This is a genomic window from Streptomyces sp. NPDC001890, from assembly GCF_042891445.1.
Classification (GTDB): domain Bacteria; phylum Actinomycetota; class Actinomycetes; order Streptomycetales; family Streptomycetaceae; genus Streptomyces.
In genome coordinates this window covers 1-55,462 of the sequence record NZ_JBIATE010000035.1, presented here as the reverse complement: position 1 = coordinate 55,462, position 55,462 = coordinate 1, and the positions used below count along the sequence as shown (strand labels likewise).

Annotated in this window: 48 protein-coding genes and 13 pseudogenes (1 of these 61 cut by a window edge); 33 read left to right on the top strand and 28 right to left on the bottom strand. The window is 68.6% G+C overall.

Features of this window, described 5'->3' with window-relative positions; all coding sequences use genetic code 11:
* The 9 genes from ACFYY1_RS38860 to ACFYY1_RS38820 all read left to right on the top strand — a co-directional run.
* A protein-coding gene (locus tag ACFYY1_RS38860; protein ID WP_388594300.1) for a prenyltransferase/squalene oxidase repeat-containing protein crosses the window boundary here: on the top strand, positions 1-1,371 show its 3' portion. 252 nt of this gene lie to the left of the window's left edge; 1,371 of the gene's 1,623 nt are visible here — the last part of the coding sequence; the start codon falls outside the window, past its left edge; its stop codon occupies positions 1,369-1,371.
* Positions 1,368-2,747: a cytochrome P450 gene (locus ACFYY1_RS38855; RefSeq protein ID WP_388594297.1), complete on the top strand. Its 1,380-nt coding sequence runs from the start codon at positions 1,368-1,370 to the stop codon at positions 2,745-2,747. Before ACFYY1_RS38860 ends, ACFYY1_RS38855 begins: the two co-directional genes overlap by 4 nt.
* Positions 2,744-3,709 (top strand): terpene synthase family protein, encoded by a 966-nt coding sequence (locus tag ACFYY1_RS38850; RefSeq protein WP_388594295.1) that lies wholly within the window; start codon positions 2,744-2,746, stop codon positions 3,707-3,709. The genes ACFYY1_RS38855 and ACFYY1_RS38850 overlap by 4 nt, the downstream gene beginning before the upstream one ends.
* A 288-nt stretch (positions 3,710-3,997) precedes the next feature.
* Entirely contained in the window at positions 3,998-4,153 is a 156-nt protein-coding gene (locus ACFYY1_RS38845; protein WP_388594292.1) for a hypothetical protein, read from the top strand.
* A gap of 438 nt (positions 4,154-4,591) precedes the next feature.
* Positions 4,592-5,452, top strand: coding sequence for an RNA repair domain-containing protein (locus ACFYY1_RS38840; protein ID WP_388594289.1), 861 nt, complete (start codon positions 4,592-4,594; stop codon positions 5,450-5,452).
* A 202-nt stretch (positions 5,453-5,654) separates the two neighbouring features.
* Complete coding sequence (locus ACFYY1_RS38835; protein ID WP_388594288.1) at positions 5,655-6,602, top strand: ABC transporter ATP-binding protein; 948 nt, start codon at positions 5,655-5,657, stop codon at positions 6,600-6,602.
* Entirely contained in the window at positions 6,599-8,161 is a 1,563-nt protein-coding gene (locus ACFYY1_RS38830) for a hypothetical protein (protein WP_388594285.1), read from the top strand. Before ACFYY1_RS38835 ends, ACFYY1_RS38830 begins: the two co-directional genes overlap by 4 nt.
* On the top strand, positions 8,158-8,994 hold the full coding sequence (locus ACFYY1_RS38825) for an ABC transporter permease subunit (protein WP_388594284.1): 837 nt from the start codon (positions 8,158-8,160) through the stop codon (positions 8,992-8,994). Before ACFYY1_RS38830 ends, ACFYY1_RS38825 begins: the two co-directional genes overlap by 4 nt.
* A gap of 388 nt (positions 8,995-9,382) precedes the next feature.
* Complete coding sequence (locus ACFYY1_RS38820) at positions 9,383-9,847, top strand: hypothetical protein (protein ID WP_388594282.1); 465 nt, start codon at positions 9,383-9,385, stop codon at positions 9,845-9,847.
* Here the strand turns inward: ACFYY1_RS38820 and ACFYY1_RS38815 are convergent.
* Positions 9,817-10,488, bottom strand: coding sequence for a hypothetical protein (locus tag ACFYY1_RS38815; protein ID WP_388594279.1), 672 nt, complete (start codon positions 10,486-10,488; stop codon positions 9,817-9,819). The two genes, ACFYY1_RS38820 and ACFYY1_RS38815, sit on opposite strands and share 31 nt — an antisense overlap.
* A 635-nt stretch (positions 10,489-11,123) precedes the next feature.
* Complete coding sequence (locus ACFYY1_RS38810) at positions 11,124-11,567, bottom strand: GPI anchored serine-threonine rich family protein (RefSeq protein WP_388594276.1); 444 nt, start codon at positions 11,565-11,567, stop codon at positions 11,124-11,126.
* Positions 11,568-11,827: 260 nt separating this feature from the next.
* Here ACFYY1_RS38810 and ACFYY1_RS38805 point away from each other — a divergent pair, with 260 nt between their 5' ends.
* Positions 11,828-12,577, top strand: coding sequence for a GNAT family N-acetyltransferase (locus ACFYY1_RS38805; protein ID WP_388594274.1), 750 nt, complete (start codon positions 11,828-11,830; stop codon positions 12,575-12,577).
* Here the strand turns inward: ACFYY1_RS38805 and ACFYY1_RS38800 are convergent.
* The 5 genes from ACFYY1_RS38800 to ACFYY1_RS38780 form a co-directional block, all read right to left on the bottom strand.
* On the bottom strand, positions 12,562-12,789 hold the full coding sequence (locus ACFYY1_RS38800) for a hypothetical protein (RefSeq protein ID WP_388594273.1): 228 nt from the start codon (positions 12,787-12,789) through the stop codon (positions 12,562-12,564). The two genes, ACFYY1_RS38805 and ACFYY1_RS38800, sit on opposite strands and share 16 nt — an antisense overlap.
* A 377-nt stretch (positions 12,790-13,166) precedes the next feature.
* Complete coding sequence (locus ACFYY1_RS38795; protein ID WP_388594270.1) at positions 13,167-13,610, bottom strand: hypothetical protein; 444 nt, start codon at positions 13,608-13,610, stop codon at positions 13,167-13,169.
* A 10-nt stretch (positions 13,611-13,620) separates the two neighbouring features.
* Entirely contained in the window at positions 13,621-17,961 is a 4,341-nt protein-coding gene (locus tag ACFYY1_RS38790; protein ID WP_388594269.1) for a DUF6531 domain-containing protein, read from the bottom strand.
* Positions 17,958-18,524 (bottom strand): hypothetical protein, encoded by a 567-nt coding sequence (locus tag ACFYY1_RS38785; protein WP_388594266.1) that lies wholly within the window; start codon positions 18,522-18,524, stop codon positions 17,958-17,960. Before ACFYY1_RS38785 ends, ACFYY1_RS38790 begins: the two co-directional genes overlap by 4 nt.
* A gap of 2 nt (positions 18,525-18,526) precedes the next feature.
* Positions 18,527-18,865 (bottom strand): SseB family protein, encoded by a 339-nt coding sequence (locus tag ACFYY1_RS38780; RefSeq protein ID WP_388594263.1) that lies wholly within the window; start codon positions 18,863-18,865, stop codon positions 18,527-18,529.
* 60 nt (positions 18,866-18,925) lie between these two features.
* On the opposite strand from ACFYY1_RS38780, the gene ACFYY1_RS38775 reads away from it, so the two are divergent.
* Positions 18,926-19,090, top strand: coding sequence for a hypothetical protein (locus ACFYY1_RS38775; RefSeq protein ID WP_388594261.1), 165 nt, complete (start codon positions 18,926-18,928; stop codon positions 19,088-19,090).
* Positions 19,091-19,269: 179 nt separating this feature from the next.
* Positions 19,270-20,002 (top strand): annotated as a pseudogene (locus ACFYY1_RS38770) (DUF2637 domain-containing protein); the annotation flags it as partial.
* A gap of 1,217 nt (positions 20,003-21,219) precedes the next feature.
* Here ACFYY1_RS38770 and ACFYY1_RS38765 read toward each other — a convergent pair.
* Entirely contained in the window at positions 21,220-21,423 is a 204-nt protein-coding gene (locus tag ACFYY1_RS38765; RefSeq protein WP_388594258.1) for a hypothetical protein, read from the bottom strand.
* Positions 21,424-21,621: 198 nt separating this feature from the next.
* Between ACFYY1_RS38765 and ACFYY1_RS38760 the strand changes: the two genes are divergently transcribed.
* Positions 21,622-22,488 carry a hypothetical protein gene (locus ACFYY1_RS38760; protein ID WP_388594255.1) on the top strand — a complete coding sequence of 289 codons (867 nt, stop codon included), beginning with the start codon at positions 21,622-21,624 and terminating at the stop codon, positions 22,486-22,488.
* Here ACFYY1_RS38760 and ACFYY1_RS38755 read toward each other — a convergent pair.
* From ACFYY1_RS38755 to ACFYY1_RS38745, 3 genes and pseudogenes are all read right to left on the bottom strand, one after another.
* Positions 22,485-23,576 carry an IS630 family transposase gene (locus ACFYY1_RS38755; protein ID WP_388594252.1) on the bottom strand — a complete coding sequence of 364 codons (1,092 nt, stop codon included), beginning with the start codon at positions 23,574-23,576 and terminating at the stop codon, positions 22,485-22,487. The genes ACFYY1_RS38760 and ACFYY1_RS38755 overlap by 4 nt on opposite strands.
* Positions 23,577-23,628: 52 nt before the next feature.
* Positions 23,629-23,951 (bottom strand): annotated as a pseudogene (locus ACFYY1_RS38750) (transposase); the annotation flags it as partial.
* Positions 23,952-24,013: 62 nt separating this feature from the next.
* The gene (locus tag ACFYY1_RS38745) at positions 24,014-24,880 is read right to left on the bottom strand and encodes a peptidoglycan DD-metalloendopeptidase family protein (RefSeq protein WP_388594251.1); all 867 of its coding nucleotides are present in this window, start codon (positions 24,878-24,880) and stop codon (positions 24,014-24,016) included.
* Between the two features lie 128 nt (positions 24,881-25,008).
* On the opposite strand from ACFYY1_RS38745, the gene ACFYY1_RS38740 reads away from it, so the two are divergent.
* The 3 genes from ACFYY1_RS38740 (at position 25,009) to ACFYY1_RS38730 (ending at position 28,616) form a co-directional block, all read left to right on the top strand.
* Positions 25,009-26,097, top strand: coding sequence for a GH25 family lysozyme (locus ACFYY1_RS38740; protein WP_388594248.1), 1,089 nt, complete (start codon positions 25,009-25,011; stop codon positions 26,095-26,097).
* 812 nt (positions 26,098-26,909) lie between these two features.
* The gene (locus ACFYY1_RS38735; protein WP_388594247.1) at positions 26,910-27,296 is read left to right on the top strand and encodes a hypothetical protein; all 387 of its coding nucleotides are present in this window, start codon (positions 26,910-26,912) and stop codon (positions 27,294-27,296) included.
* A 501-nt stretch (positions 27,297-27,797) separates the two neighbouring features.
* The gene (locus tag ACFYY1_RS38730; RefSeq protein ID WP_388594245.1) at positions 27,798-28,616 is read left to right on the top strand and encodes an alpha/beta fold hydrolase; all 819 of its coding nucleotides are present in this window, start codon (positions 27,798-27,800) and stop codon (positions 28,614-28,616) included.
* A 420-nt stretch (positions 28,617-29,036) separates the two neighbouring features.
* On the opposite strand, the pseudogene ACFYY1_RS38725 reads toward ACFYY1_RS38730, so the two are convergent.
* The 4 genes and pseudogenes from ACFYY1_RS38725 to ACFYY1_RS38710 form a co-directional block, all read right to left on the bottom strand.
* A pseudogene (locus ACFYY1_RS38725) lies at positions 29,037-29,326 on the bottom strand (DDE-type integrase/transposase/recombinase); the annotation flags it as partial.
* A gap of 88 nt (positions 29,327-29,414) precedes the next feature.
* Positions 29,415-29,798 (bottom strand): hypothetical protein, encoded by a 384-nt coding sequence (locus tag ACFYY1_RS38720; RefSeq protein ID WP_388594243.1) that lies wholly within the window; start codon positions 29,796-29,798, stop codon positions 29,415-29,417.
* Positions 29,799-29,985: 187 nt separating this feature from the next.
* Positions 29,986-31,224: an FAD-dependent monooxygenase gene (locus tag ACFYY1_RS38715; protein ID WP_388594241.1), complete on the bottom strand. Its 1,239-nt coding sequence runs from the start codon at positions 31,222-31,224 to the stop codon at positions 29,986-29,988.
* Complete coding sequence (locus ACFYY1_RS38710) at positions 31,221-32,618, bottom strand: MFS transporter (protein WP_388594239.1); 1,398 nt, start codon at positions 32,616-32,618, stop codon at positions 31,221-31,223. Before ACFYY1_RS38710 ends, ACFYY1_RS38715 begins: the two co-directional genes overlap by 4 nt.
* Before the next feature lie 289 nt (positions 32,619-32,907).
* On the opposite strand from ACFYY1_RS38710, the gene ACFYY1_RS38705 reads away from it, so the two are divergent.
* Positions 32,908-33,555, top strand: coding sequence for a TetR/AcrR family transcriptional regulator (locus ACFYY1_RS38705; protein WP_351264466.1), 648 nt, complete (start codon positions 32,908-32,910; stop codon positions 33,553-33,555).
* Between the two features lie 179 nt (positions 33,556-33,734).
* Here ACFYY1_RS38705 and ACFYY1_RS38700 read toward each other — a convergent pair.
* The 3 genes and pseudogenes from ACFYY1_RS38700 to ACFYY1_RS38690 form a co-directional block, all read right to left on the bottom strand.
* Positions 33,735-34,477 (bottom strand): annotated as a pseudogene (locus ACFYY1_RS38700) (IS6 family transposase).
* A pseudogene (locus ACFYY1_RS38695) lies at positions 34,365-35,056 on the bottom strand (transposase); the annotation flags it as partial. The pseudogenes ACFYY1_RS38700 and ACFYY1_RS38695, both read right to left, overlap by 113 nt.
* Positions 35,057-35,263: 207 nt before the next feature.
* Positions 35,264-35,533, bottom strand: a complete 270-nt coding sequence (locus ACFYY1_RS38690; RefSeq protein WP_388594237.1) for a hypothetical protein — start codon at positions 35,531-35,533, stop codon at positions 35,264-35,266.
* Positions 35,534-36,026: 493 nt separating this feature from the next.
* Between ACFYY1_RS38690 and ACFYY1_RS38685 the strand changes: the two are divergent.
* Positions 36,027-36,259: pseudogene (locus tag ACFYY1_RS38685) on the top strand (IS5/IS1182 family transposase); the annotation flags it as partial.
* Between the two features lie 5 nt (positions 36,260-36,264).
* Here ACFYY1_RS38685 and ACFYY1_RS38680 read toward each other — a convergent pair.
* Genes ACFYY1_RS38680 through ACFYY1_RS38670 form a run of 3 tightly spaced genes read right to left on the bottom strand, consistent with a single transcriptional unit; the run spans position 36,265 to position 39,748 of the window.
* On the bottom strand, positions 36,265-36,618 hold the full coding sequence (locus ACFYY1_RS38680) for a UBP-type zinc finger domain-containing protein (RefSeq protein WP_388594235.1): 354 nt from the start codon (positions 36,616-36,618) through the stop codon (positions 36,265-36,267).
* On the bottom strand, positions 36,615-38,078 hold the full coding sequence (locus tag ACFYY1_RS38675) for an ATP-binding protein (RefSeq protein WP_388594233.1): 1,464 nt from the start codon (positions 38,076-38,078) through the stop codon (positions 36,615-36,617). The genes ACFYY1_RS38680 and ACFYY1_RS38675 overlap by 4 nt, the downstream gene beginning before the upstream one ends.
* Entirely contained in the window at positions 38,075-39,748 is a 1,674-nt protein-coding gene (locus ACFYY1_RS38670) for an FAD-dependent oxidoreductase (protein ID WP_388594230.1), read from the bottom strand. The genes ACFYY1_RS38675 and ACFYY1_RS38670 overlap by 4 nt, the downstream gene beginning before the upstream one ends.
* Before the next feature lie 298 nt (positions 39,749-40,046).
* Between ACFYY1_RS38670 and ACFYY1_RS38665 the strand changes: the two genes are divergently transcribed.
* From ACFYY1_RS38665 to ACFYY1_RS38655, 3 genes are read left to right on the top strand one after another with little or no spacing between them, the layout of a single operon-like run.
* Positions 40,047-40,268, top strand: a complete 222-nt coding sequence (locus ACFYY1_RS38665) for a hypothetical protein (RefSeq protein WP_388594228.1) — start codon at positions 40,047-40,049, stop codon at positions 40,266-40,268.
* The gene (locus ACFYY1_RS38660) at positions 40,256-40,477 is read left to right on the top strand and encodes a hypothetical protein (protein ID WP_388594226.1); all 222 of its coding nucleotides are present in this window, start codon (positions 40,256-40,258) and stop codon (positions 40,475-40,477) included. Before ACFYY1_RS38665 ends, ACFYY1_RS38660 begins: the two co-directional genes overlap by 13 nt.
* Before the next feature lie 30 nt (positions 40,478-40,507).
* Entirely contained in the window at positions 40,508-40,948 is a 441-nt protein-coding gene (locus tag ACFYY1_RS38655) for a cupin domain-containing protein (RefSeq protein WP_388594223.1), read from the top strand.
* Positions 40,949-41,064: 116 nt separating this feature from the next.
* Here ACFYY1_RS38655 and ACFYY1_RS38650 read toward each other — a convergent pair.
* Positions 41,065-41,196, bottom strand: a pseudogene (locus tag ACFYY1_RS38650) (cupin domain-containing protein); the annotation flags it as partial.
* Between the two features lie 81 nt (positions 41,197-41,277).
* On the opposite strand from ACFYY1_RS38650, the pseudogene ACFYY1_RS38645 reads away from it, so the two are divergent.
* A pseudogene (locus tag ACFYY1_RS38645) lies at positions 41,278-41,904 on the top strand (SDR family NAD(P)-dependent oxidoreductase).
* Between the two features lie 234 nt (positions 41,905-42,138).
* On the opposite strand, the pseudogene ACFYY1_RS38640 reads toward ACFYY1_RS38645, so the two are convergent.
* Positions 42,139-42,441 (bottom strand): annotated as a pseudogene (locus ACFYY1_RS38640) (IS30 family transposase); the annotation flags it as partial.
* Between ACFYY1_RS38640 and ACFYY1_RS38635 the strand changes: the two are divergent.
* Positions 42,428-42,625, top strand: a pseudogene (locus ACFYY1_RS38635) (integrase core domain-containing protein); the annotation flags it as partial. The pseudogenes ACFYY1_RS38640 and ACFYY1_RS38635 overlap by 14 nt on opposite strands.
* 503 nt (positions 42,626-43,128) lie before the next feature.
* Positions 43,129-43,740 (top strand): HAD family acid phosphatase, encoded by a 612-nt coding sequence (locus tag ACFYY1_RS38630; RefSeq protein ID WP_388594221.1) that lies wholly within the window; start codon positions 43,129-43,131, stop codon positions 43,738-43,740.
* Between the two features lie 474 nt (positions 43,741-44,214).
* On the opposite strand, the gene ACFYY1_RS38625 is transcribed toward ACFYY1_RS38630, so the two are convergent.
* The 3 genes and pseudogenes from ACFYY1_RS38625 to ACFYY1_RS38615 form a co-directional block, all read right to left on the bottom strand.
* Entirely contained in the window at positions 44,215-44,514 is a 300-nt protein-coding gene (locus ACFYY1_RS38625; protein ID WP_388594219.1) for a hypothetical protein, read from the bottom strand.
* Positions 44,515-44,889: 375 nt separating this feature from the next.
* Positions 44,890-44,982 (bottom strand): annotated as a pseudogene (locus ACFYY1_RS38620) (IS5/IS1182 family transposase); the annotation flags it as partial.
* A gap of 4 nt (positions 44,983-44,986) precedes the next feature.
* The gene (locus ACFYY1_RS38615) at positions 44,987-46,189 is read right to left on the bottom strand and encodes an IS110 family transposase (protein WP_388594218.1); all 1,203 of its coding nucleotides are present in this window, start codon (positions 46,187-46,189) and stop codon (positions 44,987-44,989) included.
* A 368-nt stretch (positions 46,190-46,557) separates the two neighbouring features.
* On the opposite strand from ACFYY1_RS38615, the gene ACFYY1_RS38610 reads away from it, so the two are divergent.
* Together ACFYY1_RS38610 and ACFYY1_RS38605 are read left to right on the top strand one after the other, a co-directional pair.
* The gene (locus tag ACFYY1_RS38610) at positions 46,558-47,523 is read left to right on the top strand and encodes a trypsin-like serine protease (RefSeq protein WP_388594216.1); all 966 of its coding nucleotides are present in this window, start codon (positions 46,558-46,560) and stop codon (positions 47,521-47,523) included.
* Between the two features lie 297 nt (positions 47,524-47,820).
* Positions 47,821-48,477, top strand: coding sequence for a M15 family metallopeptidase (locus ACFYY1_RS38605; protein ID WP_388594213.1), 657 nt, complete (start codon positions 47,821-47,823; stop codon positions 48,475-48,477).
* Between the two features lie 98 nt (positions 48,478-48,575).
* Here ACFYY1_RS38605 and ACFYY1_RS38600 read toward each other — a convergent pair.
* Positions 48,576-48,737 (bottom strand): annotated as a pseudogene (locus ACFYY1_RS38600) (integrase core domain-containing protein); the annotation flags it as partial.
* A 174-nt stretch (positions 48,738-48,911) separates the two neighbouring features.
* Positions 48,912-49,541: an ISL3 family transposase gene (locus ACFYY1_RS38595; protein WP_388594319.1), complete on the bottom strand. Its 630-nt coding sequence runs from the start codon at positions 49,539-49,541 to the stop codon at positions 48,912-48,914.
* A gap of 178 nt (positions 49,542-49,719) precedes the next feature.
* On the opposite strand from ACFYY1_RS38595, the gene ACFYY1_RS38590 reads away from it, so the two are divergent.
* The 7 genes and pseudogenes from ACFYY1_RS38590 to ACFYY1_RS38560 all read left to right on the top strand — a co-directional run.
* Positions 49,720-50,646, top strand: coding sequence for a helix-turn-helix domain-containing protein (locus ACFYY1_RS38590; protein ID WP_388594212.1), 927 nt, complete (start codon positions 49,720-49,722; stop codon positions 50,644-50,646).
* Positions 50,647-50,669: 23 nt separating this feature from the next.
* Positions 50,670-51,407 (top strand): hypothetical protein, encoded by a 738-nt coding sequence (locus ACFYY1_RS38585; RefSeq protein ID WP_388594210.1) that lies wholly within the window; start codon positions 50,670-50,672, stop codon positions 51,405-51,407.
* Between the two features lie 74 nt (positions 51,408-51,481).
* On the top strand, positions 51,482-52,720 hold the full coding sequence (locus tag ACFYY1_RS38580) for an MFS transporter (protein WP_388594207.1): 1,239 nt from the start codon (positions 51,482-51,484) through the stop codon (positions 52,718-52,720).
* Between the two features lie 86 nt (positions 52,721-52,806).
* Complete coding sequence (locus ACFYY1_RS38575; RefSeq protein WP_388594205.1) at positions 52,807-53,679, top strand: LysR family transcriptional regulator; 873 nt, start codon at positions 52,807-52,809, stop codon at positions 53,677-53,679.
* 364 nt (positions 53,680-54,043) lie between these two features.
* Complete coding sequence (locus tag ACFYY1_RS38570) at positions 54,044-54,229, top strand: transposase (protein ID WP_388594203.1); 186 nt, start codon at positions 54,044-54,046, stop codon at positions 54,227-54,229.
* Between the two features lie 21 nt (positions 54,230-54,250).
* Complete coding sequence (locus ACFYY1_RS38565) at positions 54,251-54,538, top strand: transposase (RefSeq protein ID WP_388594201.1); 288 nt, start codon at positions 54,251-54,253, stop codon at positions 54,536-54,538.
* A 602-nt stretch (positions 54,539-55,140) separates the two neighbouring features.
* Positions 55,141-55,462: pseudogene (locus ACFYY1_RS38560) on the top strand (hypothetical protein); the annotation flags it as partial.

Here is a 55,462-nt window from a genome sequence, read left to right as displayed (position 1 = left end):
GCAGCACTGGCCGTCCTGCGAAGGGGCACCGCGTCCGCAGAGGTCACCGGTCGGCTCACGGCCGCGGTGAACAGAGGTCTGGACGCACTGCGATCACTGCCGTCAGCGGGCCCGTGGCCGGACACGGCTGCCGCGGAAATACTCGTACCCAGCCTGGTGGCCAAGATCAACGAGAAGCTGGACTCCCTGATCACCGGCGTTGACATACCCGGTCCCGGTGGCCCCCGACTGCCGGTCCCGGGCGGCTTCCACGCATCGGCACCCGCTTCCGTGGCCAGGCGGTACGAGTCGGCGGGCAGCCTGCCCGTCAAGTTCCACCACACGTTCGAAGGCATGGACAGCTACATACCGCCGTCTCTCGTCCCTGACGTCGACGGTCTGCTGGGCAGTTCACCCGCCGCCACCGCGGCACGGGCAGCGCGGTCACCCGCCGCTACCGCTCAGGCCGTCGACGAACTCACCGCGGTGGCCCGGCGCTACGACGGTCTCTTCCCCGAGGCCGCGCCCCTCCGCGTGGTCGAACGACTATGGGTCTCCGCCGCGCTGGCGCGCGCCAACCTGCCCGCTGCCGCTCTTCCCACGGTCCGGGGGTGGGCCGAGGAGATCTACGATCCGCGAGGCGTGCGCGGTGCGCCCGGCCTCATGACCGATGCCGACGACACCGCCATGGCGGTGCTGGTCGCCTCGCTCGTCGGCCTGCCGCACGACCCGGCACCGCTGGACCTGTTCCACAACGGCAGCCACTACGACTGCTACATCGGCGAGGACACCGGATCGGTCACCGCGAACGCCCACGCCCTCCAAGCCCTCGTGAGCCACGTGCGGCGCCGCCCGGCGGCGGAGCACACATACGGCCCCCGGGCGGCGAAGCTCTGCGACTGGCTGATCGGCCAGCAGCAACGCGAAGGACACTGGACCGACAAGTGGCATGCCTCCCCCTACTACGCCACCGCGCGAAGCGTCACCGCGCTCGCACAGTACGGCGGCCACCACGCGTCCGAGGCCGTCCGGAGCGCCGCCGCGTGGACCACTGACACCCAGCGCGCCGACGGCTCCTGGGGCATATGGGGCAGCACCGTCGAAGAAACCGCGTACGCCGTCAAAATCCTGCTGAGCGCCGCCACATCGACACCGCAGCCGCAGCACACCCGGGCACTGGACCTAGCTGAAACGTATCTGCACACCGCCTCGCACCCCAGTCACCAGCACCCCGCCCTGTGGCACGACAAGACCTTGTACGCGCCCACCGAGGTGATCGAAGCGGAGGTGCTCGCCGCGCGGGAATTGCTGCGGGCACGTCGCGCAGCCGCAGGTACAGAAGGAGTTGCGGCCGCATGTACAGAAACAGATGTGGAAAGGACGGACGCGTGACTCCTGACATAGATGTGACTGCCGACATGGACCTTCCGCCGACCGCTCCGGGGCGGCTGCCGCTGGTCGGACACGTTGTGCCCCTGCTCAAGGACCGCCTGGAGTTCGTCGAACGCCTGCGCACATACGGGCCGATCGTCCGTATGTCGGTCGGCCTCAAGAAGGTGACCGTGGTCAACTCCCATGAGCTGATCCACGAGATGCTCACCAGCAAGTCCGGCTCCTTCTCCAAGGGGTTGCTGGGCGAGAAGCTCAAGCTTTTCGGTCAGTCGGCCCTGCCGGTCGCGGAGGGCGAGCCCCACTTGCGCCGGCGCCGGCTGCTCCAGCCCGCCTTCCACCGCGAACGGATCAGCGGGTACGTCGACACGATGCGGGAAACGGTGGAACCCTCCATCACGGGCTGGCGTGAGAGCGAAGTGCTCGACCTGAAGACCGAGATGGGGCTCATGGCCCAGGACGTGGCCATGTCGGTGCTGTGCTCCTTCCGCGCGGAGCAAGAGCGGGCGCGCGCGATCCTCGACGCCGTCGACACGGTCTTCACAGCCGCCATCTGGCGCACCATGGTGCCCGTGTCCTCGCTGGAACGGCTGCCCACCCGCAGCAACAGTCGGCTCAAGGCCGCCCGCAACCTGCTGCGCAGCGAAGTGGCGGACATCATCGCAGAGCGCCGGGCGGCCCCCGACGCCCACGACGACCTCGTGACACTGCTCCTGGAGGCCCGGGACGAAACCGGTGCGCCACTGCCCGACAACGAGATCCTGTCGGAGATCATCGGACTGCTGGCCGCGGGCTCCGAGACGACGGGAGTCATGCTGGCCTGGCTGTTCCACGAGCTGGGCCGCGACCCCGAACTGGAGCGCAGGCTGCACGAAGAGGTCGACTCCGTGGTCGGAGAGGGCCCGATCACCGCCGAGCACGTCCCCCGACTCGCCTTCACCCGCAGACTGGTCAGCGAGACCCTGCGCCTGCACCACGCCGGCTGGCTGGTGACCCGGCAGGCCACCAAGCCCGTGCGCCTCGGGCAGGTCACACTGCCGGCGGGGGAGCAGGTGCTGTGGAGCCCCTACGCACTGCACCGGGACCCGGCCCTGTACCCCGACCCGCTGCGCTTCGATCCCGACCGCTGGCTGCCGGAGCGCCCCCAGCCGCCGAGAGGAGCCTTCATCCCTTTCGGGTCAGGGAAACGCATGTGCATCGGCGACGCGTTCGCCTGGACGGAGGGGATCGTCATCACGGCGTTCATCGCGTCCCGCTGGCGGCTGCGGCCCCTTCCCGGCGCCACCGTGGAGCCGGTCGGGCTGCTCACCGTGCACCCGTCGGACCCCCGTATGGTCGCCGAAACCAGGCAGCGGGCCGTAGCGGAGCCAGCCGCATGAGCCACCCCCGCGGCTCGGACGCGCGTACCCTGCCGATGCCCGACCTCCGAGGCTCCTTCCCCGGCCCCTTCGCCACCAGCCCGTATGCCGACGCCATCGAGGAGCACACCACCCACTGGCTCCGGACCTTCCCCCTGATCGGTTCACCCGGGGAAGCGAAGGCCCTCTGCAACATCACGGCCCAGGGCGTAGCTCGTGTCCTGCCCACGACGGACCGGGACGGCGTGTTCCTCTGCGCCGATCTCTTTCTGTGGCTCACCGCGTTCGACGACGTACACGGCGAGGCCGAAGGAGGCCGTGACACCGCGCGTCTGGTCCGCCGCATCAGTCACTGTGTCCACCTGCTGGCCGGTCACGACGAGCCGACGGCCGATGACGACGCCTGCACCGCCGCCCTGCGGGAACTCCTGCACCGGTTCCGGGAACGGGCCACGCCCACGCAGTATCTACGGCTCACCGCGCACCTGCGGGACAACCTCTTCGGCATCCTCTGGGAGGCCCATCACCTCGACAGACCCGACCAGGTCACCCTGAGCGACTATTACGCGATGCGCCCCCACACGGTCTTCGTCCGAACCGTCATGACGACCGCGGAAGCCGTGCTCGGCTACGAACTCACCGAGGATCAGCGAGCCTCGGCAGCAGTGCAGGAGCTGGAAAAGGCCGTTGCCCACCTTGCCGGGTGGATCAACGACCTTGCCTCGTACACGAAGGAGACCGATCGCGGTGGCCAGACTCCTCTGAGCCTGCCGACACTGCTGATCCGACACCGCGAGTGCGACCTCGAAGGGGCGTTCCGCCTGGCCTCCCGCATGTGTGAGGACCAAGCCTCCACCGCACGCCATCGACTCACCGAACTCGCCGCCACCGGCAAGAACGCACTCACGGATCACGCTCACGCCATGGAAGCCGTCGCAGCCTCCTACGTGTGGCACATAGGGCACGCCCGCTACCGGTGTTAGCCGCGCTGCCGCGCGTCACACTTCGTTTTGCCATGGTCCGGGCACCGTATTGAGCGCCGGTCGGTCCGGCCGGGACTTCGCGAGAACTGGCTGTCCCGGCCGGCGAGCACGGCGGTCGCGCGGTTCATCGTGACCCGGCTGCCGCTGTGCTGTGCCGGCTCCGGAGCCCTGGCTCGGACACCAGCCGCAAAGCAGGTCGCGGGTAGCCGGACGGGCCCCGTTTCCCTGTCTTGGGCGTCGTCGTCGGTCTGATCGAGTCATCAAGTCATCGAGGCCAAAGGGGCGGGCGTGCGGCAAGAGCGTTCGCCGGAGGAGCTGTTGGCGAACTGGACGCCGGTAGACGGTGACTGGGACCTGGTGGCGAACAAGAGCGGGGCGACCGGGCTCGGCTTCAGCCTGTTGCTGAAGTTCTTCGAGCTGGAAGGCCGGTTCCCCCTTTCGTGACACGGGGGAGGACGTACGGATCACCCTGCTCGCGGCGCTGGCTCGTCCCGGCAGGCGGAGATCACCGACGCTCTGGTCGACCTGTTGGTCGCTCCGGTCCACAAGACCGACGCTCGCGCCGGGCGGCGGGTGGATTAGCAGCTGACGGCCGAGTCGAAGAAGGTCCGCGGCAAGGAGGGCATCCTCTTCAAGCTGGCGACGGCCGCCGTCGACAAGCCCGACGAGGTCGTACGCCGGGCCCTGTACCCGGTGGTCGCGAAACCCTGAAAGCTACCGGCGGGTCACTTGTCCCCTGATGTCCGAGGTGGGAGTCCGGGGCGAAAACCGCCGCTGTCTTTCGCTCTCCTGCTGTGACCACAGCGAGGCGGGCGGGCCGGGCGCTGAATTGCAGGGCCGACCGGGCGCGCGTCACCCTGATGGTTGAGGGCAGGTGCTGACGTGCACACCAGCGACGAGATCTACCACCGGGTGCTCTGGGAACCGCGTTTCGACCCCGAGCGGTTCGTGATGGGGATCGCCGAGCGCGGGGCCCCGCCGAAGCGGGTCCTGCTCGGCGACTTCGTACCGGGCGGGGAGATCCCCTGGCACCGGGTGGTGTTCTTCGAGGCGGACGGCCAGGTCGTCTGGGACCGCGCCTGCGGCATCGACCGACTCGACGAGACCCTCGTCGGGCAGGTCGGTCCGGTGCCGGCTCCGGCACCCGGCGACGTCCTCGCCGTCCCGTCGACGAACCGCACCGCCGTCGCCTGGCTGCCGCCGGCGAAGTTGTGGCCGCCGATCCAGCACATTCGCCGCGCACACGACCGGCAGATCCGCCGCTGGCCGCCGCACGTCAACGTGCTCTTCGGTTTCGTCCCCGAGGCCGAGTTCGCCCGGGCCCTGCCGCTGGTCGCCGCAGCGCTCGCCGAGACGCCGCCGTTCACCGCCCGCCTGGCGGGCGTCCACTGGTTCGGACACCGCGAGGACGCCACCGTCTGGCTCGACCCGGCCGCCGCCGACCACGAGCCCTGGGCACGGCTGCGGGAGTCCCTGGAGCTCCGCTTCCCGCTCTGCGGATCGCACTCGCACGGCTACACCCCGCACCTGTCCCTCGGGCGTACCCCGGACCCGCACTTTCTCGCCCGCAAGGCGGAGTCCCTCCTCGGCCCCATGACGGCCCTGGTCGACGAGCTGGTCCTGCTCTCCCGGCGCGGCGACGAGCCGATGCGGGTCCGGGCCCGCGTCCTGCTCGGCAGCGGCGACGTACGTCAACCGGAGAATCCGGCCCTTCCGGGCAACCCTCCGCTACCACCCGGCTAGTACTCCAGCCGGACTTCTTCATCGGCGCTGGTCAGCGGCTTGGGTGTGGGGAGTGCAGCGGGCTGGAAGGTAGGTGGGCGGCCTGATCGACGGCTGCCTCACCGCCACCGGTCTGACCCGACTCCATCCTGAAAACCTCAGTAACAGCGAGATGACATTAGCCGTTCGGCCCCTGTAACTCGCTTCGTCACAGGGTGGGGTCATGAGTGATGAGAGTACGAAGGCGGCGATCGAGGTCATCGGTTTGCGTAAACGCTTCGGGTCACAGCCGGCTCTGGACGGGATGACGTTCACCGTGCGGCCCGGACGGGTGACCGGATTCGTCGGCCCGAACGGCGCGGGCAAATCCACCACCATGCGCGTCATCCTGGGCCTGGACTCGGTTGAGGAGGGAAAGGCCCTGGTCGGCGGGGTGCCGTACCGCACCCTGCGGCGTCCGCTTCGGCATCTGGGGGCACTCCTCGACGCCTCCGCGCTGCAGCCGAGCCGCACTGCCCGTAACCACCTGCTGTGGCTGGCCCACTCACAGGGCGTGCCGGCCCGGCGGGTGGACGAGGTCATCGAGCAGGCCGGCCTGGGCACGGCGGCCCGGCGCAAGGCCGGCGGCTTCTCGCTGGGCATGCGCCAACGCCTGGGGATCGCGGCGGCACTGCTCGGTGACCCGCCGGTCGTCATGCTGGACGAGCCGTTCAACGGCCTCGACCCCGACGGCATCGTGTGGATGCGCGGCTTCCTGTCGTCGCTGGCCGGGCAGGGCCGCGCCGTCCTGGTTTCCAGTCACCTGATGAGCGAACTCGAAGACACCGCGGACCATCTCGTGGTGATCGGCCGCGGCCGGGTCGTCGCGGACACCGGCGTCTCCGAGCTGCTCGCCGAGGCGTCCGGCGGCCGGGTCACCCTGCGTACCTCCGAGACTCCGCGCGCCGCCCAGGTCCTGCAGGGCGCGGGCGCCACCGTTCTCACGACCGGCCCCGGCACCCTCGGCGTCACGGGCCTGCCCGACGAGGAGATCGTGGCCCTGCTCGCCAGGAACGCGGTGCCGTTCTCCCAGGTGTCCAGGCACCGGGCGACGCTCGAAGAGGCGTACATGGAGCTCACCCGGGACGCGGTGGAGTACCGGGGCATCCCGGCGGGGGAGGCCACGCGATGACCGCCACCCTCACCCCTCGCCCCCCGACCACGAGGCGCGCCGAGCGGGGCGGCTTCCTCAGGACGCTGCACGCCGAGTGGACGAAGTTCCGTACGGTACGCGGCTGGGTCCTCGCCATGGCGGGGGCGCTCCTGGCGACGATCGTGGTCGGCCTGCTCGGCACGGCCGCCCCCGCCCCCGACGGTCGGGGCGCCGACTCCGCCTCGTACCCGAAGGGCCCCGGCGGCGAGGCCGTCAACGACAGCTTCTACTTCGTCCACAAGGCGCTCACCGGCGACGGCACCCTCACCGTTCCCCTGCGGTCGCTGACCGGTACGGCCGACACCGGGACCGGCCAGAAGGCCCAGGGCGCCCAGCCCTGGGCGAAGGCCGGGATCATCGTGAAGGAAAGCCTCACCCAGGGATCCCCGTACGCGGCGGTCACGGCCACCGGCGGCCACGGCGTCCGCATGCAGTACGACTACACGCACGACACGGCGGGCCCTTCCGGCAAGGTCACCCCGAAGTCCCCGCGCTGGCTGCGCCTGGTCCGCTCCGGTGACAGTCTCACCGGGTTCACCTCCACCGACGGCTCCGACTGGACCGAGGTCGGCCATGCGAAGCTGCCGGGGCTCGGGCGCACCGTGCAGGCCGGGCTCTTCGCGACGTCACCGGAGGCGAAGCAGGACACCCCGGCGGGCACGGGCTTCAGCCCCGCCGTGGCCACCGGCACCTTCGGCCGTCCCGGCCTCACCGGCGGCTGGTCCCGGAGCCCGTGGAGCGGCACACAGGTGGGAGGCGACGCGGGCACCTCCGGCAGCTACTCGAACACCACCGAGGGCGGCTTCACCCAGACCGACGACGGCGGGTTCGCCGTGACCGGGGCCGGTGACATCGCCCCGGTCGTCGGCGGGCCCGTCATGGGCGTCGGCTTCTCCGTCGAGAACTTCCTCGTCGGCACCTTCGCCGGGCTGATCGTGGTGATCGCCGTGGGCACGGTGTTCATCACCGGCGAGTACCGGCGCGGTCTGCTGCGTACCACCATGGCGGCAACTCCCCTTCGGGGCCGGGTGCTTGGTGCCAAGGCGCTGGTGGCCGGGGGCGTCGCGTCCGCCATCGGCGTGGTCGCCGCCGCGATCACCATTCCCATCGGGGAACGCAGCGCGCGCGGCAGGGGCTTCCATGTCTTCCCCGTCACGCCGGCGACCGAAGTGCGCGTCATGGTCGGCACCGGCCTGCTCTGCGCCGCCGCCGCAGTGCTCGCTCTCGGCATCGGTGCCCTGCTGCGGCGCAGCGGCACGGCGGTCGCCCTGGTCATCGCGTCGATCGTGCTGCCCTTCCTGCTCGCCACCTCCGGCGTACTGCCCCCGGGCGTCTCGGAGTGGCTGCTGCGGGTGACCCCGGCTGCGGGCTTCGCCATCCAGCAGACCCTGCCGCGGTACGCGCAGGTGCTCAGCGTGTACGAGCCGTCGACCGGCTACTACCCGCTGGCGCCCTGGGCCGGCCTCGCCGTGCTGTGCGGATACGCCACGCTCGCCTTCGGCCTGGCCGTGGTGCGGCTGCGCGGGAGGGACGTATGAGTCTCCTGAGCGGTGCACGACTCACGAGCACGGCCGACGGCGCGTGGCGAGGGGAGTTCGGCCGGGCCCTGCACGCGGAGTGGACAAAGCTGCGCACCGCAGGGGAAACAGGCAGGCTGCTCCTGCTTGCCGTCGCCCTGACCGTGGCCGTCGGCTGCGGCACGGCCAGGGCCGTGAAGTGCCCGGACGTGGGGTGCGGCCAGGACGCCGTCAAGCTTGCCCTGACCGGCGTCACTGTCGGGCAGGCGGTCATCGCTGTCCTCGCGGTGCTGGCCGTCAGCGGCGAGTACGGCACCGGGATGATCCGCACCACGCTCATGGCAGTGCCGAACCGGATCACGGTCCTTGCCGCCAAGGCGACGGTTGTCACCACGGTCGTCGTCGCCTCCGGGACGGCTGCCGTCCTGGCCTCCCTCCTCGCCGGCCGCCACATCCTGCCCGGCAACGGATTCACTGAGGCGCACGGCTATGCCCCGCTCTCCCTGGCCGACGGCCCGACCTTGCGGGCGGCCGTGGGCTCGGTCCTCTACCTCGTCCTGATCGCCCTGATCGGCCTCGGCGTGGCGACGGCGGTACGGGACGCGGCGAGCGCCATCGGGATCGTGCTCGGGCTGCTCTACCTCTTCCCGATGGTCACCCGGGTGGTCAGCGACCCGGAGTGGCAGCGCCACCTCCAGCAGATCTCGCCCATGACCGCCGGACTCGCGGTCCAAGCCACCGTCCGTCTGCACGAGTTGCCCATCGGTCCATGGGCCGGCCTGGGCGTGCTCGCCACGTGGGCCGCGGCCGCGCTGTTGGTCGGCAGCCTGCTGCTGCACAGGCGCGACGCGTAGCCGGATCGGGCCGTCCGCGAGCACGGTGGCTTCGGGTACCTCCCCGCCCGCCCGGTGCCTCACCCGGTCAACGATCCGCCGACCGGGAGCGACGCCGGGCGGCCGGGTCCTCAGGATGCCGCCCCGGGCCACCGTCCGCCGCCCACCGTCCGCCGCCCACCGTCCGCCGCCGACCGGGCGGCTTCCGCCTCGGGCACGGTGCGGGGGCCGGGCACCATGGACGCCGTGGGTGGCCAAGAGGATTCGACGTACTTCGCGAGGTGCTGGCGTACCAGCGCCTCCGGCACTGCGTCCAGGTCGATCGAGTCCCGGGTGCCCTGGGCCGTGATCGACGCAAAAGCGCGCCGGCTCACCGGCCGGACGACGCCCACCCGGCGCAGGTGACCCCGTGGACGCTCAGGTCACGCCGCTCTTGGAGCGGATTGACGCACGCGAACGCGAACGCTTCGGCGATGCGGAGCAGATCCGCGCGCAGATGGACGAGCTCACCGCGCGTCTGCGTGAACTCGACGAGGAAATCGGCAACCCGGCGGTGACCCGTAAGACCCTCCTCGCCCTTCCTCCGGCGACCCCGGATCCGACCGAGAAGCCTCCCGTCCTGCCGAACCACCCGGCCTACCAGCAGATCCTCAACGCCTTCGCCGAGGCTCCTGGGCCGAAGTGCGCCCGCGACCTGTGCCAGGTCCTGGACCGAGGCACGCCGGGCGGGCTCACTCGGCCGAGAGGGCCTGACCCTGCGGCTCACCAGCTCCCTCCCGCTTCAGTGCCGCTGGATGCTGCAGGTGTACTCCGCGCCCGCGACGCCTGTCCGGCAGGCTCGGGTCAGGAAACCGGGCCGGCCGCGATGGCGTAGCCGATCGCGGCGGCTGCGTCGGCGACACCCGCCAGGGATGCCTTGTCGTTCAAAGCCGTGACCACATCCTGAGTCAGTGGGCGGAGGGCATACACGTGGCGTACCGCGTCGATGTCGACCGGGATCTCGTAGTAGTCCTCGGCGAACTTCTGGATTGCCTCCGGCGATGGGTCGACCAGCAACTGGAACAGCCAGCCCGAGCCGTCAGGGTCGGCGCTGTCCTCGGGGAAGTCGATCTCGCCCGCCTGCCAGTGCCCGCTTCCCGCCTCGCGCCACATGCAGGCCGTCACCCGGGGCATTCCGTCGTCGGTGAAGGCAGGCTCTTCGACGTATCTGCGGAACACCTCGGGGACCGAGTCCACGACGCCCGGCCAGGGCTCGTCGTCGACATACGGGCTCATCGCCGACTCGTGGTCGAAGCCTCGGGCATACGCACCCGCCGGAGAGAAGACGACGTCGAACTCGTCCCCCGAGCCGTTGCGCATGGAGGCGATCTCCTCCGTCTCGGACCAAGCCCGGCTGAATGAGTAGTAGCGCTCGCCGTCCGGGTTCAGCACGGCCTCCAGCATGGCCATCGACCGACACCGGTCCCGCAGCGTCGGGATGTCAGGAAGCGCCTCGACAACATCGTGAACGGTCATGGCGCCCATCCAAGCGCACGCCACTGACACCCACCTGGGTGCGGTCCGTGGCCGGAACCCACCGAACGCGAGGAGAAGAACAGCGTCGCCACCGCCGAACAACCCCGGCTGCTCAGGGCTGCGCCTCGGGCCCGGTGACGACGAAGGCCTCGCCGTTCCAGCGCACGACCAGCTCCCGCACTCCGTCCGGCCGCCCGGAACAGCTCGACCCGGCCCACCATGCTCCCGCCGCGCTCCGCCCAGTACGGGTGGGCGCTGATCAGGCAGGACAGCCGGATCAGCGCCCACCGCAGCTCTGCCACCTCGACCGCGGGGCGCAGAGCGAGCCGGTTGCAGACGCGGATCTGCCGGCGCTTGAGGTCGATCAGGTCTGTTCTGCGACATTGAACCCTGACCGTTTGCCACTGCGGATTGATCGATGGCCCGCGATGCAGGATGCGCCCGCGTCGGCGGAGAACTGGAGCGGTTCGAGACCGACGTGCCGTCAGGGTTCGTCCGCGCATGGGGAACTGCACCCCGACCAGGAACGGGCGCTGAACGCCGCTGTCGCCCGGCATCAGGAGCACGGCCACCGGCCGGCGCGACGTGCGACCGCCGAGGCGCCGGGCTGTCGCCCGGACGGCCGGGCCGCACCGTCAGGAATCGGTCGGCCCTTCCGTGATCGTGAAGGGGGCGGAGAAGTTACCGGAGTCGCCGAAGAGGACGATCCTGTAGTCGTTCCCGGGAGGAACGTCCGGCACGACCACTTCCTGTCTCCCCTTCAGGATGTCGAAGCCCTCGTCAAGCATGGGGCCGGTCCTGTCGCCTTTCCTCAAGTAGATCGCGCCCTTGGGGTTGGTGATGTGCTGTGGCGGGTCGGCAGTGTCCCAGGTGACCTCAACCGTCTGGCCGGCCGTCCAGACCGACTTCGCGGTGGGAGAGGTCACGGGCGGTACGAACACGTCCAGCCGAGAGGTTCGAGAGGCGGTGTGAGCCGCGGCCGGATTCGTCGCCTGCACCTGCGTCGAAGCGAGCAGGCTCGGCGCAGCCACGAGGGACCATGCCGCCATGCCCACGGCTGCCCTCTTCCAGATCTTCATGACCGCAAGTCTGTCCGCACCATCCAGGACGGTGCGGACAGAGCGGTGATCCTTCCCTCGAAAGAGGGTGCCGGACCGCACCGGGGACGGGACCGATCCCGCCGGACGCCGATTCCGATCGAAGGCCGGATCGTCACTCAATGTATGCACTTCACGGAAAGTGAGCCAGATTCCGTTCTCGTGCACAAAGCCATGTGGTCGAAGGTTGCGGTATGAGCGGATCTGACTGGGCCGCTGGCTCTCAGTGGCAGGATCGCTCCATGACTGATGACTTGCTGGTGGCCCGAGCGTGGAGTCTCTGGGAGCAGATGGCGACTGTGCCTGTGTCGCTCCCGACGAACGGCGGTGTCGCGATAGCTGTTTCGCCTGGTTCGCGGCTGTGCCCGCCCTCCTGGGCAGGAGTCGTAAGGCTGGGCGACGCTGCGCTGATCACGGTGCCGGACGCGGCGCAGGCGAGCCTGTTCGGTCGCGTACTGGCGGAAGTGAAGGTGGAGTGCCTCGTGCGCGCCAGCACGTTGCGGTCGAGGATGCCGGTGCTTGAGGTGCTCGGCCCTGCCGTCTTGGCGTACCTCTCGAAGGACGACTTCCGCCCCGTGTCGCATGGGGCAGCCGTTACGACCCTTCCCTCGGGCCATGAGGACCTTCTTGCCTTGGCCGAGTCGGTCGGCTCGGACGACGCTGCAGAGAGTGGCATCGACGATATCGACTCACCGGCCTTCGTCGTGCGTGATGCCCAGGAGATCCTGGCCGTTGCGGGATATCAGACGTGGCCCGCGTCGACGGCGCATCTGTGTGTACTGACTGCTCCGCAATGGAGAGATCGGGGTTTGGCGCGGCAGGTGGCCTCCGCTGCGGTGGCCCACGCGCTGGACGCTGGCCTTTTGCCCCAGTGGCGTGCGCGCCCTGAGGCATCCCGGCGGGTCGCGGCCGCGCTCGGGTTCCGTGAGATCGGTGACCAGTTGAGTGTTCGCCTGACGCAAGCCAGCGAGGGTGGCTATTCGGGATCTTGACCTTTCTGCGGCGGAATCGTCTTCGTCAGACGGGTCAGGGGAACGAAACCGTCGGTGGTTTTGAGTTCCCGCGGGGTGGGACCCGCAGGTGTTGGTATGCCCGCGAGCCGTTCAGCCAGGGCGGTGACCGCTTCACGTTCATCTTCGAGCGCCGTACGTTCGCCGTCGGTCAGATCGAGCTGTTCGAGCATCGTGTTGATGCCGTCCTTCACGGCCAAGAGCTGTCCCTTGGCGGACCGGCTCCGTACGGCAGAAGGAAGAGCAGATGTTGACGGATCTCAGCAGCGGTCCAGGCTCTGAGAGGCTCCAAATGTTGATGAAGAAGTGGTTCTGGCTCAACTTCTGTGGAGCATCCACGCTGCGTGACTGTTGATCTCCATAGCGGCTCTCGCTCGATCGTCCTGAAATGCCCCATGGCTGCCTTGTCGTGCCCGAGAGTTCGGGGCCGTGAACGAAGTGCTGCTGCGTCTGGAAGAGCTCCTGTTCCTGTCGGACCCTGAAGTCGCCTTGCCCGCCGTGCTGATCACCCTCCATGACCGCCTCGCCCGCCTTCAATACCGCTCCTTGAGGGGCGAGGCACGAATCGGTCTCAGTCCGGCAAGGTTGCCAGTGCTTCGCGCAGCTCATCGGTTGAGTACCCAGTACGTAGGGAAATCTCCCGGGGACTGTGAGCATGGAGGACCCAGCGCGCAGCGGGGGCCCACCACTGCGCGACGCTCGCGGGAACGGTGACCGTCATGTGGGCGGGCGTCGTTCGAGTGTGGTTGTCTCCGTCGTGGGCAAGAGCTGGTGCGGCGTCCGATTCGGGGAGCGTCGTTGAGAAGACGAGTGTCAATCGGTGAGCTTCCCCATGCTCTTTGGACTGGCGACGAGCGCTCCTGAGCCGCGACAACAGATCTTCCAGGGCTTCGGCATCGCATCCGAAGCCCTGCAGTCTCTCGGCCGGGAATTCAGTGAGTTCGCGTGTCAGGAAATAAAGCCTTGTGAACTCCGACTGGGAGAGATTGACGCTGCGGCTGGTTTGCTCGGACATACCGTTCCTTTTACTCCAGGTCCTCGAAGTAGGAGTATCCCTCCTTGGGGGTGAACACTGTGCCCCCGTCACCGTCCACGATGACCACGGCCTCCTTGTCCGGGTCCCAGAAGGCTTCTCGACCATTTCGCAGTCCGTATTTCGGTTCAATGTTGGGTATGCGTTCGTTGATCACTCCGTCGACGTAGAACTTCAGAGCCTTGGGGTCGACTCCTCGCACGTAGTGCGTTCCGTTGCCGTCGGGGCGGAGCGCTTCACCGTTGGCGTGGTCCGCGATCTTCTCCGACTCGGGTTCGAGGTCGTAGGGAGCCAGTCCGAGCGGGTCGGTCAGCCGGATCGGGTTTCGAGGGTACGCATGGTGGTTGTCCGAAGGGGTGAGACCGAGCGGGTCCGGGGTGAGGAATCGAGCCGTTTCTGGGTCGTAGTACCGGAAGTAGTTGTAGTGAAGGCCGCTCTCGGGGTCGGCGTACTGGCCTGGGAAGCGGAGGGGGCAGGTCTCCAGGTCGGAGGGGGCGGGGACAGTGATTCCCCAGAGGGTGGTCCGGTGCTGCCACGTCACCTCACCGTCCGGGGTGAGTAGTTCGGTGGGCGTCCCCGTGGCATCCGTGACGACGACACGGAAGCGTGGGGTTCCCACTTCGCCGACCGTCTGGGTCAGGGGGCGGTGAGTCTCCGGGGCGTGGTCCCAGGTACAGGTCGCACCGTCCTGGGCGGTTTGTTCCGCGAGGCGGGTCGTATCCCAGGTGAGGGTGAGAGTCGCGCCCTTCGGGTCGGTCTTGCCGATGCGGCGGCCCAGGGGGTCGTAGAAGTACGTCCACGTCTCGCCGTCCGGCGTCACGACCTGCGTGAGCTTGTCCTCGGCACTCCACGTGTAGGCCCACGTCCGGGTCTGACCGCTGAGCAGCTTGCGGGTCTTACGGATCAGGCGGCCTGCGGCGTCGTGTTCGTACACGGTGCGGCCGGCCTTGCGGACCAGGGTTCCGGTGAACTCCCTCTCGCCAGAGGTTTCCTGGCCTGGCGCCGAGGCGTGGGTTTGGTTCCCGGCCGCGTCGTAGGCGTAGCGCTCGGTCCAGCCGTGCGCTTGTACACCCGTGACCCGGCCGACCGGGTCCAGGGTGAAGTGGCGAGTACCGGAAGTCAGTTCGCGAATCTGAGTGACGTAGCCGTCGGGCCGGTAGGCGTAGGTGCGGTGTTGGATGAGGTCATCGGTGGCGGAAGTAACCGTCTGTACAGTGATTCGGCCGGTGTCATCCCAGCGTTGACTGAGGGTGACACCGCCGACGGCACGCTGTGTCTCGTGACCGGTGGCGTCGTGGGTGAATGCAAGGGTGTTGCCCGCCGTCGTGAGGGTCAAGGGTCGGTCCGCGGCGTCGTACGTCCATGTCGATGCCAGCCCTGACGGCGTCGTGCGAGTCAAACGGTTGCCCACCGCGTCGTAGGTGGAGGTGATCGTGCGGCCATTGACCGTCTCCGCCAGGACTCGGCCCAGGGGGTCCCGCTCCAGGGTCAGGACCGCGTCGCCGTTGGAGGCGCGGGCGAGGGCCCCTCGCGTACCGTAGGTGAAGGTCGTCAGTTCGTCCGTCGTCTCGTCCTGCTGGGTGAGTACCCGCCCCATCGCGTCATGTGTGTACCGAAGCGTCTGGCCAAGCGCATTCGTCCGGGCGGTGAGGCGGCCCGTCGCGTCGCGCTCGTAGGAGCGGGTCACCCCGTTGAAGTCCGTCTCAGCCGCCAGGCGGCCGGCTGCGTCGTACTCATAGCGCCATTCATGCCCCTGGGGATTGGTGACGGTCACCAGGCGCAATTCGGTGTCGTAGGCGAAGGCGTAGTGGGCGCCGTCGGGGTCGGTGCGGGTGGCAGGCAGGTCGAAGTGGGTGTAGGTGTACTCGGTGGTATGACCGGCCTGGTCGGTGTGTTTGGCGAGGTTGCCCTCGCAGTCCCATTTCCATTCCTCGCGGGTGCCGTCAGGGTGCTTGCGCCAGGCGGGCTTACCCTCGATGGTCCAGCCGAAATGGGTGGTGCGGCCGAGCGGGTCGGTGAGGGCGGTGATGCGGCCATGGGGGCCGCGGCGGACGTGGGTGGTGTGTCCCAGGGGGTCAGTGACCGTCACCGGGAGCCCTGCCGCGCCCGTCGTCACTGTCGTCGTGCGCCCGAGCACGTCCGTGACCGAGGTGAGGTGGCCCGCCTCGTCGTACGTCCAGTGCGTAGTAGCGCCCGTCGGGTCCGTGGTGGAGGTGCGTGCGCCGCGGCCATCGTAGGTGTGGCGCCATTCCACACCATCGGGCTCGCGGATCTCCAGCGGGAGGCTGTTCTCGTCGTAGACCGCCTCGGCGCTGCTTCCGTCCGGACGCTCGATGCGGGTGAGGTTGCCGTACTCGTCGTAGGTGTACCGCGTCGTGTGGCCGAGTGCATCGGTGACGGCGAGAGGGAGGCGGTTGGTCTCGTCCCATTCGGTGCGGGTGGTGTGACCAAGCGGGTCGGTCACCTCGACGACCTTGTGAGCCTCGTTGAGGACGTACGTGGTGACGTTGCCCTGGGAGTCGGTGTAGCGGGTGGTGCGGCGGGCATCGTCGTAGTGGAAGCGGCCCGAGAGGATACCGGTCGGCCCTACGGTGCGCAGGACGCGACCGCGGTGGTCGTAGACGTAGGCGAACGCGGTGCCGTTGCGATCCTTCCAGGATGTGATGCGGTGCTCGTCGTAACGGTAGAGCTGCGGCTTGCCGGTGGAGTTGACTACCTCGATCAGGTCGCCGCTGTCGTCGTAGGTGAAGGAGACCAGCCGCGCGCTGTGCTCATGTTGCTCGCCGTGCAGGAGACGCAGGGCCGTGACGCGATGCAGGGCCGTGTCGGTGTCGACGGCGATGCGGTAGCCGCCCGAGTGGGTGATCCGGGTGGGTGCGCCGTGCTTGTCGTACACGAAGTCGATGCGGTCGCCCTCACCGCTGCGGTCGGTGATCGCGTGGAGCGCCAGTTCCGAGCCTCCCACCGGGAGCCGGGCGAAGTGCAGGCGGCGGTTCTCCTCCGGGACAGTGAGCGTGAAGGTACCGTCCGGTTTGCCGTCCCAGCGCAGCGGCCAGCGCGGGCCGGAGACGGGCAGCGTGGGGGTCTCCGGTTCTGGTACCGGGTATCGCAGCACCATGCCGTCGGCCGCGATGTAGACGAGTCCGGCGTCGTCCAGTTCCAGGCGCTGGTCGAGGGTGGCCGCCCAGGTGGGACCGAACCAACCGCCGCACGGGTGTCCGGAGACGTAGTGCCGCTCCAGTACCAGCGGCAGGGCGCCGGGCAGACTGGCGTCCGTGGCGGACATGAACATCTCGCCGGTTGCAACGTCGACCGGCTCGCCCTCTCCGCACTTCTCCTTGGTGCACTTGTCGTGCTTGTTCGGCTCGCCGTCGGCACGCTCAGCGGCGCTGCCGTCGCGACGCAGCGCCCGCTCGCGGCTCGCCAGCCGCTGCGCGGCAGTCTTGGCGGTCGAGGCGCCCTTCCGCAGGGCGCCCCCGCCGCCGGTGGCGAGGGCGAGCAGTAGATCCGGGGTGAGCTGGCCGGCGGCACGGCTGGGGTTCCGCTGCCACTCATCCCAGTTGGTGACGGCCTTGGCGAACTCCGTGGGGTGGTTCGCGGCGTACGCGGCCCCGTCGATCATGCTCGCCAGTTGCAGGCTGGCGCCACCTGGGCCGTCTTCAGCCAGGTACTCGAACTGCTTCCACATGCCCTTGGCGCTGTCGCCCATGCCGCCGAAGAAGTCCCCGACGCCCTTCTTGAAGCGGTTCCAGCCCTCGGGCGCGTTGGGGGCCTTCTCGGCCGCCTTGGCGAGCTTGGCCTTGGAGTCGTCGACGACGCCTTGCAGCTCGCTCTCCAGCTTGTCGAGCCGGCTATAGCAAGAGTCCAGCCCGGTGATGGGATCGTTGTCCGGCGGCCGCACGGGCAGCGTATCGTCCCCGCGGTCGACAGCGGCGTTGTAGGCCCTGACGTTCTCCCAGTACTTCTTCGACGCAGCCCTTACCTCGTCCGCATCTTCGATGATCGGCTCGACCCGCTTCTGCACGGAACGCAGCTTGTCGGCGTAGGCGTCCAGAGCGCCGGCCGCGGAGGTGAAGTACTTGCGTGCCGACTCCAACTCCCTTGGCAGACGCTTGCTCGCGTCCTGGAAGCTATCGGCCGCGGCACCGGTCCACGGCAGCAGGGACAAGTCGGTCAGCTTGTCGTAGCCGTCCTTGAACGCGCCTGCATAGACACGGAGCTTGACGACGAGGTTGTCGATCTTCTCGGGTTTGCCCGGTATGACATCATCGGGCTTGGCGTGCGGGGGTATGCGCTCAGAAGCGCCGCCCTCCATGGCGTCCTTTTGTGTCATGCGACAGGGCCCTTTCCACCGCCGTCGACCACCCAGCCTTCACCGCCTTCACCGGCCACGCGGTAACGAGGATTGCTGGGTGGATCGCCCGTGACGGCCGTACCGTCACCACTGCCGCTACCACCGTCGAGCCACGGCTCCTGGTAGATCTCGGGAGGCGGATCGAAATGAGGCCGGTCTCCGTTCTTCCACGCACGCAGGGCGTGTTCACCGAAGGGGAGTTTGGCGATGTTGTCCTCGGTCGGCGCGAAGTTCTCGAGCTGCAGCAGGTCCGCCATCATGTAGGCTGCTATGGCCTGCCGCAGGCCTTCGACGATGGAGTCGGCGTGCTCGGCGAGCCGCCCCATGCCGAAACCCCACTCGGACAGCACGTCCTTGGCCGGCTTCTCGATGTCGACGGTGGCCGCGTTCTGGATGCCCTGGGCCATGGACTTCCAGTCCTGCTTGATCTTGTGCGCCGCGACGACGGACTCCTCCATCGGCTTCATGATCTTGCGCACCTCGGCGATCTGGATCCTGTAACCGTCCCCCGGCTCAGGCCCATCCGCTCCGCCCCCTGCCATGTCTACTCCCCCTCCGCCTCTGTCAATTCCTCCAGCATCGCGGCCTCCAACAAGAACGGGTTCGGCCCCAACAGGTCCACCAGCGCCCGCACCCCTTCAGGCAACAGCTCTACCAGGTCCTCGGCCGTGGTCGACGCCCAGTCGCATGCTCCCGCGAACAGAGCCAGCCCCTCCCAGGAGGTGAAAACCGGCACTACCGGACCATCCACCGTCTCGGACACGAAAAAACCGGGGCTCTCCGGCCGTTGGAAGTACAGTCGTGCGGCACGCAGTTGAGCCAGCCGTTCCGCCGGAGACATCCGCGCCATCGCCTCGTCGCGGACCATGTCACGCAACGACATCCCTGTTCCCCCTCTTCCACCCGAGCCCTGAGCTGGATGAAACACGGGAAGGATCATCGCATGTCCATCGGCATCGCGGCTGGTCGGGAGAGCAATGAAACCGACTGGAACGGTCCTGTGACACACGCCGACACCACAGCCGACTCCCTCGTGTCACCGTTCGTCGATCTGGACGCCGTTGCGGACGGGCACTGCGCGGAGGTGGGATGGAGCACACCGCGCTGATCCTTCGGGTCGGCCGCCGCTCCCGGGGCGGCGCCGGTAGAGGACAGGCTTGTTCCGGTTCGCCGCGCTTCGCGGTCACTATTCGCTGACGATCCCCCGACGTACGCCGCAGACAGGCTCGGGTCACCCTTCGTGAGAGTGTGGCCTGATGCTGCAGATTCAGGAGGGGGAGGACGGTCATGCCTAGGAGCGCACCGCTTCAGCTGACACGCACCCACCGGATACTCATCGGTCTCGTGGTCGCCGGAGCGGTTCTCATCGCCGCGATCGGGTTCGCGGGTTCGTACGCGGCGGTGCGCGAACTCGCCCTCCAGAAGGGCTTCGGGAACTTCTCGCTGGTCTTCCCGATCGGCATCGACGCGGGTATCTGTGTCCTGCTCGCCCTGGACCTGCTGCTGACCTGGATGCGCATCCCGTTCCCGCTGCTGCGCCAGACCGCCTGGCTGCTGACCGCCGCGACGATCGCCTTCAACGGCGCCGCGGCCTGGCCCGACCCGCTCGGCGTCGGCATGCACGCCGTCATCCCCGTGCTGTTCGTGGTCTCCGTCGAGGCCGCCCGCCACGCGGTCGGCCGGATCGCCGACATCACGGCCGACAAGCACATGGAGGGCGTCCGCCTCACCCGCTGGCTGCTCTCCCCCGTACCGACGTTCAAGCTGTGGCGCCGGATGAAGCTCTGGGAGCTCCGCAGTTACGAGCAGGTCATCAAGCTCGAACAGGACCGGCTGATCTACCAGGCCCGCCTCCAGGCCCGCTTCGGCCGCAACTGGCGCCGCAAGGCCCCCGTCGAGTCCCTGATGCCCCTGCGCCTGGCGAAGTACGGCGTCCCGCTGGCCGAGACCGCCCCGGCCGGACTGGCCGCCGCGGGCACCGAACCCGCCCTGCTCCCCCCGGCCCCCGCCCCGGCCCAGGCCGCCCGGGTCCCGAAGCAGAGGCAGAACCCCGTCCTTGAGAGCCCTGCCGCGCAGAAGATGGAATTTACGCAGCTGCGTGCCGGAGAACCGCATCCGTCATTCCAGGTGCCTTTGGTAGCCGCGGTACGGCCGCACGAGCCAACACCGGAGGATGCCAGGGCCGGCGGACGTCTCGCGGACGCCTACCGGGCCTGGATCGGCGCCTATGGTTCCGAGCCGACGAGTGCGCAGTTCGCTCTCTGGCTCCAGGACAGGTACGGCATCGCCACCGCCGCCGGAGACCCGCTGTCCGACGAGCAGCTCCGGCCCCTGCTGCAGGTGCTCAAGCAGCGCGGCGCGCCCGCACCCGACGGCGGGTCCGGCCCCGGTGCTTCCCAGGACGCATCCGAAGGAGAGACATGGACCGACTACTTCTACAACGCCTGGCTGACGTACGCGGCGGAACGGGGCTCGCGACCCGACGCAGCCTCCCTTGCCGAGTACGTGTACCGGCGCGACGGCATTCTGGGAGCCACCGGGCAGCCCATCACCGCAGACGAACTGCGTGACTACGTTGCCTGGTTCCAGGAGCAGGAGCAGGAACGGGACGACGACCCCGCGGTCGATCCGGCATCGGCGGCAGCGGACCAGACCGCCGAGACGGCCCCCGGCCACGAGGGCGACGAGAGCCGCGATGAGGACTCCCTCCCGAGCAGCCCCGACGACGACCTGGAGGAGCAGCTTGGTACGCCACCGTGGTTCGACGTCGGCCAGCAGGATCAAACGCGGCCGACGGAACGGCGCGCCGTACACGCGTCCGCCGGCGGCCGCAGCGCTGTGCAGGCGCGAGTCCCGAAGCCCCGTGATGAGGACGAGCACGACGCGGAAGAGTCGGCCCCGAACCTCAGTGGGAGCAACGCCAAGCAAGAAGCCGAGCAGCAGGACGGCTCCCACCTGACAGGCCCGGCGCGGGTGGAATTTTACTACCGACAGTTGTCACCGGAGGAGCAGCAGCTTTCGGTGAAGTCTCTCGCTCCGGTCCTGGCGAAGCGCTGCGGCTACCAGGAGAGCACGGTGCGGAAGTACCTGGGGCCGATCAAGCGGGCTGCCGGCGTGTGACGTTCCGTCGCGTGGAACGCGGGCAAGCTGTGCGGAGCTGACCGGCGCGTGCCCCATGGCGCGGTACCTGAAGAGGGCTCCCGGTGACCTCGGGGGCCCTCTCCGGTTTACGGGGGATCAGCGCTCCGGGTTTCGCGGCGGGCGCTCCCGGAACCGCCAGGTGGTGAACAGGCCCGCCCCCGTGACACTCACGGTGGAGAGCGCGGTCGCGCCGCCCAACGCGTACACCAGCAGGGAAAGCGCTGTCAGGGCCAATAGCGCGGCCAGGTCCAGCAATCGGCCGCGCACGGGGCCGCGTTCGTCGTGCTCGTTCTCGTCCATGCCGGTCAGTGCAGCAGTGATGTGGGGCGGGGGCGAGGAACGGGAATACGGGCGAACGGACTCGTACACACCGTGTACGACACGGAACACGGGGGGTGTTTCGGAAAACACCGTCTGCGTTCCTAGCTGTTCTCTAATGTTCGGCGCGGCGGTCAGGTGTGCGCCCTACCATGACTGCCATGCGTCACGAGGGGGACTATGGAAGCGCAGATCGACGGCTCGACGGGGTCGGCGGAAGAGGCGTACCGGACCGAACTGGCTGCCTTCGCCCGCGAGCTGAAAGACCTGCAACTGGCCTGTGACATCACCTACCGCGAGTTCGGGCCCCGCTCCCCCTCGGTCGTGCTGTCGCCGTCGGGGGTCAGTCAAACTCTGCGGGGAAAGCGGCTGCCCAGCAGGGACTTCCTGCTTGCCCTCGTCAAGGTCCTTTACGAAGTGCAGGACGGAAAACAGGTGGGCCATAACGACCCCCGCCTGCGGAAATGGGAGGACCGACGCAAGCGCCTCAACCTCCTGCGCGATCGGGCCCAGCAGTCCGGCGCACGCGTGTCTGACCCCGACACCTTTATGAACGAGTCGGCCGCCACGGACACCGGATTCGTTTCCCCGCCAGGTGGCGCGACGCTGCTCGAACTGGAGTCGGCCAAGTCCGACCTCCGAGATATCCTCAACAACCTCCAGGAACACGAGCAACAAGTGCGTGGCGAGTTCCGCCAGGTCCTTGACGAGCAGACCAGGGTGGCAGCAGAGCTGACCCGTCTCACATCACTCCTCGAACGGGAACGGGACGATAAGGAGAGGTTGGAACGGGAGGTCGAGTCGCTGAAACGGCAGCGCGCGGAACTCGGCAGACAACTGGACGATCTGCGGGCCCAGTTCGCGGAAATCGACGCGGATAAGGTCGCTCTGCTGAAAGAAGAGAGCGACCTCAACGACCGGCGGGCCATGCTCAACTTCGACTGGGCCCGCTACGAGGAGTTCTTGCGGCAGCGAGTGGACGCCGAGGTGATCCGGCTGCGCGGCGAACTGGCTCGGACTCGCACGGACCCTAACGAAACCGCCTAGTGATCTGAGTCAGAGATTCGTCGGCAGTAGGCGGCGACTTTGTCGAGGATCTCGTCGGCTGTCTTCGTCCAGACGAATGGTCTGGGGTGCTCGTTCCAGTCGGCGAGCCAGGACCGGATGTCGCGTTCGAGGGCCTGGACGGAGCGGTGGACGCCGCGCTTGAGCTTCTTCTGCGTCAGCTCGGCGAACCACCGCTCGACCAGGTTCAGCCAGGACGCGCTGGTCGGCGTGAAGTGCAGGTGAAAGCGTGGGTGGGCCAGCAGCCACCGCTTGATGTCGGGCGTCTTGTGGGTCGCGTAGTTGTCCAGGATCAGATGAACCTGCAGATCAGCCGGGACTTCCTTGTCGACCTTCGCGAGGAACTTCTTGAACTCCGCTGCCCGGTGGCGGCGGTGGAGCGAGCCGATGACCTTGCCGGTGGCGACCTCGAGGGCGGCGAAGAGGGTGGTCGTGCCGGCCCGGACGTAGTCGTGGCTGCGGCGCTCGGGAACGCCGGGCATCATCGGCAGGACCGGCTGGGACCGGTCCAGGGCCTGGATCTGCGACTTCTCGTCCACGCAGAGAACGAGAGCTTTCTCCGGCGGATCGAGGTAGAGGCCGACGACGTCGCGGACCTTGTCGATGAACAAAGGGTCGGTGGACAGCTTGAAGGTCTGCGACCGGTGTGGTGCCAGGGTGAACGCCCGCCAGATCCGCGAGACCGTCGACTGCGACATCCCCGTGGCCGCGGCCATCGACCGGGTCGACCAGTGGGTCGCGTTCTTCGGCGTCTCCTCGAGCGTCTTGACGATGACCCGCTCGACATCCGCATCGGTGATCTTCCGGGGGACGCCGGGCCGCGGGTCGTCGCACAAGCCGTCCAGGCCCCGCTCGATGAAGCGCCGCCGCCAGGTGCGGACCGTGTCCGGTGCGATCCGCAGCCGACGGGACACCTCCATGATCGAGTGTCCATCGGCGCACTCCAGCACGATCCGCGACCGCTGGGCCAGAGCCTGAGCCGTCGTCCGGCGACGCACCCAGCCCTCCAGCACAGCCCGCTGGGCCTCGGTCACCGACAACGGCGGAATCTTCGGACCCGGACGACTCATACCCAACCAACGACGAATCTCCGACTCAGATCACTAGGGCCTCTCTGATGGATCAACGGGCGGACCAAATGAAGATGCCAGCGATGTGGAGTCCAGCTCGGAAGACCGTGGCGGTCTTCTCGTAGCGGGTGGCCGGGCCGCGCCAGTTCTTCAGTGGTTGATGCAGCGTTCGACGGTGTTGCGTCGCTTGTATGCCTCGCGGTCGAAAACGGGCGGGCGGCCACCGCGGCGGCCCTTGCGCTTGCGGTTGGCGGTCTGGTCGGCAGCCTGCGGGATCACCGTCCGGATGTTGCGCCTGCGCAGGTGCTCTCGGATGGCTCGTTACGAGTAGGCCCGGTCCGCCAGGACCACGAGGGGCCGAGTGCGCGGTCGGCCGATCGCTCTGGGCATGGTTTCCGGTCCTGGTCCTCGTCCTGGTGCTCCTGGTGGTCCTGGTTTCAGTCCCAGCGGTCCTGGTTGATGAATCTGCTGAAGCCCCGCCAGGAATTGGGTCCCATCGCGCCGTCGATGGGACCGGTGTAGCCGTGCACGGCGGCCAGTCGTTGGACCGCGGCCCAGGTGTTCGGTCCGGGTACGCCGTCCACGGGCCCGGTGTAGCCCCAGTCACGCATGTTCCGCTGGAGCGCGGCGTAGGTGTTGGGGCCCGGGATCCCGTCGATCGGGCCGGTGTAACCGGACTCGATCCGCAGCCAGTTCTGTGTCCGCTGCCACATCACGGGACCGGGAACACCGTCCTGCTCCGTCGACGTCTTCGGCAACCCACCGCCACCGCCCAGGTAGTTCAGCGGGTTGACCCGGGTACCCCCCGGGGTGATCAGATGCCAGTGCACATGCGGCCCGGTGGAACTTCCGGAACCCGGGGCACCGGCCGCACCGCCGGAGCGCCCGACGATGTCCCCCTTGCCGACCGAGGTGCCGTCGGGCAGCAGGAACTCCGACAGATGCATGTACTGCGTCCGGTACCCGTCGCTGTGGGTGATGGTCACCGTGTGACCGCCTGTGCCGTTGTACGGGATGTTGATGACGACGCCGGCACCTGCGGCCGGCAGGGCGGTGCCGACCCCCATCCCGTAGTCGATTCCACCCAGGGAGCCGCGGTCGAGGTGCTCCTGCCAGCTGCCGGTGATCTGGTAGGCGCTGAACGGGTTGTAGATGTCCAGAGCCCGCGCGGTGCCCGCCGAGAACAGCACGCCGCCGGCGGCCAGACCGAACGTGCTGACCGAGCCGCGCAGCAGCGTGCGCCGGCTCATTCCGGTCCGTGACCGGTTCTTCCGTCCGTCGTCGGCCTCATGGTTCTCGCACACAGCAACTCCCTTGTAAATACTGCGATTTGACCTGTCATGAAGCGCGGCTCACGGTAGCCTACGCGCATAGATTTTGATACGAGCATGACATTCCGCTGTCGTGAAACCCCGCCCCCACCGGAGGAGACATGCGCAGGAGAACCCTGATCCGCGGAGCCGTGGCGACAGCCCTGACCCCGGTCGGAATCATCACGGCCACCAGCGCCGTGGCCACCCCCGGGCCGGCCCCCGCCGAGGCCGACGAACTGCGGGGCGTTGACGTCTCGAACTACCAGGCCGGCATCGACTACGCCCGCGCCGCCGCCGAGGGCCTGCATTTCGTCATCGCCAAGGCCGGGGGGTGCCAGCTCGCCGAGGGCCCCTACACCTCGTCCTCCTATCCCGGTCATGTCGACGGGGCCCGCGCCGCGGGCCTGCGGGTGGGTCATTACTGGCTGTCGGGAGACTTCCTCGCCCCCACCGCCGCCGCCGACTACTTCGTGGACCATCTGCACGACTACCGCGCCGGCGACGTGCTCGCGCTGGACGTCGAGGTACTCGACGACTCCACCCGCCTGTGGGACGACACGGACGTGTCCGCCTGGTTCAACCGGGTGCGGGAACGGGTCGGCACGTACGTGCCCTGGTTCTACATCAGTACGAGCGCGCTGCGCTCCGGCACCTGGAGCCGTACCATCGCCGCCGGCGCCCACCTCTGGGCGGCATCCTGGGGCGCCAACGACGGCACCTGGCCCGGCCCGCCCGACCTCGGTGGCCGCTACCCCGACTGGGCCGTCCACCAGTACGCTTCCGTGGGCTCCGTCGGCGGCATCTCTCCCGTCGATCTCGACCTCGCCCGCCGCTGGGCATTCGACCCGACCGAGCCGACCGACCCGCCCTTGCCCGGGGACGACCCCTTGCCGAAGACGTCGACGGAGCAGGACGGTGTTCCCGGTCCCGTGATGTGGCAACGGACACAGAACTGGCTGCGGATCGAGTCCGGTTACACCGGCCCGATCGACGGGATCCCGGGCCCCAACACCTACGCCGCGCTCCAGCGGAACATGCGTGACTGGGGCTACACCGGGCCCGTGGACGGCGTACCCGGACCGAACACCTGGGCCGCGGTCCAACGACTGGCCGCCGTGCACGGCTACACCGGTCCCATCGACGGCGCGATGGGACCCAATTCCTGGCGGGGCTTCAGCAGATTCATCAACCAGGACCGCTGGGACTGAAACCCGGGGGCCGACAGTACCGACAGCAAAGAAAATCCCCGGGGCCGGACGGCGGCACTCGACCGCCTGGCCACCCGCCGGTGGTGGGGGCCAGTTCTCCGGCTTGGCACCCACCAGCCTGTACGAACCAGACGGTCCCTCTTTGCAACGGAGGCTTGCCAGAACCACCCTCTGCCGACCACCACCAGGACAGCACACCACGAACAGCACGAGTGTCGGGGTGTTCGTTGCCGAACAGGCGCTTGTACTCGGCGAGGACGTGTTCGAGCAGGTTGATGGCTTCGTTGGTGCGCCCTGGGTCACCCCTGAATCGGGGGCGCCGCCCGCCGGGCACCGGACCGACGACGAGCACGACCAGGAGCACGGAGTCGGCACCGCGCCCGCGACTGCTGACCGCCGAGCGGACCGAGCATGGTGCGCTCCTGAGCGCTGCTGACGCCGAGCAGCTACCCGCGCGAAAAGGCCGGCGGAATGCTTGGGCCTGGGATCTCCTGCGTCATCCCTCGCACGATCCCTTGCGGTATCTCCTGCACTGTCTACTGCCCCCTCTCCCCGTGGCGTCGGGTGTTTGTGCAGGTCACCATGGCTGTAGAGGCGTGGTCGGGGTGCTGACATCCCCTCTGTGCACCCTCTGCCGCTCGAACTGCCGAAATGGAGAGGGCGGGGGCGGGGCGGGCGGAACGCCTCGGGGATCGGCAGCCGGCCAGTCCCTCGTGCGTCGGCGGGGCCGCGCGCCCTCGGACTCGCCTGCTGCCTCATCACTCACCGACAGATTCGCTTCCTGTGTTAGCTGTTGTGAGTAGGCTGCAGGTATGACTGAGCCGGCGGCCGGCAGGCCCGGGCTGCGCAAGCCGCGAGATTTGCATGATGTCCACGAGTTCCTGGACCAGGTGCGGCTCCGCCCGGGAATGTGGGTTCGCCGCGGCTCTCTTCAGCATCTGGACTCCATGCTTGTCGGCTACGCAGTGGCCTGCGAGATCCACGACAGCGATGAGAGTTTCGACTTCTGGAACAGCGGCCCCTTCTCCCAGTGGTTGTGGAAGCGGATGAACATGGCGTACCCCAGCAACCTGGGCTGGGCTGTCGAAATCGAACGGGCAGCTGAGTCGGTGGGTACGCCACCGATGGAGATGTTCTTCTCCCTCTTGGACGAGTTCCGCGCTGAGCGAGGTAGACCGCAGAGCACGCAGGAGAAGTAGCACCCCCTGCGCCGTAACCAGTTGCGCAGATGATGCGACCAGAGGCGCGCCCCCGACCCCGGCGAGCGGGACGCCCTGTGCGCCTCGGGGATCGGCGGCCGGCCAGTCCCACTCGCGCGTCGGCGGGGCCGGCGTCGTCCCGGACGCGGCCTGCTTTTCCGCTCGCTCCGCATACTCGGCCTGGGGCGGCCGGCCCTCGATGTCATGACATACCGACGAGAACCCGTAGTCACGCACCTGTGCCTCCACGACCACGTGATCACCCGGGGGTGGTGCGTTGATCACTTGAGGGTGCCTTCGTTTGTGGGGTAGTGGTCGGGGCAGAGGTGAACCAGCAACTGGGGGATACCCGGTTCCCATGCTGTACTCAGCTTGGAGGCGATCGGAGAGTGAGTGACCAGATGATCGGGCGTTTCCACCGCTCGGTGGCAGCGAGCCCGCCGTCCTGTGCCGATCCCGTCTTCGCCGAGTCGATGGATGCACGCCTGTGGAGGTGAGCGCGTGAGCTCTGAGGGGTTTCAGCACGTCAAAGTCGGCGACATCGATATTGCCTACGTTGAATCCGGCCAGGGTGAACCGCTGGTTCTGTTGCATGGCGGGGAGAGCCATAGGGGGCAGTTTGATGCCTTCCGCCCCCTGTTAGGCGCTGGAATCCTGGCCATCAGCTTCGACCAGCGTGACACCGGCGACACACTCAACGGGCCCGAGCCGTACGACATCGTTCGGCAAGCCGCTGACTGCGCCGACCTCCTTGCCGCGCTGGGATTTGAGCGCGCGCATGTTATGGGAGTGTCGTACGGCGGAGCGATCGCCATGCAACTGGCGATCCACTACCCCCAGCGGGTCGCGTCTCTCATACTGTCAGGCGCCACACCGAGCTGGACCATGACCGAGAGCCTTGGTGACCGCATCGCCGCCATGGAGCCGGACGCGCGGGCGCAGTTCGCGCTGGACCTGCTCCTCACACCCGAGGGGCAGACGAACGACCCGCAGCTCGTCGCCGACGCCAAGCGCGCCATGCGGGGGCGTCCCGTAGACGCCGACGCACGCCGCATGACAGCGATTCAGAACCACGACTGCACTGCCCGGCTGCATGAAATCACGGCTCCTACTCTCGTGCTGCATGGCGCGGAGGACCCCATCGTCCGCGCTCAGGTCGCCGAACTCATGGCATCGGAGATCCCTGGCGCACGTCTGGTGATCCTGCCGCGTACTCGGCACGGCATCACCTTCGAGGCCCGTGAGCAGGCCGCACGCCTGGCGCGCGACTTCGTGCTGAGCCATGCCGTGGGTACGGTCAGCACCGAAAACGGAGGCTGACAGGAGCGGTCACTGCGCGGTCGGACGTCGTTGCGTTTGGCGGAAGCCGAGTTGGCGCTGTATCGGCCTTGCGCGGCCTCCCGACGAGCCTCACGGAGCACGGACCACTCGGCAAAGAGGCGGATGCCCCGGCCGCGGGCCGCCCGCAGGTGAGCCCCCAACCGTCACGGTCGTCGCTGAAGCGCGCACACGCCGTCCCTGGGCGGCACGCGAGCGGCTGACTGCGAAAGTGCCCCGCCCGCGACCGATCGGCGGCAGTCGCGGGCGGGAGATCAGGGCCTGCGCTGCGGGTACGTTTGAGGCTGGGCAGAGACGGGCAGGGCGCATGGACTCTTGTGCAGGCTTTGTCACGTTGGTGGGGCGTTGATCGGTCGAGGGTGTGTCAGGGCGTGTGGGGTCGGGCGGGGGCCTGGGCCACGCTGCGGTGGGCGGGGCGGTGGCGCCGGTGATCTGGTCCCGGATCACGAAGCGGACGGTCATCTCGTTGCGGTGGTCGGGGCGGTCATCCGGTGCCGGCGTGGCCGGAAGTGGGGTGAGATGCCGCTGAACGCGGACAGGAATCTCTGGGCTCCTCCGACGCTGCGGAAGCCTTTCATGGCGCGTTCGCGCTGCCTCGTTGGCTGGTGGGAGTTCTCGGCCCGGTTGTTCAGGCCCTTGTGGGACCGGTGCTCGACCGAGGGCATCACCTCGCGGTGGGCCGCCCCGTAGGCCGGGTACCGGTGCCCCTTGTACGACGGCGGCGTACTGCCCACGGACAACCCCCTCCACCGTGATCAACCCGAAGGTCATCCCACTCCGTCAGCCAACGTGACAGCGCCTGATCCGGTGTTCGCGGGTGGCTCGTTCCAGGTGGACCAGAGAGGTGTGGCCGCCGTCGACCAGGTGCTCGGCCGGCAGCAGCCCGCGACGCGCCAGGCGGGTGTGGATGCCAGGCAAGGCCTGGCCGTCGTTCGTGGCGGCCGAGGGGGCGGCCACGTCCGTGATCACGTTGGCGCTGCCGGAGGCACGCGTCTCGGTGACATGCGCGGCGAATCCCTTCCAGCTGATGATGTGCCCGTGGCGGACGTAACGCGCCGTGGTGTCGTAGGGCGAGACGATGGCCGAGGAGGAGGGCGGCAGGCCGCCGTCGTCGGAGGTGCGCCGCCGTGGGCGGCCTGCCGCGTCGCGGTAGTAGTTCTGCACGACGATCTGCCGCAGCGCCTCGGCCTGTGGGCCGGGCTGGTAGCCCGGTCCGTGCCGGTGGAGGCGTTCCAGCAGTCGGCAGGCGTCGTCGCCAGCGGCGAGGATCCTGGTTTTGGGCCGGGTGGGGTTCTTGCCCGGACGGACCGGACGGCCGTAGCGGCGCCCCAGTCCTCGTCGACCGGGCCGGTCAGCAGGTGCGAAGCGGTGTGGGCCACTTCTTCAATTCGGGCAGGGTGAGGGCCGAATGGGCCGGTCGTCCCTCCGTGGAGGGCAAGGCGCTGAGCTTGCGCAGCATGGCATTGCGCTGCTCCAGGGCCCGGGCGGTGGTCGGGAAGAGTGCGGCGTCGCCCTCGCCGACCTGCTCCTGGTTCAGGGTTACGAACCCGCGGGTGCTGCGTTCGTAGGCAGCGAAGCCCACGGTGTGGTCCCGGTCGGCCAGGGAATCGGCGAGCATGTACGCGCCGACGAGCGCGAGGCTGGAGCCCTGTCCGGTGAGGAACGAGGGTGCGTACGCGGCGTCGCCCACCAGCGCGACCCTGCCGCTGGACCAGCGGGGCATGCGAATCTGGCTGACCTCGTCGAAGAACAGGTCATCCGCGTCGCGCATGGCGGCGAGCATGCCCGGGACCTCCCATTCCGCGTCGGCGAAGACCGTGGCGACCAGGTCCCGTTGGGCTTCCGGGTTCCGGAATGCGTCGACCGGCGGTTTCGGGTGGGCGAAGTTCAGGAAGGCGTGCACCTCGTCGTTGTCCTCCACAGCGTAGAGTGCCGCGGCTCTGCCCAGGGTGTTCCACATCATGAGTTCGCGGGACAGCCCGAAGGTGTTGCGCATGGTGAACCCGGCGAAGCAGTAGCCGAGGTATCGGTGGAACTGTGCTTCGGGGCCGAACAGGAACTCGCGGGTACGTGAGTGCAGACCGTCCGCACCGAACACCATGTCGAACGTACGCCTGCTGCCCCCGCGGAAGGTGACGTCGACCCCGTGGCCGGACTGGTCGAGGGTGTCGATGGAGTCGTTGAACAAGAACTCCACGTCGTCACGGACCGCCGTGTGGAGAGCATCGGTCAGGTCCCCGCGCCGCACCTCGATGTCCCGTCCCGCGACACCGCCTGTGACGGTGTGCGGGTCGAGCGAGGCCACCTCGCTGCCGTCCCCGCCGAGGAAGGTCAGCCGCCGCAGGTCGATGTGCGCGTCCTTCAGTCGAGGCAGGATTCCCATCCTTCGGACGACCTCGAGTGCGGTGCCGCGTATGTCGACGGGGTAACCACCGCCACGGAGTCCGTCCGCCTTCTCGACCACCGTGACCGCGAATCCGTAGCGGTTCAGCCAGAACGCGAGGGCGGGTCCCGCGATGCTGGCCCCGGATATCAGGGCCTTGCGCCTCGGAGTGGTGCGGATATCTGTCAACGGATCAATGCGGGTCATTCCTTGGCTCCTTTGCTCATGGTGCGGGTGACGAGGAGGGACAGCGCCGTGACGGCGCCGGCTATGACGAAGCCGGTGACGAAGGCCGATTCGGCCGGGACGTCGGACCCGGTAGGGGTACCGGCGGTGAGGATCGCGCCACTGACCTGCACACCCACGGCGTAGCCGAGCACACGTGTCACCAGGACCAGGCTGGTGGCGATGCCGGTGTCACCTTGATGGACGGATGTGGCGGTGCCGGTCACCAACGCCGTGACGCACAGGCCGTTGGCAAGCGCGATCATCATCTTGCCGATGACGAGATGCCAGACCTCGGTGTGCACGACTGCCAGGACGATCAGAGCGGCGGCCATGATGACGATCCCGGCGGTGACCACGGCCCGCGAGCCGAAACGCCGCGCCCCGATCCCACCGATCGGCCCGGCCAGCGACGCGGCCACGGCGCCGGGCAGCAGGAACAAGCCGATCTCGGTGGCGCCGGCCCCGAATCCGTACTCGGCGGCGGGTACCGCGAACAGTTGCGGGACGAGATAGACCGCCACCGAGGTACCGACGCAGATCACGAACGTCAGCACGCACGACTTCCACACCGCAGGCTGTGCAAGCATGCGCAGATCGACCATCGGCGAGGTCGCACGACGCTCAACGGCTGTCCATCCGAACACGAAGGCGGCCAGAATCACGATGAGGGCGCCGAGCACGAGTGGCTGCGACCCGATGTCGGGTGCAAGCGCGAGCACGAGCATGAGCGTGACCAGCGTCCCGCTCAGGAGAACCAGGCCGGGCCAGTCGACCCCGGCGCCGTCCGAACGGCTCGGCGGATCATGCGGCATCATCCTGTTCACCAAGATGGTGGCCCCGATGACCGCGATCGTCGGCAGCGCGAACATCCAGTGTCGGGAAAGTCCTTCGGCCACGGGCCCGGCCGACAGCGTTCCGGCCATCCCGCCCCCCACGAACAGCCCGCTGACCACCCCGATGGCCACCTTCGATTCTCCTGCCGGGAGATGTTCGCGCACCAGGATGAACGACAGGGGCAGCGCGCCCACCATCGCACCCTGCAGTACCTGACCGAGCAGCAGCACCGGCAGATTCGGCGCGAGGGCCGACACCAGACCACCGGCACAGACCACCGCCATCAGCCGGATCAGGACCCGTTTTCCGCCGTAGCGGTCGCCTAACTTTCCGGCGACCGGCGTGACGAGCGCGCCGGTGATGAGCAGCATGATGCTGAGCAACGCCCCTTCGGCGGGACTCATGCCCAGCTCGCGTTGCAGGAGCGGGAGCGTCGGTGTCACCACCGACTCCAAGGCGCCGGTGGCGACTGCCAGCATGCCGAGGGCTCCGACAGACGCCTTACCGATGCGGGCGGGGGAAACGAGAGTTGCGGTCATGGATGTCCTTTCCGTCATTGCCGGGCAAGGAAGAAGTCGGCCGTGCCCGTAGCGCTGCCGCCTTGCCGGGCCCGGCGTGGGCGTGGCGGCGATTCACGCGGGACGTGGTGCGCGGTGTGCTTGGTGCGTTGTGGACAGGTCCGAGGTCGTCCGGCCGGGTGAGCCCGGGGGAGCGGTACCCGAGGCGGCGCATGCGTGGCTCCCCCGGGCGGAGCGGGTGCAGGAGTGCGGCACCCGCTGAGCCAGTACTACACTACACCGTGCAGTGTAGAACGGTTAGTATGTGCCCATGCCGACCACGAAGAAGCCGACCACGAAGGCACTGCGCGAAGGGTCCACACGGAAGCGGGCCGCCATCCTCTCGGCGGCCCGGGAACTGTTCCTCACTGACGGCTTCGACCGGTCCAGCGTCGACGCGGTCGCCACCCGGGCCGAGGTGTCCAAGCGGACGGTCTACGACTACTTCGGCGACAAGCAGACGCTGCTGCAGGCCGTCGTCGACGCCATCGGCCAGTCAATGATCACCACGATCCGGCGCACCATCGACGACACCCTCAGCGATCTCACTGAGGCCGCCGACCTCGAGGACGCCCTGGTCACGTTCTCGATGCGCATTTCGACCGACATGCTCGACTCGGCGGAGTACGCAACGCTGCAACGACTGGTCCGGGCGGAATCCGGCCATCTGCCGCACCAGGGCTACAACTCCATGGCCGACACCCCCGACGAGGCACTTGCCGAGCGGTTCGCCGCCTTCGCAGCCGCCGGGCTGCTCGACATCCCCGACCCCCGACTCGCGGCCGACCAGTTCATCGCGCTGACCTTCGGCGTCGCGCTGGACAGGCTCGGTTCCGCGAATGCCGCGGAGGACACCCGCGTCCGGCCACTCGTCGTCGAGGGAGTGCGGACCTTTCTCCGGGCATACCGAACCATGTAGAGCCGGGGCAGCACGAAGGAACAGTGCGCCGTCAGCCCATGTTTCCTCCCACCTCTCCTCCGTTTCCGCAGCAGCCATTGGACGCCCGAAGAAGGCGAGAAAGGGGCGTTGTCACGTTGGTGCGGTGTTGATCGATTGAGGGTGCGTCAGGGTGTGTAGGGGTCGGGTGGGGGCCTGGCTTACGCTGCGGTGGGCTGGTCTGTGGTGCCGGTGATCTCGTCCCAGATGGCGAAGCGGGTGGTCATCTCGGTGCGGTATTGGGTGGCGGTCATCAGGTGGCGGCGTGGTCGGAAGTGCGGTCAGATGCCGCTGAACGCGGACAGGAACCGCTGGGCCCCGCCGGTACTGCGGAAGCCCTTCATCGCGCGTTCGCGCTGCCTCGTCGGCTGATGACTGTTCTCGGCCCGGTTGTTCAGGCCCTTGTGGGCGCGGTGTTCCACGGAGGGTGTGATCTCGCGGTGGGCCGTGCCGTAGGAGCGGACCTTGTCGGTGACGATCACCCTCGGCACCGAGCAGGTCTTCTTGAGCAGTGTGTGGAAGAACCGCCTGGCCGCAGCGGTGTCCCGCCGGTCCTGGACCACAATGTCGAGCACGTTGCCATCGGCGTCGCCGGCCCGCCACAGGTACTTCAGCTCACCGTTGATCCTGAGGAAGACCTCGTCCGGGTGCCACTTGTCGCCCGGCTGCACACGCCGGCGGCGCAGGCCTGCCCGAACTTCGTACACCAGCGGCGGACCGTCTCGTGGGAGACGAGCACGCCGCGTTCGAGCATCAGCTCCTAGACCTCGCGGAACGACGGCGGGAAACGGAAATACAGCCACACGCAGTGCGCGATGATCTCCACCGGGTACCGGTGCCCCTTGTACGACGGCGCGCGCTGTCCACGGACGACCCCTCCCAGCACGACCGACCAGAAGATCATCCCAGGCCGGTCGGTCAACGTGACAGTGCCCTGCTGAGGTCTTCGAGCGGGCGGAGACTGTGATTCTCATGCCGGCCGACGAGGCTGCGATCGACGCGGTCCTGGGGCGCGGCACCCCGGACTTCGCCGCACGCGTCACCGGACACGCCTCCAGCAGCGCCGCGATCCGGGCCTCAAGGGCTCGTCGTTGCTCGTGGACTGCGGCAAGGGAACGGGCGAGCGACGGGACCACGACATCGAGGGTGCCGGCCCCGGGGACGACGACGGTCTGTTCGTCGAGAGCATCGAAGACGTCGTCGATCAGCCGTTGGGCCATGCGCGGAGCCTCGGGACGGATGGCCTCGACGAGCTTGCGGCGGCCGGCCTTTCGCAGGGCGGCCGGGGAGCCGTAACGCTTCAGGAGCCAGGTCACCGCCTGGTGGTCCGGAGCTTGTCCAGGACAGCCCTCAACTCCGGTTCGCTGTTGGGCAGCGGCTTGTCGAAGTCCTTCTTCCCGGCCGGGGTCAGCCCGTGGCCGTGATGTGTGCTCTTGCCGACGTCCAGGCCGAGGAAGACGCCCACCCCGCTGATGTCGATCACCGTGCCCCCACATGGTTCGATGCGGTGCCGGCCTCGGCGGTGGGACCGTTCGCGCGCATCCACGTCATGGAGACCTGCCACCCGAACACTGCTGGGCATTGCGCCCGGCCGGGCAAGCGGCCGGGCCTCTGATCAGCGTCTCCGACGGCACCCCTCGGACCCGGTGACACCACCCCCCAGGTCATCAACTTCGACAGGGGGCAACAGTCATACCGGGCCCGGAGGCCAGCGGCCCTCTTGCAGGACCCCGAAAAAGACAACGGGGGTGACGGCCAAGGGACTCCCGATCGGGTGCCTTGCAGGTCTCCACGCCGGTTCAGGCCGTGCGGGGGCGGAGTAGCCGCGCAGGACGGCGGTGAGGATGTCGGTGAGCCGCGGTGCGACGTCGACGACGGCTTGGGCGAGTTCGGGGGTGTCCTCGTAGAAGCGGCGCAGTTCGGTTCCGGGTGCGGCCATCTGCCAGAGCGCGCCGGCCATGGCGGTGGCGATCGTGTTGCCGGCCTGGTGGGGGGTGAGGGGGAGGATCGCGTCAGTGCCGAGCCGACGGCTCCGGCCTCGGCGAGGGCGACGGTCTTGAAGGTGCGGACGGCGTCGAGGGAGACGCCGCGTTCGAGGTTGAGCGGGGTGTGGGCGAGGAGGTCGCAGACTGATCGCGGCACTGTTCCACGAAGGCTCGCCCCGCGCCCCTTCGAGCACCGGCTCCTGTGGCAGTGCGGTCGAACGCAAGCAGCTTCTGCTGGACCTCGAAGAACCGGCCGAGACACGGGCCGGACGACTGCTCTGGCCGCGCCTCCCTTTCCGCGCGGCGCCGCGCGGCGCCGCCGGTGCCGCATCCCCTCCGAAGTCCGGTACCGGTATCCCGGCCGGTAGAAGGTGCCGTCGCGGAGCATCGCGAAGAGGACATCGGCTCGTCGTCTCGCGAGGCAGAGGAGGGCCTGGGTGTGGTGCTCCCACGTCGGCATGGGCCGCCCGGATCGTCCGCCTCGTCCTCGATCAGATCGCTGTGGACGGCTCCATCACCAAGGCCCCCGGAGGCGGCGAGGCGGCCAGGCGCTAACCGGTCGACCGCGGCAAAAAAGGCCTCAAACGCTCGGGCATGACGGAAGGGTACGGGATTCCCCCGGGCGGCCGTGTCCTGGCGGTGCCAACCGCCAAGACTCCCCGCTGCTCGCCCCACCCCTGGACCGTCTGGACGACCTGGGGCGTTCTCAGGGATGGAGCAGGTCCGGCCAGTTCTGCGGGACACGGTCGGCCGGTCCCGGGGTCGGCTGGGCGGCCGGGTGGTTGGTTGGCGGGGCCAGTTCGGGTCCGGACTCGTACAGGACGTCGGTGGCGTAGTTCCAGTACCACTCCTCACCCGGCTCGAAGCTTTGTACCACGGGATGCCCGGAGGACTTCCAGTGGGCGGTGGCGTGCTGGGCCGGTGACGAGTCGCAGCAGCCGATGTGGCCGCACTGCGCGCAGCGCCGGAGGTGGAACCACCAGCCCCCCACTGCGTCGCAGTCCGCGCAGCCGGTACTGCTGGGCGGGACGCTCGCCGCGATGCCGTCGATGTCGGTCATACGGACTCCTCGGTGGTTGTGGTTTCGGCCTCGGGGGCGGTCAGCGGCAACAGCACCTGGAATCGCGTGTCGCCCGGTACGGACTCGACCTGGAGGTTGCCGTGGTGTTTGTTGACGACGATCCGCCAGCAGATGTCGAGGCCGAGGCCGGTGCCCTCCCCGACGGGCTTGGTGGTGAAGAAGGGGTCGAAGATGCGGCTGCGGATGTCCTCGGGGATGCCGGGGCCGGTGTCGCGGAACTCCACGAGCAGTCGGTCGCCCTGCTTGGCCGTGCGGACCGTCAGGGTGCCGTTGTGGTCCGTGCTGCCGATGGCGGCCACCGCGTTGTCGATGAGGTTGGTCCACACTTGGTTGAGTTCCGCCGGGTAGGCGGGTATTTCGGGGAGGGAGCGGTCGTAGTCCTTGACCACCCTCACCCGAGGGCCGATCTTGCCGGACAGCATCAGCAGCGTGCTGTCGAGGAGTTCGTGGACGTCGACGTCCTGGTGAGGGGCGCGGTCGAGCTGCGCGTACTGCTTGGCAGCCTCCACCAGGCGCGAGATGCGGGTGGTGGAGTCGTCGATCTCGTTCATCAGCAGCTCGGTCTCGACCGTGTAGTTGAGCCAGCCGATCGCCCCCGGCAGGATGCCTTCGCCCACGGTCGCCGCGACCTGGTCCAGCCAGTCGGTGTCCAGCCCGGCCTGGACGAAGGCCGGCGCGACCCGCCAGCCGTCCGGGATGCCGTGATCCTCCAGCCAGCCGGCGAGCTCGTCCTCCCGGTCGGACGCCTCCAGAGGGGTCAGCATGGGGGCCTTGGCGACGCGTTCGGCGGTGCGTTCCTGGATCTCGATGAGCTCGGCGAGGGCCACTCGGGAGTAGCGGCCCTGGGCGATGACCGCCAGTTTGTTCCGCATCCTGCCGACCCGCTCACGCAGCGCCGCGGTGGCGCGGACGGCGGCCGCGGCCGGATTGTTGAGCTCGTGGGTGAGCCCGGCGGACAACGATCCGAGCGCCAGCAGGCGTTCCCGCTGGCCAATGGCCCGCTGGGTGTTCTTGGAGCCGAAGAAGAGCCCCTCCAGCAGGTGCGTCGGCATCGGGAACCACTCCCGCATGACGTCCGCGAACGACTGTGCGGGCAGTACGAAGAACCGGGTGGGTTCGGTCACCCGCATGGAGTTGATGTACGTCTGCGGGACCTGGTCGCCCAGATATGCCTGCATGGCCCCCGCGTACACGCCGCGCTGCGAGGTCCGGCTGACCTCCACATCGTCGCCGCCGACCCGGCGGGACAGTACGACGGTTCCCTCGACCATCACGTAGAAGCAGGTCGCCGGGTCGCCCTCGGTGTACACCGGGCCGGGTTCGAACCGTTCCATCCGTCCCTCGGAGCACAGCCGTCCGAGCTGCTCCGGGGAGAGCTTCTCGAAGAGGAACAGCGAGCCGATCTCGTGCCGGTCGCAGGCCATGACCTGTGCGCTCATGACCGCTCCAGGAAACGGTGGACGAGCATCACGGCCATGGCGCCCTCTCCTACAGCGGACGCGACGCGCTTCGCGGACCGGGCGCGCGCGTCGCCCGCCACGAACACACCCGGGACGCTGGTCTCCAGGTAGTAGGGCGGCCGGTCCAGTGCCCATTCGGCAGGGGGGCGCCCGTCCGGCGTCAGATCCGGTCCGGCGAGGATGAAGCCGTTCTCGTCGCGCAGCACAGTCCCGCCGAGCCAGTCGGTCAGCGGGGCGGCACCGATGAAGACGAACATCCACTGGGCATCGACGACTTCGGTGGCGCCGGTCACGGTATCCCGCAGAGTCAGCCGTTCCAGGTGCTCCTCGCCGTGCGCCTCCTCGACGACGGTCCGGGGCCGCACGGTGATGTTCGGGGCCTCGTCGATCTGCTGGATCAGGTAGTACGACATCGACGTTGTCAGGGACTCCCCGCGCACCAGCATGGTCACCGACTTCGCGCCCCGAGCCAGGAACACCGCAGCCTGCCCGGCGGAATTCGCGCCGCCGACGACGTACACGTCCTGGCCCTCACAGGACGACGCCTCGGTGAGGGACGAGCCGTAGTACACCCCGCGGCCGGTCAGCTCGTCGCATCCCGGCGCCCCCAGCTGCCGGTACGACACGCCGGTCGCCAGGATGACGCTGTGCGCGGCGACCGCTGAGCCGTCGGAGAAGAGCACGACGCGCGCCGGACCGTTCACCTCCAGCCCCGTGACCTCGCGAGCGGTGAGGATCTCGGCACCGAAGCGGCCCGCCTGGCGGCGGGCACGATCGGTCAGCTGCGCACCGGACACGCCGTCCGGGAAGCCGAGGTAGTTCTCGATGCGGGAACTCTGGCCGGCCTGTCCGCCGGTCGCCGACCGCTCGACCAGTACGGTCCGCAGCCCCTCGGAGGCCCCGTACACCGCCGAGCCCAGTCCGGCCGGGCCGCCGCCGATGATGACGAGGTCGTAGAACGCGGCGGTCGGCGTGGTCGCGAGCCCCACGTGGTCGGCCAGCTCGGTCGCCTCCGGTTCGAGCAGCGCGGTACCGTCCGGCGCGATCACCAGGGGGAGCCGTCGGCCGTCGGCCCCGGCCGCATCCAGAAGCCTCTGTCCCTCCGGTTCGTCGGAGGAGTACCAGCGGTACGGCACCTGGTTGCGGGCCAGGAATTCGCGCACCCGCGAGGAGGGGGCGGACCAGCGGTGCCCGACCACCTTGGTGGCGGGTACCGGCCGGTAGTCGCTGGACCGCCAGGCCGTGAGGAGATCGTCCAGGACCGGGTAGAGCTTCTCCTCGGGCGGGTCCCAAGGCTTGAGGAGATAGTGATCGAGGTCGACGACGTTGATCGCGTCGATCGCAGCGCCGGTGTCGGCGTAGGCGGTCAGCAGCACGCGCCGCGCCCCCGGGTACACGCCGAGCGCCTGTTCGAGGAACTCGATGCCGTTCATCTGCGGCATCCGGTAGTCGGCGAGGATCACAGCCACCAGGTCGCCGCGAAGCTTCAGCTCGCGCAGCGCCTCCAGCGCGGATTCGCCGGACTCGGCGCGTACGATCCGGTAGCCGCCGTAGCGGCGCCGCAGGTCGCGGGCGATGGCGCGGGAGACCCCCGGGTCGTCGTCCACTGTCAGGATGACGGTCCGCGTTGCGTCGGTGGCCTGTGCCATACTCCTCCGCCCTACGCACTCCCGACGGTCGGCACGACGAGCTGTCCGAGCACGCTCCCAACCATCGTATGTTCGATCGAGCCGGACCGCTTCGGCTGCTACGGCCCGTGCGGCCTGGGTGACCTGACGGTGGCAGAGCGCTGCCGAGCCAGAGCACCACCTGGTGTGCCGCCTCAGAGCTCAGCAGCACGAGTACGTCATGGGGGCGCCGTCTGGCCGGGCACGGCCCGCGTGCGCCGCACACCAAGACGTCGCAGGCTGGGGACATGACCCAGCAGTACGCGACGAGAGGTGGCCGATGAAGTTCGCAGTGATCGGCGGTACGGGCCCGATCGGATCGCAGGTCGGGAAGAAGCTGAACGCGGCAGGGCACGCGGCCGTGCCGCCGGAGTTCGTCGCCGCGGCCCTGTCGTGGACCACTGAGGGTGACGTCGTTCGTCCGCCCATCGCCCCGATCCAGCCGATCGCCGCCCAGGACGTCCCCGTCGCCGTCGCCGAAGTCGCCGCGTGTACCCCCTGAACGGCACTCTCAACGTCGGCGGGCCCGACGTCTTCCTTCTCGACGACCTCGGACGGATCACCCTTGACGCCTGTCCCGATGGTCGCAGCGCTGTCATCGCCGGCCCCGCGGGCACCGCCAGCGTGTCCGCCGCTGTCAGCGGCGACGTTCTCACCACCAAGGGCGACGCCTGTATCGCCCGCACGCACTGCACGGACTGGCTCTCCTGACCAGCCCGCCTATCGGAGGAGGCCTCACCCATGGCGAACAATGAACCGACGGCGGGCGGCGCCGGGAGCCGGCCACGCTCGGAAGCGTGGAAGACGGCGCTCACCGTGCTGCAGTCGGCGAAACCGCCGTCCGTTCCGGAGGGGGCGGAGGCGATGACGGTTCTCGTCGAATTCCCTCCCGGCGATCCCGGCACCCCTCCCCACCGGCACTCGGGACCCGCCTTCGGCTACATGCTGGAGGGGGAGATGCTCTTCGAGCTGGAAGGCGAGCCCGAGCGGGTGATCAGGGCCGGGGAGACGTTCTGGGAGCCAGGTGGCGATGTCATCCATTACCAGGACGGCAACAACAGGACGGACTCCTGGAGCCGATTCCTCGTCACCATGTTGTGTGCGCCCGGTCAGCCCATGCTCACTCTGGTCGACGACGAGGAACTTGCCCGACGCCAACACCTGCGAGCTCCAAGGGCTTGAACGAGACCGCAGTGCTCTCCCTCGTAGGGCGGCCCTTGACTCTAGATCTTGAACACGTCCATGCGGCTCGGGTCAGGGTAGTTGATGTCGAGCGGAAGGTGTTCTCGTAAGCGATCGGTGAGGACCGTGCACAGGGTCAGCGGCGCCCTGTCCACGAAGTGCAGGGCCCAGGGCGGGGACAGGGTCGAGCTGCCGAACAACGAGCCGTGGGCCCGCACCCCGTGGATCGGGTCACTGAACACGTCCACCTGAGCGAGGGGAGACGAATACGCAGGCGATCTGGCTCTTGCTCATGGGATCGTCCGGATCCGCCCTGTTCAATTGGCGTCATGAGCAACGGCATCACACTCGTCCTCAGCGCATCAGGCAAGACCGGCCGGCGGATTGTCCCCCGGCTCAGGCTGCGCGGCGCACCGGTCCGCGCCGCCTCCCGATCGAGCCCGACCCGGTTCGACTGGTCCGCCCCCGGCGGCTGAGACGCGGCCCTGCGAGGCATCGCCGTCGCCTACGTGGTGGCCCCGAGCGTGCCGGGCCCGGTTCACGAGTTTGTGGCCCGGGCCGAGTCCGCCGGGGTGCAGCGGCTGGTCCTGCTCTCCGGGCGCGGCGCCGACGCCGCGGCTGCGGTGTTGACCGAACCCGGTCGGCACGCCGGACGGGTCCACGAGCTGAGCGGCCCGCGTGCGCTCACCTTCGGTGAGGCCGTTGAGCTCATCTCTCGGGCGTCCGGGCGGCCTCTCACCTACCGGCAGATTTCCCCCGACGAGTACGCCGGGACGCTGGTTGATGAGGGCTTCGGCGAGGACGACGCCCACCACCTGGCCGAGATGTTCGTGCTGATGGAACGTGGCCTGATCGCGGCGACGACGGATGACCTCGCCACTGTGCTGGGGCGGGCGCCCCGGACCTTCGAGGAGTACGTCGTGCGGGCCGCGGCGGCGGGAGCCTGGCGGCGATGAACGTCCCACGGCCCCGACCTGTTTCCGAACGAGTCGACGCCTTCTTCAGCAACATCGGAGCCAGTCCCCACAGCTATCGGAGGGACCGTGATGAGCACCGATGCCAGTTCGCTGACCGCCCAGGACCTGGAGCTTCTCCGACGCCCCTTGCACGGGTTCCTGTCCGTGGCCGGGGGCCACTTCCGCCACAACCTCGGCCGGTGTGGTTCGAGGTCACCGCCGCGGACACGATCCGAACTCGACCGGCAGGCGCTGGGCAATCTGCTCCAAACTCCATGCCGTCGTCCAGCGTCGGTCCCCGCAATGCGGTTTGTTCCGTCCCTTCCACGTCGGGCCGGCCGGACCCACTGGCTGACCGTCGGCGTCGGTGATGTCCCCGGACAACCGTGCCTGGACATAGTCACGCAGCCGCTGACTGCGGACGAGCTTGGCGGCCTTCGGCCGCCGGGCACGGCGTTCGGCGTGCCACTGCGCAGTCGAAGCCCGGTAGTCCACCTTGTAGGTGCGGGTGGACGCGTTACGGCGCAGCTCGAGTGCGGTCGGGTCGAGTGCGGACAACGCTCTCGCGGAGTCCTTCAACGCAAGCTTCAAACGCGAGATGCTCCAGGGCCGAAAGAGCTGGCCGGATGAGCGCCAGGCCCGACTCGACGCCTTCCGATGGCTCCACCGCTACAACACTCGACGCCGGCACTCCCGCCTCGGACACCGCAGCCCCAACACTACGAAGCCGCACTCGAAGCACCACCAACTACGCTGTCATCAGCCGCATAACCCGTGTTCAGGATTCGAGGTCAAGGCCCGAATACGAGACCAACCACTACCTCGCCACCGCGAAACCCCAGGTCAAAACCACAATTTGACTCTACCGAACCCGGGGCGGTTCAAGCCGCGGGTTCAAGACGCTGACCGGCCGGTGCGGTGGCCATCGCGGCCTTGCCGTGGACGAACTGGGTTGTTCCGCAGGTGGTGTCCCGGGTGGGGCTTGTACCGACACTGCTGACCGATCTGGTTCGACCGGCCGCGCACGCGGTGATGGATCCGGCAGCGCGTGGTCGCCTTCGTCTGTGCGCCATATCGCCGGCTCGAGAAATGTGACGCACACCCCTAGGCGCCTACCCATTGGTAACCTTATGGTTCCCCTCGCGCCATCGTCACCGAAGATCATGCTCCTGACAGTTCACCGTTCAGGCCGTGCAGCGTACGGACGCGAGAGGACCCCCACCGATGACCAGACGCCCCTGGGTGCACCGGATAGCCGCCACCGCTGTCTCCGTAGCCGCGCTCACGGCGCTGACCGCCCCGGCCGAGGCCGCGGCGAGCAGCACCTCCGCAGGCGCCGAAAAGGTCGACTACGCCACCTGGCAGATGGACTGCCAGTCGGTAATGGGCCAGGCCCTGCCGTACCTGAAGGCCCGCATCGCCGCCGCCGAGCCCGGTGAAAAGCAGGCGATCGTTTTCGACATCGACAACACCACGCTGGAGACCGACTTCGGCTTCAGCTACCCGCAGCCGCCCAACAAGCCGGTGCTGGACGTCGCCAAGTACGCCCAGGAGCACGGCGTCTCGCTGTTCTTCGTCACCGCCCGCCCGGGCATCATCTACTGGCCCACCGAGTACAACCTCGAACACGACGGCTACGACGTCTCCGGCCTCTACGTCCGCGGCCTGATCGACCTCTTCAAGGACGTCGCCGCGTACAAGACCGCCCAGCGCGCCGACATCGAGAGCAAGGGCTACACAATCATCGCGAACATCGGCAACAGCGCCACCGACGTGTCGGGTGGCCACGCCGAGAAAACGTACAAGCTGCCGGACTACAACGGGCAGTTGTCCTGACCCGACGCCGTCTACACCACCGCGCGGCCCCGTCGGCATCGACGCCATCAGAGGCAAAGCAGCCCCGGAACGTTCAGCGGGCCAGGCGGCCCAGCAGCGAAGGCGACGATGCCGACCAGTGCCGCGAAGGCCAGGACCCCGAGGTCGAGGCCAAGGTGTGCCTGGGTGCCGATGAGTGGCTTTGTTCACGACTCGCGGCCCTGCCTCACCTTCCGCGCAGTGGACACGGTGAGTAACAGTTGCATGTGCTCGAGTCCCAGCCCGGTCCAGGCTTCGTCCAACCGCGGTGAAGGGCACGCCCGCTGTGACTGGCTGGAACCCGGTGTCGCTGACCGTGATGCGTCGTGTCGGCGGCGCCCGCCACCCGTGACGGCCGGTTCCCGCAGCTTTGCAGGCATGCGGGTCTTCGTCACCGATACGGTCTTTGGCCGACCGTGGCCCCGTCGGCCGGGGGTACCGGCCGACGGGAGTACCTCAGACGCTTGCGGCGAGCCAGCCGATGGTCTCGGTGGTGTGCTTCCCGTCGCTCTTGGTGGCACCGGCGTACACCTCGTTCATGCGGATCAGGAAGCCGCTGGTGGTGACGTCGTGGATGCGGATACCGGGCGTCTCCGGACCGTTGAAGGTCTGGGTCATGGGGAGAACAACGACGCTGGAACCGGGCGGGAACGGGGTGGGGAACGTGACACGGGTGAAGGTCGACGTGTTGCCGCCTGTCGTCTCGATCGCGTTGTCGGACTTCAGCTCGATCTTGCCGGTCTGAATGAAGCTCATCACTGACTTCCTGCTCTTGAGGGTTGCTCGGCCGACGACGCCGGCCGAGCAAGGCATGTCCGGCGACCGGCCATGTATGCCGAAGTCCTACGGATGAGTGATCGCGTTCCAGCCACAGCCCGAGCGCGCCGCACCGCGGCTGGACAAGACCGTGGTCGGCGCGGACTTGGACAAGGTCACCTGTCACTCACCGTGTCCGCTGCACGGAAGCCGGCTCTGTCGCCATTTCGGGGGTGGCGGCTGGTTGATCACGGTGAGAGCAGGATGCGGCGTCGTAGGAGATCGAAGTTGGCTCGGCCGTATATCTGTCTCTTCAGCAGCTTGATCCTGGTGACGTTTCCTTCGACTGCTCCCGATACGTACGTAGATCGTGTCCTATGTGGTGAGTCGGATGAGCCTTTTGTAGCAGCAGAGGGCGGCGGCGAGGCCGAGGAAGGCCAGGTAGTTGCGGGGGGTGCCTCTATGTCTTTCGTCAAACGAGGCGTGGGGTTCGGGGTTCGTAGAAGGTGCCGTCGCGGAGCATCGCGAACAGCACGCTGATGCGATGGCGGGCGAGGCGGAGGAGAGCCTGGGTACGGGTCTTCCCGCGGGCCCGGCATCGGTCGTAGTAGGTGCGGGAGGCGGGATCGTGCAGGGCGGCGAAGGCCGAGAGAAACATGGCCCGTTTGAGCTGCCGGGTTCCGCCTCTGGGTGCGTGTTCGCCGTGGATCGAGGTCCCCGACGACTTCGTCGTTGGGGCGAGCCCGGCGTAGGAAGCGAGGTGGGCGGCGCTGGGGAAGCTGGTGCCATCGCCGACGGTGACCAGCAGGACGGCGGCGGTCCTGACCGCGACCCCTGGCATCGAGGTCAGGACCGTGGAAAGAGGGTGTGCCTCCAGCAGGGCCCGGATCTGGGCTTCCAGAGCCCGGCGCTGGTCATGGATGGCCGCGAGCGAGCGGGCCAGGGACGGCACCACGACATCCAGGGTGCCGGTCCCGGGCACCACGACGGTCTGCTCGTCGAGCGCGTCGAAGACCTCGTCGATCAGCCGGGCGGCCATGCGCGGGGCCTTGGGCCAAATCACTTCGACGAGCCTGTGGCGACCGGCTTTCCGCAGCGCGGCCGGAGAGCCGTATCGCTCGAGGAGCCAGGTGACCGCCTGGTGGTCCAGGCGGGGGCCAAGGACACGTTCGAGGCTGGGGTGGAACTGGGTGAGCAGGCCGCGTATGCGATTGCTGGTGCGGGTGGCCTCGGCCGCGAGGTCCTGGTCGAAGCCGACGAGGACCGTGAGCTCGGCGGTGATCTCGTCGGTCAGCTCCAGCGAGCGCAGGGTGTGTGGCATGGTGCGGGCGGCGTCCGCGATCACCGCCGCATCCTTGGCGTCGGTCTTGGCTTCGCCCGGGTAGAGGTCGGCGATGCGCCGCATCGCCAGGCCGGGCAGGTAGGCGACCTTGCAGCCGGCGTCCCGGGCGACCGTCAGGGGCAGGGCTCCGATCGAGGCGGGCTGGTCCACGATTACCAGCACGGTGCCGAACTTTGCGGCCAGCTTGTCGAACACGGCCCGCAGTTTCGGCTCGCTGTTGGGCAGTTGCTTGTCGAAGATCTTCTTGCCGGCCGGGGTCAGCCCGTGGCCGTGGTGGGCGCTCTTGCCGACGTCCAGGCCGAGGAACACGCCCACGTCACCGATGTCGTACAACCCATCCTCCCGAGCAGGGTTCGTGCGGTGCTGGCCAAGGCGTTGGCGTCGTTCGCGCGCATCCACGTTATGCAGACCTGCCGCCCGCAAACAGCCGGACATTGCACCCGGCCAGGCGGTAGTCGGACCTCTCATCAGCGTCTCCAACGGCGCCTCTCGGGCCCGGTGACACCACCCCCCCAGGTCATCGCTCGACAGGGGGACACAGTCATGCCGGGCCCGGAGGCCAGCGGCCCTCTTGCAGGGCCGCGAAACACATAATGGGGGGCTGGCCATACCGTCGACAGACCTGTTACCCGGATGGTGCGGCAGGTTTCGGACAACGAGGCTGAATGCATACGGATCCACCAAGCACAAGGGAACTCTCTGTGTTCAGCTTCAAGTCGCCGCGCCGCCGTACCGCCCGCATCGCTGCAGTCGGCGCTCTCGCGGCCGCGGCCTGCGCCACTGTCATGGCCGGCAGCGCCTCAGCCATCGTCAACGGGTCGGACTCCACCGAGAGCTACCCGTTCATGGCGACCATCCCGGAGTCGGCCCCGGACCAGGGTCTGATCGACGGGAACTGTGGGGCGTCGCTGATTGATCGACAGTGGGTGCTCACGGCGGCTCACTGCCTGAAGGTCGAGGGCATCAAGCTGGACGGCATCGTGCGGGTCGGCAGCGACCACCGCAAGTCCGGCGGCACGGTCCGGAAGATCGACCGGACCTTCGTCCATCCCGGCTATGTGAACGGCGACAACAAGGCCGCCAACAAGAACGACATCGCGCTGATACGCCTGGACCGCCCGGTCGCCCAGCAGCCCATCAAGATCGCCGAGCAGGCAGGACGGCCCGGCACGCCGACCCGGCTCCTGGGCTTCGGCACCACCGTCGACACCGAGTTCAAGTTCCCGGACCGGCTTCAGGAGCTGAACACCCGCAGGGGCGCCGAGTCCGAGTGCGCGCCCGGCTACGCGGACCGGACCCGGCTGTGCACGATCACCACCGTGCCCAAGGCCATGGCGTGCTTCGGGGACTCCGGCGGACCGCAGGTCCAAAAGGGCCGAGACGGCCGCTGGGAGCTGATGGGCGTCACCTCGGGGCCCGGCGCCCCGAAGGTGCCGTGCTCGCAGGGCCCCGGCCTCTACACCAGCGCGCCCGCCTACGCGGGCTGGATCGACAAGACCATGAAGACCAACAGCGCTCCGTCGACTGCGGCCAAGGGCTCCGATCTCGCCGAGACCGGCACGGACGACAACACCTCGGCGATTGCCGGCGTGGCCGCCGCGCTGATCGTCGCCGGTGGCGGCACTGCCGTCGCGGTACGCCGCCGCAAGACCCGCCACGTCGCCTGAGCGACACCGCTGCAACCCAAAGGCGACCCCCTTTGCCACGGGCCGCCGCCCTTCGCCGGGTCTTGCCCGCATCCCCGCTCCGAACCCCCGAGAAGCGCATCGCGCCCCGTGCCCCGCCCACCTTGCTCAGGGGAGGGGAGGGGAGGGGAGGGGAGGGGCACGGGGTACCGAGCAGAACCCGACCGGCCCTCAAGGTCAATAACCCGACGCCGGAAACGGGCACTCATCCGAGAGTCCTTCCTCGGTGAGTGACGGGAAGAGAGCTCTGAAGGCACAAGGTCACGAGATGATCGCGCCATGACTGAGATCGTCTTGATGTCCGACCCGAGGGTTGCAGCCGTGCCTGTTCAGGAGTGTGGTGAACGGCTCGTCGATGTGCGGCGGGACAACCCTCTCCTGGTTGATGAGCGGGAGTGGCAGGACTCCGCCGGTGCCTTCGCCCACCTACGGGAAGGAGTGCTCGATCGGCTCCTCAAGGCTCAGGCGCAGTTGCCTCAAGGGATGCGGCTGCTGTTTGTCGAGGGGTATCGCCCACCGTCCCTTCAACGCCGCTACTTCGACGAATACGCAACGCAGCTGCGGGCCGATCACCCGGAATGGTCTGCTGAGCAGGTCCGCTCGGCAGCCAGCCGCTATGTGTCCCCGCCTGAGATCGCACCCCACAGCGCCGGCGCAGCCGTTGACTTGACGCTCGGAGACGCCAACGGCTGTGAACTCGACATGGGCACCCACATGGATGCGACTCCGGAAGAGAGCGCGGGCGCCTGTTACACCCAGGCCGACAACATCAGCGACCAGGCCCGCTCTAACCGAGACATCTTGGGTACGGCACTTACCGCTGGTGGCCTGGTCAACTACCCCACAGAGTGGTGGCACTGGTCATACGGAGACCGCTACTGGGCCTTGCAGACCGGAGCGGCAGTCGCCCACTTCGGGCCCATGGAACTCGAGTGACTGCGGACTTCGCAAAGACCCAGGATCAGAAGTAGTCGCACCCCGGGGCAGGCCAGAGTGAGCTTGTTCCGCTTTGACGGACAGCATCGGTGTGGTGGTCAGGCCGCGAAGGTGGCCTCGTAGTCGGCGGGTGTGCGGTAGCCGAGACTGCTGTGCAGCCGCTGCAAGTTGTACCAGCTCTCGATCCACTCGAATATCGCGGTGCGGGCGGCGGCCCGGCTGGGCCAGAAACGGGTGTCGATCAGCTCGTTCTTCAGGGTGGCGTGCTTGGCGCGGGTGCGCTCGGCGAACCGGTGGCCTGTCGGCCAGGGAGAACTGGACGACTTGCTTTCGGGCGCGGGCTCCGGCCCAGGGCCGGCGGCCTCAGAAACGAGGGCTTGGAGGCAGTGGCGGTGCTGGGCGACAGCTCGTTCGGCGGCCTCGCTCAGGTTGTGTCAGAGGTGCCACCGGTCCGCGACCTGGACCGCCTGCGGCGCTCCGGCGGTGGCGCCCTCGGCGAAGAACGGCGCGCGGTCCCGGCAGACGACCTCCACGCCGGGCCGCTGGGCGAGCCACGCGGCCAGACTTGATGCTTCCCGGTCGGGGAGCAGGTCGATCGGGCGGCGGGTCTCGACATCGACCAGGACGGTGCCGTAGTAGCGGCCCTTGCGGGTGGCGTACTCGTCGACGCCGACCACCCGCGGCACCGGCACCTCCGGCTCGGGCAGCGCGTCGACCAGGCGCAATACCGTGCTCCGGCTGACGGCCACGCCGAGGACGGCAGCCAGTCGGGCACCGGCCCGGCCGGCCAGGGCGAGACCGAGTGCGGCCAAGGTAGAACGCAGTCGCTCGGTGCGCTGGCCATGCCTGCGGGTGAGGCCGGGTATCTGTTCCGCGAAGGTCCGGCGGGGGCACATGCTGTTCCCGCACCGGAACCGCCGAACCCGTATCTGGAGTACGACGCTTCGTCCAGCGCTCGGCACGTCAGCGGGAAACCGCAGGTAGGAGCTGTGAACCCGGGTCGACCAGACCTCGCACGCCGGGCAGGCGGCGCCGACCGTGGTGCACTGCGCGTCAACACGCACTATCTCGATGTCCACGTCTACCGACAGCACCGCGATGTCCGCGATCGACGGGAAGAACAGCTCTTTCAACCGGAGTGCAACCGCTTCCACGGCCCGTAACTTCAGCCCAACATGCGCGGCGACAGCTGATTTTCGGGCGACTTCCCATGCTGTCCCGAGTCGTCAGTCCTCACTCAGTGTGGCCGCTGCACGGAACCTGTGCCAGAACCCGCTCCGGTCCAAGCCCGCCATCGACGCCGACCGGGCCGGCCGCTGCACCGAGTCCGTCCGCGACATCGCCGAGGACTTCACCGTCCTCGCCGAAGCCCTCATGCACGGCACCTACGGCTCCGCACCGACCACCGAACTCCTCCACATCATCATCGGGCTCGAAGACCTTGTGCAGCAGGCAATCGCGGCCCTCGTCGTACGCCAGCGCTCCCAGGGCAAACCGCTCAGCGACCTCGCCCCCATGCTGAACCGCACCGAGGACCGACTGCGCAAGAAATACGACCCGCAGACCGTCGACCAGACCCTGGCAACCCGCCGCCGGCCCATGCGCGCAACCCCCAGCACTCAGTCCCCCGAGAGCGAAGTGCCCACGGCGAAGAACCTGCTGCGCCGGCCCCGCCAGCGCCTGGCCTGCGCACTCACCCTCATGTGGACCCGGTCCGGTATCTCCCAACGAGCGCTCGCCGAGCGCATGAACGTCGACCCGTCCTACGTCTCACGCATGCTCTCCGGCGAACGCGACGTCTCCTGGCAGCACTTAAAGATCATCACCGACACCTGCGACGGCAACCCCGACCTGATGAAACCCCTCTGGGAAGCGGCCGCCGGAGTACACCCCGTCGGCACCGAACCCGCCCGCTACCTGCGCACCTACCTGCGAGCCCTCCAATACGCCGCCGGATCCCCGAACGACACGACGATCCTCGCCTCCGCCCAGCACACCATCACCGCCGCCGAACTCCGCCAGGCGTTCAACGGACCCGGCGTCCCCGACTGGCCGGTCATCGCACAACTCACCACCACTTTGCAGAGCCTGCCCGACATCGCCCGCCCGCTGTGGCGCCAGACCCGCTCCAACTGCGAGACCACCATCCCCGCCGAAGCGTTCGGCTGACCACGACCGGCAGGAAAAGGACCATGAAACCCGCCCCGCTCACCGTGCTCACGAACGCCTTCTACGCCTTCTACGCCCTGCACCGCCCCGCCTACCACGCCTACGCGGCAGCCCACCTACCCCCAGAAGAAGCCCAGATAGCCGTCACCCACCTCTTCAACCTCGTCGCAGACAACTGGACCACCTTCGTCTCCGAGAGATGCCCCTCCGCCTGGGCCTGGCAGAGACACACCCGCGCCGTCGCCCGCCGCAACGGCCGCACCTTCGCCGCCGTCGAGGACGCCCACCTGCTCCACGACCAGCTGCTGCTGAGCATCGACCAGATCGCCACCGTGACCGGCACCGAACCTGCGACCGTCACCGCTCTCCTGGCCGCCGCCCGCGGCCCAGGACAGCCAGGCCCACACGCAACACCCCCCGCCTTCGCACAGCCGCAGTCTGACCAGCCGCCCCTCCTTGTGCGGGACCCAGACACCTCGGCCTGGACCAGCGCCGGGGTCAGCAGCTTGGTCTGCGGCTGCCGGCCGACCAGGACCGGAAGCCGCCTGTCCTCCGCCACTGGTTCCTCTCCCTCGCGCCGGCCGATCCGCTCACCGGGCACCCATGGTTACGGCCGCCCCAGAACTCGTTCCCGCGCGGTGGTGCGGCCCCGACCGTACGGAGGCCTCAAGTGGTCATCTCCAAGTGAGATGACTGACATTCCAAAGCATCTCCTCAGACAGGGAAGCGGCGGGGGCACGGCATTGCTGATGTCTCCGTGACGGTAGCGAGGAGGCTCTCGTCACCGCCCGCCCGCGCCGGTGAACGCCGGCCCGTCTGTTCCGAGAAGGTGCACATGTCCACCTCGTCCGACCTCCGGACCTCGCGCCGGTCCGCGACCGCCACCACCCCGCACGGCGTGCCGGGCTGGCTGATCGCGCTGCTGGCCGTCGCCTCCGGCATGACAGTTGCCAACCTGTACTACGCCCAGCCCTTGCTCTCCACGCTGGGCGGCGTCTTCCACACCGGCACCGCCACCACCGGGGCTCTGATCACCCTCACCCAGGTGGGCTACGTGATCGGCATGCTCTTCCTCGTCCCGCTCGGCGACCGCCTGGAGAAGCGCAACCTGGTCACCGCCCTGCTGGCGGTCACCGCCCTCGCCCTCCTTGCGGCCGGACTCGCCACCAGCTTCCCGATGCTGCTGATCGCCTCGCTCGTCAGCGGGTCCACCTCGGTCGTCGCCCAGATCCTGGTGCCGTTCGCAGCGAGCCTCGCTCCCGACCACGCCCGCGGCCGCATAGTCGGCCGGGTGATGAGCGGTCTGCTCACCGGCATCCTGCTCTCCCGCACGCTGAGCAGCCTGGTCTCCGACCTCGCCGGCTGGCGCACCGTCTTCCTCGGTTCCGCTGCCCTGATGGCCGTACTCGCCGTGGCCCTGCGCGCGGCCCTGCCGAAGCACCCGCCGACCACCACCATCCCGTACCACCATGTGCTGCGCTCCACCGCACGGCTGGTGCGCACGCATCCGTCGCTGCTGCGCCGCGGTCTCTACCAGGCGGCGATGTTCGGCGCGTTCAGTGCCTTCTGGACCACGGTCTCCTTCGTCCTCACCGGTCCCGTCTTCCACTACTCCGCGGTCGGGGTCGGCGTGTTCGCCCTCGTTGGCGCGGCCGGAGCGGCCATCGCCCCGTTCGCCGGGCACTGGGCCGACCGCGGTCTCGTCCGGCCCCTGACCGGTGTCGCCTTCGTGGTCGCCGCCGTGTCGTTCGCGCTCGCCGGGTTCGGCGGGCACAGCGTCATCCTGCTCGCCCTCGCCGCCATCCTCGTGGACATGGCGGTCCAGGCGACGCTGATCCTCGGCCAGCACACCGTCTACCAGCTCGACCCCGCTGCCCGCGCCCGTCTCAACAGCGCTTTCATCGCCATGTTCTTCGCGGGCGGAGCGGTCGGCTCCCAGCTCGGCTCCGTCGTCTACCACGCGTGGGGGTGGTCCGCCCTCACCGCCTTCGGCGCCGTGCTGCCGCTACTCGCCCTCCTGTACTGGCTCACCGAAGGTCGGCGCACGATGCCCGGCCCGGCCACGGAGGCGTGACCGGCGCAACCGCCGTCCGCATACGATGCCGGAACGGTCGAGGCCGCCGCCTTCGCGCCCAAACGGAGTGCGGCTCAACGGGAGTGATGATGGATCTGCGGCAGATGGAGGTCGTGGTCGCGGTGGCGGACACGGGCGGCTTCACGGCGGCGGCACGGCGACTGCACGTGGTCCAGTCCTCCGTGTCCGGTACGGTCCGCGCCCTCGAACGCGAACTGGGCACCCCGCTGTTCGACCGCACCACGCACCGCGTCGCTCTCACTCCGGCGGGCGAGGCGTTCGTACCCGCCGCTCGGGCAACGCTCCGGGCCGCGGAACAGGCCCGGGAGGCGGTAGACGCCGCCCGCGGCCAGCTGCGCGGGCGGGTCACGGTCGGCACCATGCAGGGGGTCTGGGCCGGCCTCCACCACGCCCTGGCCGCCCTGCGCGCGGAGCATCCGGGTGTGGTCGTGCAGCTGCGCCAGGCCGCCGTCGCCGACATCCGGCAGGCACTGCGCGAGGGCACCGTGGACCTGGCCGTGGTGGCGCTCGACCGCCAGCAGCAGCGCGGCCTGACGACCCGGTTGCTGTCCCGTGAGGACATGGTGCTGCTGGCGTCGCCCCGGCGGGTACTCGCCGGGGCGACGCCGGGCGGCGAGGTGCGAATCGCCGACATCGCCGCGCTGCCGCTGGTCGACTTCACTCCCGGCTGGGCCATCCGCTATGCGGTCGACCGGGCCTTCCGGGCCGCCGGTGTCGACCGCAGCACCACGTTCGAGGTCAACGACATCGTCGCGGCGGCCGAACTGGTCCGCAACGACCTGGGCGTCTGCGTCATGCCCGGGTCGATCGCGGACCGCTTCCCCGATCTTCCCCAGTACCGCTTCAACCACCACGCCCCGCATTGGAAGGTCATGGTGGTACGGCCGCCCGGCGAGCCGTCACCGGCGGTCGCCGCGCTGCTGCGGCACATCACCTGATACCGGGACGGCGAGGACGGCTCCGTCCCCGTGGCGCGTGCGTGCCCCCGCCGGCCCGGCGTCGGGTGCGCGGCACGCGGACGGAGTTGACCGACGCCGGTTGGCAGGCGAGGGCCACACCGAAGGGAGAGGAGTCCTCCCTCGTCCTCACTCAGCGTGGCCGTCGCTGGCCCAAGGACGGGGTGATGTCCAGGCCGGCTCTTGGCGACGTATTCCTGCGGGTCATCGCGCACTTCGTCGGGATCCCAGCAGACCCGGCTCAGTAGGTGCTGCAGTCCGGCCGGGGTGCGGTGACCAGCATGCTCGGCTAGGACTTGTCCGGTCGCTCATGTGACTACTGCCTGTCGGTGTCGTTGATGTGGGCATGGGGCGGGATGATCTGACAGATGCCGAGTGGGAACGGCTGCGGCCGTTCTTGCCGGTCAGTAACAGGCGTTGCGGCAGGTGGCGGGACCATCGGCAGGTGATCGACGGGATTCTGCACCGGGTGCGGACCGGGGTGCAGTGGCGTGACCTGCCCGAACGGTTCGGGCCATGGAAGACCGTCTAGGAACGCCACCGGTTGTGGTCCGTGGACGGCACATGGGAGCGACTACTCCAGCAGGTCCAGGCCCAGGCCGACGCGGCAGGTGAGATCGACTGGGACATCGCGGTCGACTCCACCATCGTGCGCGCTCATCAGCATGCTGCCGGCGCTCGGATCGATCCGTCACCGACACCCGCGTCAAAGGGGGCCGAAGAGGTGGAACACCAGGGCGAGACGCCGTGGCAGAGCCTTCTCGCCCGCCTGGTGGAGGTGGTGCTGGAGGTGAGGGCCTGGGCCGCTCGCGGGGCGGACTCACCAGCAAGCTCCACCTGAGCGCGGACGGCCGCTGTCGCACGCTGTCCCTGGTGGTCACCGGGGACAGCGGGCGGACTGTACCAAGTTCAAGCCGGTCCTGGAGAGATCCGCGTCCCCAGGACCGGTCCGGGCAGGCCGCGTCGGCGGACCCTCGGAACCGGCGGCCACGCCGACGAGGAACAGCCCCACCACCCGGCCTGAGGAATCGGCTGAAATCTGTTTCTTTCCCGGCTGGGCCAGTTCGGCCCAGAGTTCTCCTGCACTTTCTCTTGTACTTTCTCCTGCATCATTTCTTGCACTATCTGTTGCCCCCTCTCTCCGGGGCGTCGTGTGTTTATGCAGGTCACCATGCCTGTAAAAGCATGGTCGGGGTGCTGACATCCCCTCTGAGTACCCCCTGCCGCCCGACTACCGAAATGGAGAGGGTGGGGGCGGGGCGGGCGGAGCGCCTCGGGGTCGGCGGCCGGCAAGTCCCTCTCGCGCGTTGGCGGGGCCGCGCGCGCGGGCCGGGCCTGGTGCCCGGCCGTTTCCGAAGCGGGGCCGGAGCGTTGGAGGTGTACAGCGGCCCTGGGCGTCAGGCAGAACGTTCATCACCGTCGTTGGATGATCAAGGAATGCGGATGCATGAGGATGACTTCGACCCCATGGCCGACCACGATGTCGTCACCGAGCTGGTGTTGGACGCCGGACGCAAGCTCGCGGCCACCCGTAAGTCCGAGGCGGTGCCGTACTTCGAGACGGCCCTCGCACTCTACGCGCGAGCGGGCGCCGAACGGGACGCCGCACGCGTCCGTTGGCGCCTGCGGGCCGCCCGGGTCCGCCGCCGGCCCTCGACGTCCGGACTCTCCGATGCATGGCCCGAGCTGACGGCCGCGGAGCTACGGGTGGTACGGCTCGTGGCCCGAGGGCTGACCAACCAGCAGGTGGCCGAGCACCTCTCCC

Bases quoted from the DNA above. Each gene is read 5' to 3' on its own strand.
- ACFYY1_RS38710 (WP_388594239.1), bottom strand. From the start codon at position 32,618: ATGACCGCAACTCTCGTTTCCCCCGCCCGCATCGGTAAGGCGTCTGTC.
- ACFYY1_RS38580 (WP_388594207.1), top strand. From the start codon at position 51,482: ATGTCCACCTCGTCCGACCTCCGGACCTCGCGCCGGTCCGCGACCGCC.
- ACFYY1_RS38575 (WP_388594205.1), top strand. From the start codon at position 52,807: ATGATGGATCTGCGGCAGATGGAGGTCGTGGTCGCGGTGGCGGACACG.
- ACFYY1_RS38625 (WP_388594219.1), bottom strand. From the start codon at position 44,514: ATGAGCTTCATTCAGACCGGCAAGATCGAGCTGAAGTCCGACAACGCG.
- ACFYY1_RS38715 (WP_388594241.1), bottom strand. From the start codon at position 31,224: ATGACCCGCATTGATCCGTTGACAGATATCCGCACCACTCCGAGGCGC.
- ACFYY1_RS38825 (WP_388594284.1), top strand. From the start codon at position 8,158: ATGAGTCTCCTGAGCGGTGCACGACTCACGAGCACGGCCGACGGCGCG.
- ACFYY1_RS38735 (WP_388594247.1), top strand. From the start codon at position 26,910: ATGACTGAGCCGGCGGCCGGCAGGCCCGGGCTGCGCAAGCCGCGAGAT.
- ACFYY1_RS38835 (WP_388594288.1), top strand. From the start codon at position 5,655: ATGAGTGATGAGAGTACGAAGGCGGCGATCGAGGTCATCGGTTTGCGT.
- ACFYY1_RS38690 (WP_388594237.1), bottom strand. From the start codon at position 35,533: ATGGCCGGCGCGCTCTGGCAGATGGCCGCACCCGGAACCGAACTGCGC.
- ACFYY1_RS38605 (WP_388594213.1), top strand. From the start codon at position 47,821: ATGACTGAGATCGTCTTGATGTCCGACCCGAGGGTTGCAGCCGTGCCT.
- ACFYY1_RS38670 (WP_388594230.1), bottom strand. From the start codon at position 39,748: ATGGCACAGGCCACCGACGCAACGCGGACCGTCATCCTGACAGTGGAC.
- ACFYY1_RS38740 (WP_388594248.1), top strand. From the start codon at position 25,009: ATGCGCAGGAGAACCCTGATCCGCGGAGCCGTGGCGACAGCCCTGACC.
- ACFYY1_RS38760 (WP_388594255.1), top strand. From the start codon at position 21,622: ATGGAAGCGCAGATCGACGGCTCGACGGGGTCGGCGGAAGAGGCGTAC.
- ACFYY1_RS38790 (WP_388594269.1), bottom strand. From the start codon at position 17,961: ATGACACAAAAGGACGCCATGGAGGGCGGCGCTTCTGAGCGCATACCC.
- ACFYY1_RS38785 (WP_388594266.1), bottom strand. From the start codon at position 18,524: ATGGCAGGGGGCGGAGCGGATGGGCCTGAGCCGGGGGACGGTTACAGG.
- ACFYY1_RS38805 (WP_388594274.1), top strand. From the start codon at position 11,828: ATGACTGATGACTTGCTGGTGGCCCGAGCGTGGAGTCTCTGGGAGCAG.
- ACFYY1_RS38570 (WP_388594203.1), top strand. From the start codon at position 54,044: ATGGGGCGGGATGATCTGACAGATGCCGAGTGGGAACGGCTGCGGCCG.
- ACFYY1_RS38705 (WP_351264466.1), top strand. From the start codon at position 32,908: ATGCCGACCACGAAGAAGCCGACCACGAAGGCACTGCGCGAAGGGTCC.
- ACFYY1_RS38755 (WP_388594252.1), bottom strand. From the start codon at position 23,576: ATGAGTCGTCCGGGTCCGAAGATTCCGCCGTTGTCGGTGACCGAGGCC.
- ACFYY1_RS38655 (WP_388594223.1), top strand. From the start codon at position 40,508: ATGGCGAACAATGAACCGACGGCGGGCGGCGCCGGGAGCCGGCCACGC.
- ACFYY1_RS38830 (WP_388594285.1), top strand. From the start codon at position 6,599: ATGACCGCCACCCTCACCCCTCGCCCCCCGACCACGAGGCGCGCCGAG.
- ACFYY1_RS38810 (WP_388594276.1), bottom strand. From the start codon at position 11,567: ATGAAGATCTGGAAGAGGGCAGCCGTGGGCATGGCGGCATGGTCCCTC.
- ACFYY1_RS38765 (WP_388594258.1), bottom strand. From the start codon at position 21,423: ATGGACGAGAACGAGCACGACGAACGCGGCCCCGTGCGCGGCCGATTG.
- ACFYY1_RS38630 (WP_388594221.1), top strand. From the start codon at position 43,129: ATGACCAGACGCCCCTGGGTGCACCGGATAGCCGCCACCGCTGTCTCC.
- ACFYY1_RS38665 (WP_388594228.1), top strand. From the start codon at position 40,047: ATGAAGTTCGCAGTGATCGGCGGTACGGGCCCGATCGGATCGCAGGTC.
- ACFYY1_RS38585 (WP_388594210.1), top strand. From the start codon at position 50,670: ATGAAACCCGCCCCGCTCACCGTGCTCACGAACGCCTTCTACGCCTTC.
- ACFYY1_RS38850 (WP_388594295.1), top strand. From the start codon at position 2,744: ATGAGCCACCCCCGCGGCTCGGACGCGCGTACCCTGCCGATGCCCGAC.
- ACFYY1_RS38815 (WP_388594279.1), bottom strand. From the start codon at position 10,488: ATGACCGTTCACGATGTTGTCGAGGCGCTTCCTGACATCCCGACGCTG.
- ACFYY1_RS38795 (WP_388594270.1), bottom strand. From the start codon at position 13,610: ATGTCCGAGCAAACCAGCCGCAGCGTCAATCTCTCCCAGTCGGAGTTC.
- ACFYY1_RS38775 (WP_388594261.1), top strand. From the start codon at position 18,926: ATGTCCATCGGCATCGCGGCTGGTCGGGAGAGCAATGAAACCGACTGG.
- ACFYY1_RS38675 (WP_388594233.1), bottom strand. From the start codon at position 38,078: ATGAGCGCACAGGTCATGGCCTGCGACCGGCACGAGATCGGCTCGCTG.
- ACFYY1_RS38780 (WP_388594263.1), bottom strand. From the start codon at position 18,865: ATGTCGTTGCGTGACATGGTCCGCGACGAGGCGATGGCGCGGATGTCT.
- ACFYY1_RS38680 (WP_388594235.1), bottom strand. From the start codon at position 36,618: ATGACCGACATCGACGGCATCGCGGCGAGCGTCCCGCCCAGCAGTACC.